The sequence below is a fragment of the Peribacillus sp. NPDC096540 genome (assembly GCF_050278525.1).
Taxonomy (GTDB): Bacteria; Bacillota; Bacilli; order Bacillales; family DSM-1321; genus Peribacillus.
In genome coordinates, this window is sequence record NZ_JBNNTG010000001.1 from 1 (window position 1) to 49,244 (window position 49,244).

The window sequence follows — 49,244 nt, forward strand, 5'->3', positions numbered from 1 at the left end:
CCATAAGGCTTCTAACCGTAGGAACTACGGGAGTAGCCTAATTAAAAATTGGCCGATAGGCTAATGTTCTTAGGAATCCCCCACTTCAATCAGACCGTAAGGTCAATAAGTGGTGGGTAGTTCAATGTATTGATTAACACTCTACAGCACCGCCGCTAATTCTTTTCACGCCACGTACCTTAGCGATATCTTCAATGAGTTTCAACATTGCTCTGTCCTTCATTTTAGCTTCAATCATGAAATCGGCATCTTGTCTGAGTTCCCTTATTACTTTAAAAAGGGGCATAATGAATTCTAAATCGATATAATCAGCATGCGAGCGAAACTCCCCTGCTGACTTTGGAGATGAAATATGAATCTTAGGTACCATCCCAGACTGATTCCAGGTGGAGAAAATTTGAATGAGCAGCTCTTTAAGCGGCTCCTCGGATAGATTCGCAAGATGGTGGTGGTAATCAAAGACAAGCGGAATGTTTTCCTTGTTACACACGATCAAGGTTTCTGATGCTGTATATGTTTTATCGTCATTCTCCAAGGTCATCCTTGCTTTCACATGCTTGGGGAGCGACTTAAGGTTGTCATGGACCCGTATTATGGCTGATTCTTTATCACCATAGGCTCCACCGACATGGATATTGATAAAAGAGGAGTCGGCAATCCCCATCGCATCAAGCATCTTATAGTGAAATTCCATATCTTTAACGGCATTTTGTGTAATCTCGGGTTTAGGGCTAGTAAACAGCGTAAACTGATTAGGGTGAAAGCTAATCCGCATTTTATGTGCAGATATCCAATCGCCAAGCTGTTTCCATTCTTTTTTAAAAGGAGTGACAAAATCCCATTCTACCTCGGGGTGCGTGGCTAAAGGAACAATTGAACTGGACATCCGGTAGATTTCTATTTGGTGGGCTGTATTATATTGAAGAACCCTTAATGTACTTTCAATGTTCTGTTTTGTCACATTAAGAAGCTTTTCCATCCCTTCCTCTTGTCCAAGTGCGCTGTACCGCTTAAAGGTAAGCGTCTTAGCGGGGGAAGCCTCCCATAGACAGGTGGCATTAGATACATATCCAAATCTTATTTTCATTTAATTCTCTCCCTAAAAACTTGTTAAAGAAAAGGAGAAAGGATGGAAGCCAGTGATTCTTTTGCTGTACGGACTACATTAAGGGAGGATAGTGAATCCCCGCATAAAGGCTTAGATTCAGCTATGTCTACCGCCAACTCCTTTTTTACATCCTCTATAAATGCTCGGTCAAATATAAGACAATTGATTTCACTATTTAAAAATAGACTTCGTTTATCAAAATTAGCCGTACCTACATCACAAATATTATCATCAATCAGTATCACTTTAGAATGGTAGAACCCTCTTTGGAATTGCAGAATAACAGCACCTTCCTTTAATAAAACCCGGAAATAGGGGAAGGATGCCTCTTTGACAAGGGCATGATCTGACATTTCAGGAACAATGACCGTCACAGAAACCTTGCGTGCAAGGGCTGACCTTAATTCCTGAAACAATGTTTGACTTGGGATGAAGTATGGAGTTCCGATAATGATTTTTTTCTCAGCTTGTTGAATTAAGCGTGTTAAGGTCTGTTCAAGATGGCTTCCGTTAGTGACAATAACTTGATGAGCCTGAGTACCAGGAACCAAGGCAGGAAAATATGCAGGTGTTCCCCGGTAATCTTCGTTTGTATCGTGAACCCAGTCAGATAGGAAGACTTCCTGCAAATCCCTAACTCCTTCCCCAGTTATTTTCACATGGTAATCTCTCCATGGATTTAACTTTTCCCCTTGGTTAATATACTCCTTGCCGATATTAAATCCTCCAAGATAGCCAATTCGACCGTCTATCACGGTAATTTTGCGGTGATTTCTTTTTTGTATCGAATAAAAAAGGAAGGGGAGCTTGGGTTTAAAGCTAAAAGAAAAATGAACGCCGCTTTTCTTTAATTCCTGAATGCTCTCCCGGGGAAAGTTTTTACTGCCAATCCTGTCGACTAACAGTCTTACTTCCACACCCGCTTCAGCTTTTGTTTGCAGTAACTTTAAAAACTCCTTGCTGAATTTATCATTTTTTACTATATAAAAATTAATATGGATAGAATCCTGAGCTAGTTTGATTTCTTTCATTAGATCATCAAACAGTATTTTCCCTGATGTGAATACAGTTATGTCACTTTTCCGAGGCGGATATTTAATGTTCGTTATCTGCTTCAAATTACGCTTGTGCCCTAACTTAAAATCGACCCAACACCAAGTGAAGATCAATAAAAAAATAGAGACAAGCGTAGTGATTATCTTCAACAAAATCCCCCCTAATTGATTTAATTTAGTTTGGCTCAAGTTCCTTGTTCATAACCATCAAATAAAGAGTGAAGATAAACTACATTTTTTTCTAAAAATGAAGGTCAATTTACAGAATTGTCGAACTATAAAATAAGATGTAGAAAACAAACGATATTTATTTAGAAAGAAAAAAGTTGACTGAATGCTCATTCATTATATAATGGAATTAATCGAATTTCAGAAAAATGCCAAATTTTCAAATTTATAAAAAGTAGTAACCAGGCATTTTACTTGATTTAAAATTTATCTAGAGGGGGAAAGAGTGCATGGAAATGAATGGCTTACTGTGGATTAACTTAACTGCATTTTTACTTGTAACCGCTTACGCTGCTGGATTATTTGTCTATTTGATAAGGACTCGAATAGCTTATATAAAACTTGGTAAAAAAGTGGAATTCGATAACCGTGTGAAAGATCGTCTCGTGAAAATAGGGGTTTATGTATTTGGACAGAAGAAGCTCTTTAAAGATAAAAAGAGCGGAATCATTCATGCCATGTTATTTTACGGGTTCATCTTAGTGCAATTTGGAGCACTGGACTTTTTTATTAAAGGCTTAAAGCCAGGGTGGCATTTACCGTTTGGCCCCGTATACCCGGTCTTTACTTTCTTCCAAGAAATCGTGACACTTACGGTTCTTGTCGCAATCTTGTGGGCAGCTTACCGTCGCTACGTCGAGAAACTTGTTCGTTTGAAAAGGGATTTTAAAGCAGGATTGGTTGTTATATTCATAACAGGAATCATGATTACAGTGTTACTAGGCAATGGGATGGGAATGATCTGGCACGGACATGAAGCAACTTGGTCAGAGCCAGTTGCCTCTAGTATCGCCTACCTATTTGGCTGGATGGGACCAACAGCAGCGACTGTTGTGTTTTATGTAGCCTGGTGGATGCATTTGCTAATCATATTATCGTTCCTCGTTTATATCCCGCAGTCTAAGCATGCTCACTTAATTGCTGGACCAATAAATGTATTTCTTAACCGTTTGGATAATCCAGGTAAATTGAAGCCGGTAGATTTAGAGGAAGAGGTTTTAGACAAAGAAGGCAATCAATATTATGGTGCTAAATATATCGAGGACTTAACGCAATATCAAATGGTGGACCTCTATGCATGCGTAGAGTGCGGCCGTTGTACGAATATGTGCCCGGCAACTGGTACAGGGAAAATGCTGTCGCCGATGGATATTATCATCAAAATGCGTGACCATTTAACAAATACAGGTGCAGCTGTTACAACAAAGCAGCCATGGGTTCCATCCTTCGTTTTTGGTAATACAAAGGGAAATAAGATAGCTCAAGCCAGTGCCACGCAGGGAGCACAGGAATCAGCTGCAGCAACTGAAGCTTACAGCCCGAGCTTAATTGGAGAAGTCATTACTGAAGAAGAGCTTTGGGCATGTACCACTTGCAGGAACTGTGAAGACCAATGTCCGGTAATGAATGAACATGTTGACAAAATTATTGATATGCGTCGATATCTGGTCTTGACTGAAGGTAGGTTGGATCCAGATGCTCAACGTGCGATGACAAACATTGAGAGACAAGGGAACCCTTGGGGATTGAACCGTAAAGAGAGAGAAGACTGGAGAGTCCTGCGTGATGATGTTAACATCCCGACAGTTAAAGAGTTGCAAAAAGCAGACGAGGAATTCGAATATTTATTCTGGGTAGGTTCAATGGGATCGTACGATAACCGAAGCCAGAAAATTGCCCTTTCCTTCGCTAAATTAATGAATGAAGCAGGCATCAAATTTGCAATCTTAGGTAATAAGGAGAAAAACTCAGGAGATACTCCTCGCCGATTAGGCAATGAGTTTGTTTTTCAAGAGCTTGCAATGAAAAATATAGAGGAATTCAAGAAAAATGAAATCAAGAAAATCGTGACAATTGATCCTCATGCCTACAATATTTTTAAGAATGAGTATCCGGATTTTGGTTTGGAAGCTGAAGTATATCACCATACTGAATTACTAGCCAAACTTGTCAGTGAAGGCAGATTGATACCACAGCATCCGGTTAATGAAACGATTACATTCCATGATTCCTGTTATTTGGGAAGATACAATGATGTATACAGCCCGCCACGTGAAATTTTACAATCTATTGAAGGCGTCAAGCTTATTGAGATGGAACGTAATCGTGAAAAAGGTATGTGCTGTGGAGCTGGAGGCGGCTTGATGTGGATGGAAGAAGAAACCGGAAACCGTATTAATGTGGCACGTACTGAACAAGCACTTGCTGTTAACCCAACTGTTATCAGTTCCGGCTGTCCGTACTGTTTGACCATGTTATCTGATGGTACAAAAGCAAAAGAAGTTGAAGAAAATGTAAAAACGTATGATGTAGCCGAATTACTCGAAAAAGCGGTTATTGGTGAAAATAAGTCAATGGCATCTTAATTTTAAAATAAAGTTGCCTGCTTCTTTTAAATGAATATATTCAATTGAAGTAGGCAATTTTTAATTATTTATAAACTAAATATTTTAATTTTTGTAAAAATTATGTAGTATAATATTAAGCGCTTACAAAAATATTTTTTTAAACCTATATTGAGCGAGCGTTCAATCAATGTTACTTAAAGGAGGATAAAATGATGACAAAAACAGTGATTGTTAGTGGTGTGAGAACACCTTTTGGTAAATTCGGCGGAGGTCTTAGCAGTTTGACAGCATCACAACTTGGAGGAATTGCAATCAAGGAGGCGGTTAAGCGGGCAGGGATTGAAAGCAACCAGATAGACGAGGTCATTATGGGGAATGTGCTTCAAGCAGGTCAAGGCCAAATACCTTCTCGTCAGGCAGCACGTCATGCAGGATTACCTTGGGAAGTGAAAACCGAAACCATCAATAAAGTTTGTGCATCAGGACTTCGCAGTGTGACATTGGCTGATCAGATTATTCGCTTGGGGGAAGAAGAAATCATTGTTGCCGGCGGGATGGAATCGATGAGCAATGCACCTTATATTCTTCCGAAAGCAAGATGGGGACTTAGGATGGGGGATGCACCACTTAAGGACACAATGATTTCAGATGGGCTTAGCTGTAGCTTTACAGGCGTACATATGGGTACTTACGGAAATAGTACTGCCGAGGAACTTGAACTTACCCGGGAGGACCAAGATAGCTGGGCCTACGAAAGTCATCAAAAAGCGATTAAAGCAATTGATGAGGGTATCCTTGCTGAAGAAATCATATCCGTACAGGTTCCGGTACGAAAAGGTGAACCAATTACAGTTGAACATGATGAAGGGCCAAGAAAGGATACATCTGCTGAGAAACTCGCTAAATTAGGCCCGGCTTTTAATAACGAAGGGACCATTACTGCAGGAAATGCGCCAGGGGTCAATGATGGAGCAGGTGCACTCGTATTAATGAGCGAAGAACGTGCGGAAAAAGAAGGGAAAACGCCTTTTGCCTATATTTTAGGTCATGCCGAAGTGGCTGTTGAAGCAAAGGATTTTCCTAAAACACCGGGTTTAGTCATAAATAAAATCTTAGAAAAGACAGGTAAATCGATAGAAGACATTGATTTGTTTGAAGTAAACGAAGCATTTGCTGCGGTGGCACTGGCAAGTGGGAAAATTGCCAACATCGAGCCGGCAAAAGTCAATGTGAACGGTGGAGCCGTAGCATTAGGGCACCCAATCGGAGCGAGTGGAGCTCGAATCATCATTACGCTCATGCATGAACTGAAACGGCGTGGTGGCGGATTAGGTATTGCAGCAATTTGTAGTGGCGGCGGCCAAGGAGATGCCGTATTAATCGAAGTACCTAAACAGGGCTGATAGATTCATAGATAAATAAGGAGGGATATTCATGAGCATTCATAAAGTGATGGTCATTGGCGCGGGGCAGATGGGATCTGGTATTGCACAAGTTTGCGCAATGAGCGGTTATGAAGTTCTTTTACATGATTTAAAAGAAGAATATGTAGAAAAAGGCTTAGGCACAATTACCAAAAATCTTTCCCGTCAAGTTGAAAAAGGAAAAATGGCAGCTGGGGATAAAGATGCAACCCTTTCACGATTGACTTCCTCAACAGATTTAAAAAATGCCGCTGGGGTTGATTTGGTGATTGAAGCGGCGATTGAAAATATGGAAATTAAAACAAAGCTATTTGCCGAGTTGGATGAAATTACTCCGAAACACGTAATTCTTGCATCCAATACTTCTTCTCTACCGATTACCGAAATAGCCGCCGCCACAAGAAGACCGGAAAAAGTAATTGGCATGCATTTTATGAATCCCGTTCCGGTCATGAAGCTGGTTGAGATTATCCGAGGCCTTGCTACAGCGGACGAAGTTTATAAAAAGGTTGAAAAGATGGCTGAATCTCTAAGCAAGGTACCGGTTGAAGTTAATGATTTCCCTGGCTTTGTTGCGAACCGGATTTTGATGCCGATGATCAATGAGGCCATCTATACACTATATGAGGGCGTCGCTACTAAAGAGGCAATCGATGACGTGATGAAGCTAGGGATGAATCATCCGATGGGCCCGTTGACACTAGCTGACTTCATTGGGCTGGACACTTGTTTATATATAATGGAAACCCTTCATCAAGGGCTAGGTGATGATAAATACCGTCCGTGTCCTCTGTTAAGAAAATATGTAAAAGCAGGGTGGCTAGGTAAGAAGTCAGGGCGTGGCTTTTACGAATATAACAAATCATAGAGAGTATGTGCAGCTAGGGAGGAATGAAGGAATGGATTTCAAGTTTACAGAAGAGCAGGAAATGATGCGGAAAATGGTACGCGATTTTGCGGAGAATGAGATTACCCCTCATATCGAGGCAATGGAAAGAGGAGAGTTCCCCAAAACAATCCTGAATAAAATGGGTGAGCTTGGGTTGATGGGAATCCCGATTCCAGAACAATATGGAGGAGCGGGTATGGACTTTATGTCTTACATTATCGCCATCAATGAAATTTCCAAAGTAAGCCCGACTCTCGGTGTCATATTGTCTGTTCATACTTCTGTTGGGACAAATCCAATCGTTTATTTTGGAACGGATGAGCAGAAGCAAAAATATGTTCCTAAGCTTGCCGCAGGAAAATTGTTAGGTGCTTTTTGTTTAACAGAACAAGGCTCTGGTTCCGATGCTGCTAGTTTGAAAGCAAAAGCGGTTAAGGAAGGCGGTATGTATCGGATTAATGGATCCAAGGTATTTATCACCAACGGCGGCGAAGCAGATGTATATATTATTTTTGCCTCAACCAATCCTGAAAAGGGAAGCAAGGGAATCTCTGCCTTCATCGTAGAAAAAGGAACCCCGGGCTTAATCATTGGAAAAAATGAACGTAAAATGGGTCTTCATGGATCGAGCACTGTACAGGTAACCTTTGAAGATATGAAAATACCTGCAGCTAATATCATTGGCAACGAAGGTGAGGGCTTTAAGATAGCGCTGGCCAACTTGGATGCCGGGAGGATAGGCATTGCTTCTCAAGCACTTGGAATCGCTGAAGGTGCCATGGAACATGCTGTCCAATATGCAAAAGATAGAGTGCAATTTGGCAAACCAATTGCAACCCAGCAGGGGATTGGTTTCAAGCTGGCTGAAATGGCAACGAATATAGAAGCTTCCAGACTACTGGTCTATCGAGCGGCATATTTACGCTCCAAAGGATTGAAGTGCGGCAAGGAGGCGTCAATGGCTAAGCTATTCGCTTCAAGGACGGCTGTTGAGGTAACAATAGAAGCAGTTCAAGTTTACGGGGGCTACGGCTACACAACGGAATATCCGGTCGAACGCTATTTCAGGGATGCAAAGGTAACCGAAATATATGAGGGTACCAGTGAAATACAGAGAATGGTCATCAGTAAGAATCTATAAATACGAAAAAGACGGGGGAGATAGTATGCAATTTAAACTAACGGAAGAACATGAAATGATCAGAAAAATGGTACGCGACTTTGCCCAAAATGAAGTAGCTCCATCAGCTGCTGAAAGGGATGAAGAAGAACGATTTGACCGTGAGATCTTTGATAAAATGGCTGAACTTGGTTTGACAGGGATTCCGTGGCCAGAGGAATACGGCGGAATTGGTAGCGATTACTTAGCGTATTGTATTGCGATTGAGGAACTTTCCCGCGTTTGCGCTTCTACTGGCGTGACTTTATCAGCCCATACTTCCCTTGCTGGATGGCCAATATATAAATTTGGAACTGAAGAGCAAAAACAAAAATACCTCCGTCCGATGGCACAGGGTGAAAAAATCGGCGCATATGGTCTGACTGAGCCTAGCTCAGGCTCTGACGCGGGCGGTATGAGAACGACTGCAAAGCTTGTGGGTGATGAATATATTATTAATGGTTCAAAAATTTTCATTACAAATGGCGGGATTGCGGATACGTATGTAGTCTTTGCTTTGACAGATCCTGAATCCAAACAAAAAGGAACAAGTGCCTTTATCATTGAAAAAGACTTTCCAGGCTTTAGTGTTGGTAAAAAAGAGAAAAAGCTAGGAATTCGTTCATCACCCACCACTGAAATTATTTTTGATGAGTGCCGTGTGCCTAAAGAAAATCTTCTTGGCAAAGAAGGAGAGGGTTTTAAAGTTGCGATGATGACGCTTGATGGTGGACGTAACGGAATTGCGGCCCAGGCAGTAGGCATTGCACAGGGTGCATTGGATGCAGCAGTTGACTATGCAAAAGAGCGTGTCCAATTTGGAAAACCAATTTCTGCACAGCAGGGCATCGGTTTCAAATTAGCGGATATGGCGACAGGAGTGGAGGCTTCAAGGCTATTAACCTATCAGGCAGCTTGGTTAGAGTCAGAAGGTCTTCCTTATGGAAAAGAGTCGGCAATGTCAAAACTATTTGCAGGGGATACAGCAATGAAAGTGACGACAGAGGCCGTGCAAGTTTTCGGTGGTTATGGATATACAAAAGATTATCCAGTTGAACGCTATATGCGTGATGCAAAAATCACCCAGATCTATGAAGGTACGCAGGAAATTCAAAAGCTGGTCATCTCAAGGATGATAACTAAATAGAATTGAAATCAGGTTTTCCGGTGGGGCATCGTTCTTACCGGAATACCCTTTTCATTTTTCTGAAAGACTGTCTTTTGAACATTAAATGATAGGCTTTCCAAAAGGGGTTAGAAAATGGAAAAAAGAGAAGTTCATGCGTCAGTAAAGGATGAGCGGCTGGTTGAAAAAAGGCGTACACAAATGATAAAAGGTGCGGTGACTCTTTTTAAAGAAAAGGGATTTCATCGTACTACAACGAGGGAAATCGCTAAAGCAGCTGGTTTTAGTATAGGTACGTTATACGAGTATATCCGGACCAAGGAAGATGTTTTATATCTCGTCTGTGATTTTATTTACGATGAAGTTCAGGAAAAACTTCAGAAAGAAATTGAACAGAGTGATGGGACACTAGAAAGTTTGAAACTGACAATCGCTTATTTTTATCAAGTAATGGATGATATGCAGGACGAAGTTCTAGTTATGTATCAAGAAGTGAAAGCGCTGACGAAAGATGCTTTACCTTACGTGCTAAACAAAGAAATCCGGATGGTAGGTATGTTTGAAAAGGTCATTACAAAGTGCGTTGAAAATGGGGAGCTTCTGTTAACGGAAAATCAAATAAGTCTTGTTTCTCATAACATTTTTGTTCAGGGACAGATGTGGAGTTTTAGAAGATGGGCTTTACACAAAAAGTATACGCTTCAAGAGTATGTTGAACTACAGACACAATTATTGATTCAAAATGTATCGATTCAGAAAAGTACTGATATGAATTCGTTTCAATAAGGAGGAGCTAAATGAGTACAGTTGAGGTGTATAAACCAAAGAACCATATCCGATTTGTGACTGCTTCGAGTTTGTTTGATGGACATGATGCATCTATTAACATCATGAGGAGAATTCTTCAGGCTAGCGGTGCGGAGGTTATTCACCTAGGCCATAATCGCTCGGTAGAGGAAATAGTCAACGCGGCCCTCCAAGAGGATGTTCAAGGTATAGCGATGTCATCTTACCAAGGTGGGCATGTGGAATACTTTAAATACATGTATGATTTGTTGAAGGAAAAGGGAGCTCAGCACATTCGGATTTTTGCCGGCGGAGGAGGAGTCATTATCCCGCGGGAAATTAAAGAGCTTCATGAGTATGGAATTGCCCGTATTTTCTCTCCTGATGAGGGACGGGAGTATGGGCTTCAAGGCATGATTAATGTATTGATGGAGGAGTGCGACTTTTCAACCGTCAAACCATCCTTGCAGGAACGCTTTGATGAACTGATCGCAGGGGAAACAAGTGCCATTGCGCAATATATTACATTTGCTGAAAATAGACTCGATGCTGTAAATGAATCTGCAGCTGCAGTGGAAAGCCTCCTTGAGCAAATCAAGACATCTGAAAAGCAGGTTCCGGTTCTTGGGATAACAGGGACGGGAGGAGCAGGGAAAAGTTCGTTGACTGATGAACTGATTCGTCGATTTATAAACGAAATTCCAGATAAGAAGGTGGCCATCCTTTCTGTCGACCCGACAAAGCAAAAAACAGGCGGTGCCTTGCTTGGTGACCGAATCCGAATGAATGCAATTTTTTCTGAGCGTGTTTACATGCGGAGCCTCGCCACTCGTCGTTCAAAAAGTGAGTTGTCTTTAGCGATTAAAGATGCCATTTCGGTTGTGAAGGCAGCTGGCGTCGATTTAATCATAGTTGAAACGAGCGGGATCGGTCAGGGGGATGCGGAGATTGCTGAGATATGCGATGTGGCTATGTATGTGATGACGAGTGAGTTCGGTGCTCCTTCCCAACTTGAAAAAATTGATATGATTGATTATGCCGATTTGATAGTGATAAACAAATATGAGCGTAAAGGTTCCGAGGATGCGAAAAACCAAGTTCAAAAACAATATCAACGTAGCCGTACGCTTTTTGATCAAGATCCTTCTGAAATGCCTGTCTATGGCACAATTGCTTCCCAATTTAATGATCCAGGAACGAATGCTTTATTCGCTGCACTGATTGAAAAATTAAATGAAAAAGCAGGGACAGAGTGGAGTACTACTTTTTCAAAAGAAGCGGATGTATACAAACAAAATGTCATAATTCCAACCGATCGCCGCTATTATTTACGTGAAATCAGTGATACGGTCCGATCGTATCATAAACGGGCTGGTGAACAAGTCCGTTTTGCCCGCAGACTCTTTCAGCTCGAAGGAGCAATTGAAGCAGTTAAGGAAAATGAAAGTAATGAAGACATTATCACTTCTCTAGAAACACTGAAAAAAGAAACCGCTTCCGAATTATCTGCTGAATCAAAAAAGATCCTTTCTGGATGGATGGACTTAAGAGAAAAATATGCAGGGGAGCAGTTTGTAACAAAAATCCGGGATAAAGAAATCATCACAAAGCTGAAAACAAAAAGTTTATCAGGTCTAATGATTCCGAGAGTTTCACTGCCTAAATATGTGGACTATGGAGAAATATTAAGTTGGGTTTTCCGTGAAAACGTACCTGGCTTCTTCCCTTATACAGCTGGAGTCTTTCCATTCAAACGAGAGGGAGAGGATCCTAAGCGGCAATTTGCTGGTGAAGGTTCACCTGATCGAACCAACCGCCGTTTTCATTATTTGTCTAAGGACGATAATGCCAAACGGCTCAGTACGGCCTTCGATTCTGTGACGTTATATGGGGAAGATCCTGATTACCGTCCTGATATTTATGGAAAGGTAGGTGAAAGCGGCGTCAGTATCTGTACATTAGATGACATGAAAAAATTGTATGCCGGCTTCGACCTATGCCACCCATCGACCTCTGTATCCATGACTATCAATGGTCCGGCACCCATTATTTTGGCTATGTATATGAATACAGCGATTGATCAGCAGGTTCAACTGAAAGAAAAAGAGTTGGGCCGTTCCCTTACAGATGCCGAAACTGAACAAGTGCAGGCCTACACGCTTCAAACTGTACGCGGGACTGTTCAAGCCGATATTCTTAAAGAAGACCAAGGGCAGAATACATGCATTTTTTCCACAGAATTTGCCCTTAGACTGATGGGGGACATCCAAGCGTATTTCATTGATAATAAAGTCAGAAATTATTATTCGGTATCCATTTCTGGGTATCATATCGCAGAAGCAGGCGCCAATCCTATCTCACAATTGGCTTTTACTTTAGCAAATGGATTTACTTATATAGAGTATTACTTAAGCCGCGGAATGAATATTGATGACTTTGCACCGAATTTGTCTTTCTTCTTCTCGAATGGGTTAGACCCGGAATATACGGTTATCGGAAGGGTGGCAAGACGGATCTGGGCGACAGTCATGCGTGATAAATATGGAGCGAATGACCGTAGCCAGAAGCTGAAATATCATATCCAGACGTCGGGGCGCTCTCTCCATGCGCAGGAAATTGATTTTAACGATATCCGAACGACACTTCAGGCATTGATGGCCCTGCAAGACAACTGCAACTCCTTGCATACGAATGCATACGATGAAGCTATCACTACACCTACGGAAGAGTCTGTACGTCGTGCAATGGCTATTCAAATGATCATTACGAAGGAGCATGGGCTATCAAAAAATGAAAACCCTATGCAGGGTGCTTTCGTAGTAGAAGAGTTGACAGATCTGGTTGAGGAAGCAGTATTACAAGAGTTTGATCGCATCAATGATCGGGGCGGTGTATTGGGTGCCATGGAGACACAGTATCAGCGCGGGAAAATCCAGGATGAATCCATGCATTATGAAATGAAAAAGCATACGGGAGAATTGCCGATTATTGGGGTTAATACGTACTTGAATCCTAATCCTCCTTCAGAAGAAGCTGTGAACAGTATGGAGATTGCCCGTGCCACGAAAGAAGAAAAGGAAGGGCAAATCATTAACTTACAGGCATTTCAGGAAAAAAATAAAACGTTCATAGATGAAGCCCTAACTAATTTAAAAGCAGCTGCGATGAACGGGGAAAATATTTTTGCTGAACTCATGAATTGTGTGAAAGTGGCTAGTTTGGGCCAGATCACACGTGCATTATATGATGTCGGCGGACAATATCGAAGAAATATGTAAAGTTAAGGGGTACTCCGAAATTGAGGAGGCCCCCCTTTTTTTAAAAATTCCCGAGTTTTTTTTCGCAAAATGTAAATTTTCCCTTATAATTATTTGATAAAGGGGCAAAAATGATGAATCAGCCCTATTGGAGTTGAGAAAATGAACCTGAAGATGATTGGATTAATCATAGGTTATATTTTTGCTATCATTATTTTATTTGAGTTGTATGAGCATCAATTAGGCGCCGTTTCCTTTTTTATTCTATCTGTAGTATTTTTTACTGCAGCCTATCGTCAGAAATCATTGAAGAGTAAATAAAATCTGTTTAAAGATTTCTATCTACATAAACGTAAGGGTAAATCTGTGAAAGTATCAGATAGAACTAGCATAAACCCAATTAGATTGTTTATAATGGAGTATATGTCTAGCAGGAATTGTCGTTATTTTATCGAAATACTGTTTTAGATTATTTTTTTATGTGAAAAAACACAGAATTTAGTGTTTGAATAGAGAAGGGAAGTGCGGAATTTGAGTTTAAAACAATACTCAAAAGAGCAGTTATTGGAAATGTCCTTAATAGAGATGGCATATGATTTGTTAGTGGAAAGAAATGAACCAATTCCATTTAAAGACTTAATAAGTGAATTAGCTACGCTTCATCATTTATCTAAAGCAGAAGTGGCAAAAAAAATTGCTCAATTCTATACAGATTTGAATGTTGATGGCCGATTTACTTCACTTGGAGACAACCGCTGGGGATTGAAAACATGGTACCCAGTTGACCAAATTGAAGAAGAAGTTGTACATGTTGTAAAACCGAAGAAGAAAAAGAAAGCTAAAAAAGCTGCTGTGGTTGTCGACGATTTTGATGAACTTGAAGATGAAGATCTTGATTTTGAAGAAGATATCGATGATTTGGACGAAGATGAGGATGACGACGACGATGATCTTTTAGATTCTCCAGTTATCGACGAGGAACTTTTAGAAGATGACGTAGACGATGATGACGATCTAGAAGAAGAAATAATTGAAGATGATGCATTTGTCCTAGAAGACGATGAGGACGAAGATGAAGACGAAGAAGAGCTAGATGAAGATAATGAGAAATAAATAATCGCCCTTGACTTTTTAAGGCGAAATTTGTAGAATCATTTTTGGGCTCCTTAAAAAAGGACACAATGATTAAATTATATCGCTCCCTTACTTTTATTGTAAGCGGAGCGTTTTTGTTTTTAATGATGGAATGAATAAATGACATCATTTTTTTATTTTTTTAAAATGATTTCTCTTATAACGGTAAAACTATGGAGAACATAATTAAATGTTACTGTCATTTAAGGGAATTTATTCTTACTCGTGTATCTTGGCATGACTCTCACTAAAAACCTTTAAGTAATTATTGGTTTGTACTGCTTTGCGGTCTTAAACGAAAAGGACAAGAAGTAGAAACCTGCCTTGTGCTTTAAACCGCCAGTGTGGCGGCAGAAATTTAATTTATATCATAAAGATGCGGGTTCTGTTTAAATGTATTTGGAAATGTAAGAGAACAGCATTGGATGAAAACATTCTATAGGAGGATATGAGATGACAAAATATATTTTTGTAACAGGTGGAGTAGTTTCTTCCTTAGGAAAAGGGATAACAGCTGCTTCTTTAGGTAGACTTTTAAAAAATAGAGGCTTGAATGTAACGATTCAAAAATTTGACCCTTATATTAACTTAGATCCAGGGACAATGAGTCCTTATCAACATGGTGAAGTGTTTGTAACGGATGATGGTGCTGAAACGGATTTGGACCTTGGTCATTACGAACGTTTTATTGACATTAACCTTGGTAAACACAGCAATGTGACAACAGGTAAAATTTATTCAACAGTCCTAAGAAAAGAACGCCGTGGCGACTACTTAGGTGGAACAGTTCAAGTCATTCCCCATATCACGAATGAAATTAAAGAACGGGTATTCCGTTCAGGAAATGAAACTAATGCGGATATAGTTATCACTGAAATCGGTGGTACGGTCGGGGATATTGAGTCTCTACCTTTCCTAGAAGCGATTCGTCAAATTAAAAGTGATATCGGAATCAATAATGTTATGTATATCCACTGTACACTTGTTCCTTACATCAAAGCAGCTGGTGAAATGAAAACAAAACCGACACAGCATAGTGTAAAAGAATTACGTAGTCTTGGAATTCAGCCGAATATCATCGTTGCACGTACAGAAAGCCCAATTTCACAAGATATGAAGGATAAAATTGCGTTATTCTGCGATATTGATAAAAATTCAGTTATCGAATGTCTAGATGCAGATACACTTTACTCTATCCCTCTTGCACTTCAAGCGCAAAATATGGACCAAATCGTTTGTGACCACTTGAAATTGGACTGTGGCGAAGCGGATATGGAAGATTGGAAAGAACTTGTCAAAAAGGTTACTTCTTTATCAAAGAAAACGAAAATCGCTCTTGTCGGAAAATATGTTGAATTGCAGGATGCTTATCTTTCTGTAGTGGAAGCACTTAAGCATGCAGGTTACGCATTTGATGCCGATGTTGAAATCGACTGGGTAAATTCTGAAGATGTTACAAAAGAAAATGTTGCTGAACTTCTTCAAGATGCAGATGGAATCCTTGTTCCTGGTGGATTTGGAGATCGTGGAATCGAAGGGAAAATTGTAGCTACCGAATTTGCCCGCACGACAAAAAAACCATTCTTCGGAATATGTTTAGGCATGCAGTTGGCATCCATTGAATATGCACGCAACGTTCTAGGATTGCCAGAAGCGCACTCAGCTGAAATTTATGCGGAAACTCCAGACCCAATTATTGACCTTCTTCCTGAGCAAAAGGATGTAGAAGATTTGGGTGGTACACTTCGTCTTGGTCTATATCCTTGTAAGCTTATCGAAGGAACTAAAGCATACGAAGCGTATAATGATGAGGTTGTTTATGAACGTCACCGTCACCGTTATGAATTCAACAACCATTACCGTCCAGCTATGGAAGAGGCAGGATTTGTCTTTTCTGGTACAAGCCCAGATGGTCGCCTAGTCGAAATCATTGAATTAAAAGATCATCCTTGGTTCGTGGCTTCACAATTCCATCCGGAATTCACGTCACGTCCTAACCGTCCACAGCCACTATTCCGTGACTTCGTTGGCATGTCTTTAAAAAACAATGAAAAACAAAAATAAAACAAAAAAACAGCCCTTGTGGCTGTTTTTTTATTGAAGAATTAATCTTCATTTTCATATTCTTGAATAATTTCTACAAGGGTGAATTTAATTCCATAATAAGCGAAAAGAGCAGCAATGAGTGTTGGGTACCCATATCGATTTCCTGTTTCATCGGGAATTAAGCCACGATGAATGCGTAAATCTATATGTACATCAGCAAGCTCCAAAAGCGATTCTTCATCTGATGGAACGGATGTAGAAACCGCAACAAATGGTATATCCTGCTTCTGAAGCTGTTTAGCCAGCTTTATTGCTTCTGAATCATCTGAATGGCGGCTGAATAAAAGAAACCGATCTTCTCGGGAAATAGCCGCACCATCTTCGTATCTTTTTGCTTTAGGAAAGGGTTCCTCCCCTTCCAACGCTTCAGCAGCGACTCCTTGCATTTCGCCGAACCCGTGTATAAAAACTGATCCATCTCCAACCGCAGCCTGAGCCAACAAGCGTCCGGCATCCTCCATTTCGAAGGCTTCCTTTTCAATCATTTTTTTAAATAAACCGCTTATCTGCGTTGAAAAAATTTTTAACATGCTTAGGAACTCCTTTAAAAATAGTACCCCTATTATAAAGGACTTTTCCCTCCATTGACAGGTTTCAGGGCTTAGGTGAATTTACTTAATCGGCTGAAAAAACAAAAAAATATAAATCCTTTTAGCTATATGGCAGGAATTTTGTTACAATTATCGAATATGAACATAGAAATCAGTGAAAAAATAGAAGCATTGAAATCTATGTAATTTGACGGCAATCTAACGAACTATCCTTTGGCAGGTAAATAGTCAGGCAGATACATTTTTTATAATAATAAATCGGGAAGAGGTGAGGGGATAAAATGTCAGGGAAAATATTAATTGTTGATGATCAATTTGGGATTCGTATTTTATTGAACGAGGTTTTACATAAAGAAGGGTATGATACATTTCAGGCAGCGAATGGCATTCAAGCCTTAGAAGTGCTAAATAATCATTCACCTGATCTTGTTTTACTGGATATGAAGATTCCAGGAATGGATGGAATAGAGATTTTGAAGCGGATGAAGGTAGTTGATCCAGACATTCGAGTCATAATTATGACTGCTTATGGTGAACTTGATATGATTCAAGAAGCAAAAGACTTAGGAGCCATGACTCACTTTGCTAAGCCGTTTGACATTGATGACATTAGAAAAGCTGTGCGTGAATACTTGCCAATTCAATCAAGTTAATAGTCTTAATGGTTATTATTATTATTATAAATTAAAGAGTGCCACGGCCATCTTTTAAAAGATGAGCCGTGTTTTTTTGTAAAATTTAAGACTTGATATAGTGAATTTGTTGCTGTTTTTTTCATGTATTGATATGCTAAAAGAGGAGAGATATTCCGATTTATAGGTGTATGTTCCAAAGGTTTTAGGGAATATCTAGATAGAATTAACTTTAAATAATAACATTCACTAGTAGGAGGAAATCAAATGCCTTTAGTTTCTATGAAAGATATGCTGAATAAAGCTCTTGATGAAAAATATGCAGTAGGTCAATTCAATATTAATAATTTGGAATGGACGCAAGCTATTTTAGCTGCTGCAGAAGAAGAAAAGTCCCCAGTCATTCTTGGTGTTTCTGAAGGGGCTGCCCGTCATATGGGTGGTTTCAAAACGACAGTTATGATGGTTCAAGGTTTATTGGAAGACATGAAAATTACAGTACCTGTGGCAATTCATCTTGACCATGGTTCAAGCTTTGATAAATGTAAAGAAGCTATCGAGGCAGGATTCACGTCTGTAATGATCGATGCTTCACATCACCCAATTGAAGAAAATATTGAGACGACGAAGAAAGTTGTTGAATATGCTCACGCACGCAATGTTTCCGTTGAGGCAGAAGTGGGAACTGTTGGTGGACAAGAAGACGATGTGATCGCTGATGGAGTTGTATATGCAGACCCTCAAGAGTGCGAACAGCTAGTTAAAGAAACGAATGTTGACTGCTTTGCACCAGCATTGGGATCTGTTCATGGTCCATATAAAGGAGAACCTAACCTAGGTTATAAAGAAATGGAAGAGGTACGGGATTTAACAAACAAACCTCTAGTACTCCATGGCGGTACAGGTATTCCTACGAAAGATATCCAAAAAGCGATCTCTCTTGGAACATCAAAAATCAATGTGAATACTGAAAATCAAATTGTTTTCACAAAAGCTGTACGTGAGGTTCTAAATAGCAACTCAGAAGTTTACGATCCTCGTAAATTCTTGGGACCTGGCCGTGATGCGATTAAAGCGACTGTCATCGGAAAGATAAGGGAATTTAGTTCAAACGGTAAAGCGTAATTCTATAGCAATTAGGTTTTATCATTTTTAAATGATTCAGAATATCCATCAGAGGGGCACTCTTCCCCTTTGATGGTATCTATTTATAAGTGCGGCTAAAAATCGCACTTTGTTTTTTGAACAATTAGAATTCAGATGTATTTACGGCAAAAAAAAAGATTACATACGGAGGAAAACTTATGAAATTCTTTATTGATACAGCAAACATGGAAGAAATCAAACAAGCGCACGAACTTGGCGTATTAGCTGGAGTTACGACTAACCCGTCTCTTGTCGCAAGAGAAAAAGGTGTGTCTTTCCATGACCGTTTAAAAGAAATTACAAGCCTTGTAAAGGAATCTGTTTCTGCAGAAGTTATTGCGCTTGATTTTGAGGGAATGATGGCTGAAGCGCAAGAACTTATTGCCATTGCCCCTAATATCACCATTAAAGTACCAATGACTCCAGACGGATTGAAGGCTGTTGCGGCTTTAACAAAACAAGGAGTCAAAACAAATGTTACCCTTATTTTTAGTGCCAACCAGGCATTATTAGCTGCTAGGGCAGGAGCAACTTATGTGTCTCCATTTTTAGGACGCTTAGATGATATCGGTCAAAATGGCCTGGATTTAATCTCTGATATTGCTGATATTTTTGCTATTCATGATATCAATGCTGAAATTATCGCAGCTTCAATTCGTCATCCGATGCATATTACAGAAGCAGCTCTTAAAGGAGCTCATATTGCAACGATTCCTTATAAAGTCTTAATGCAATTATTTCATCACCCATTAACAGATAAAGGGATTGAAGCTTTCTTGAAGGATTGGAATTCTCGTACAGAAGCCTAATTTACCTTGCCGCTAAGTCGCTATAAATTGCACCGGTTAAATGGAAATAAACAAAATTAGAAATTTTTATCATTTTTTACATGACTTTTCTATTTTTGTGTAAACTAAGAAACTAGATGGTAAATGTTGTCGGATTATGCAATTTTCTTGTGGTAAAATATTACTTTTCGAAAGTGGCTTCTAAGTGCTTAGCGTGGAAGGGAGTTTATTATGGAAAAACTTAAAATTGCCGGTGGCTATCCTCTAAAGGGGAGCATTCGTGTCAGCGGTGCAAAAAATAGTGCGGTCGCCTTGATTCCTGCAACAATTTTAGCAGACTCTCCTGTAACGATAGAAGGCTTGCCTGATATCTCAGATGTACAGATGCTGAAAGAGCTAATGGAGGAAATTGGCGGTGATGTCGCCTTTAATGATGGAGAAATGACAGTAGACCCCAGCAGGATGATTTCAATGCCTCTACCCAACGGAAGAGTGAAGAAATTACGTGCCTCTTATTACCTAATGGGCGCGATGCTAGGGAAGTTTAAAAAGGCTGTGATTGGCCTGCCTGGAGGTTGCCATTTAGGTCCTCGCCCAATAGATCAGCATATAAAAGGTTTTGAAGCACTTGGCGCACAAGTGACGAATGAACAAGGAGCTATTTACTTAAGGGCGGATGAGTTACGAGGCGCCCGTATCTATTTGGATGTCGTGAGCGTCGGGGCAACGATTAATATTATGCTTGCTGCCGTTTTAGCTAAAGGGCGGACAGTTATTGAAAATGCAGCGAAAGAACCGGAAATCATTGATGTTGCCACGTTGTTGACCAATATGGGAGCAAAAATCAAGGGTGCTGGAACGGATATTATCCGTATTGATGGTGTGGACAGTTTGCATGGTTGCAGACATACGATTATACCTGATCGGATAGAAGCTGGAACTTTCATGATTTTAGCCGCAGCAGTCGGCGAAGGGATCTTGATTGATAATGTCATTCCCCAGCATTTAGAGTCGTTAACGGCCAAAATGCGGGAAATGGGTATAAATATCGAGGCTGGTGATGATCAGATCTTTGTCTCTCCAGGTGAGGAATATAAAGCCGTTGATATCAAGACGTTAGTTTACCCTGGATTTCCGACAGATCTTCAGCAGCCTTTCACGTCTCTTCTAACAAAAGCAAGTGGTTCTAGCATGGTGACCGATACGATTTACGGGGCCCGCTTTAAGCATATAGATGAACTGCGGCGCATGAATGCAAAGATTAAAGTCGAAGGCAGAGCCGGAATTATTAATGGTCCGGTTCAACTTCACGGTGCAAAAGTAAAGGCAAGTGATTTACGTGCAGGAGCAGCTTTAGTAATTGCCGGCTTAATGGCAGAAGGGATTACTGAAGTGACCGGGCTTGAACATATAGATCGTGGATACAGTCATCTTGTAGAGAAACTTTCAGGTTTGGGAGCAACGATTTGGCGTGAAGAAATGACGGAAGAAGAAGTGGAACAGCTTAAAAGCTGATCCATTTCTTGCTGCCTCATTGTGTTACATATATGAATTAATGTGTTATACTAATATATAAATAAATCATGCTAGTGCACATTGAGGGGGAACCAAGGATGGAAAGAAGTTTATCGATGGAGCTTGTTCGCGTGACAGAGGCGGCGGCACTATCTTCTGCACGTTGGATGGGAAGAGGAAAGAAAGACGAAGCAGATGATGCAGCAACAACTGCAATGCGGGATGTTTTCAATACAATTCCAATGCAAGGTACAGTTGTAATCGGTGAAGGGGAAATGGATGAAGCTCCAATGCTCTATATTGGTGAGAAGCTTGGTACTGGGCTTGGACCATTAGTGGATGTTGCGGTTGATCCATTAGAAGGAACGAATATCGTTGCTTCAGGAGGTTGGAATGCTTTAGCAGTCTTGGCGATTGCGGATAAAGGGAATCTGCTTCATGCTCCAGATATGTATATGGATAAAATTGCAGTTGGTCCTGAGGCTGTTGGACAGATTGATATCAATGCATCAGTACTGGACAACCTGAAAGCGGTAGCCAAAGCAAAAAATAAAGATATTCAAGACGTAGTCGCAACGGTATTAAACCGCGATCGTCATTCGAAGATCATTCATGAACTTCGTGAGGCAGGTGCCCGGATTAAGTTAATCAACGATGGAGATGTTGCTGGTGCCATTAATACGGCATTCGACTTAACTGGTGTTGACATATTATTCGGATCAGGCGGGGCTCCTGAGGGAGTTATTGCAGCTGTGGCTTTGAAATGCCTCGGAGGAGAAATTCAAGGTAAGCTTCTTCCTCAAAGTGAAGAAGAAGTGTCTCGCTGTGGGAAAATGGGTCTTGAGTTAGGGAAAGTCTTAAGAATGGAAGATCTGGTTCGCGGAGATGATGCAATTTTTGCTGCAACAGGTGTGACGGATGGAGAGCTTTTACGTGGTGTTCAATTTAAAGGGCATTACGGTGAAACACAATCCGTAGTCATGCGTGCTAAATCAGGTACCGTTCGTTTCATTGACGGAAGACATAGTCTAAAAATTAAACCGAATGGCTTAATTGACTGAGACTATTATCATAAAAAATTACCGAGAGAAAGCGAGCGGTTTCATCGCTCGCTTTCTCTATAAAAAAATTTAAGTTGAATAATTAAAATAAAAAAAGTAAAATAAAGCTTGGTCTACTAATAATTGATATGAATATATATAATCTGCCCTTTCACTCCAAACTTCAAGAAGCCTTCAAATAATTTTCTTCTTTACATGTAAAAATGTATCATCCTTTCTAAGAAAACTCTGGTCGGGTACATGGATTGCGGTTTTTCTTCCATTTAACAAACCATTTCTTTTTCAGTATGGGTGAAAACGTTTAATTAATAAAAGTGTGGTGTCATAATGAATTTAACTATTTCCAATTTAGAAAACATGAAACTAAAGGATCTCTATGAGCACGCGCGTGAATATAAAGTTTCCTATTACAGCAAACTGTCAAAAAAGGAACTTATTTTCGCAATCTTAAAGGCACAAGCTGAGCAGGATGGTCTTTTGTTCATGGAGGGTGTTTTAGAGATTATCCCTTCGGAGGGCTTTGGTTTCTTGCGTCCAATTAACTATTCTCCAAGCTCGGAGGATATCTATATTTCAGCTTCGCAGATCCGCAGATTTGATTTGCGTAACGGTGATAAGGTTTCCGGTAAGGTGAGGCCGCCAAAAGAAAACGAGCGTTATTATGGATTGCTGCATGTTGAAGCCGTCAATGGCGATAACCCAGAGTCAGCTAAAGAGCGTGTTCATTTCCCAGGCTTAACACCACTGTATCCAAACAGACAAATTAAACTGGAAACAACACCGAAGAATTTATCAACGAGAATTATGGATGTTTTAGCACCTGTTGGTTTTGGACAGCGTGGTTTGATTGTTGCACCTCCAAAAGCTGGTAAAACGATGCTAATCAAAGAAATTGCCAATGCCATAACCACGAATCATCCGGAATCGGAATTGATTGTATTGCTTATTGATGAACGTCCGGAAGAAGTAACAGACATTGAACGTTCCGTGGCTGGGGACGTGGTTAGTTCGACGTTCGATGAAGTGCCGGAGAACCATATCAAAGTGGCAGAACTAGTGTTAGAACGGGCAATGCGCCTAGTTGAGCATAAACGTGATGTTATTATTTTAATGGACAGTATTACTCGTCTGGCGCGTGCCTACAACCTTGTCATTCCGCCAAGTGGTCGTACACTATCCGGAGGGATTGACCCGGCTGCATTTCACCGGCCAAAACGCTTTTTCGGTGCAGCTAGAAATATCGAAGAAGGTGGTAGCTTAACGATTCTTGCTACAGCTTTGGTAGATACAGGTTCCCGAATGGACGACGTCATTTATGAAGAGTTTAAAGGTACAGGTAATATGGAGCTTCATTTAGATCGGGCTCTTGCCGAAAGACGTATTTTCCCAGCGATTGATATTCGTCGCTCTGGTACTCGTAAAGAAGAACTGTTAATTCCGAAAGATCGTTTGGATAAACTTTGGGCAATTCGGAAAACAATGTCTGATTCACCTGATTTCGCCGAAAAATTCCTTCGCCGTCTTAAACAGACAAAAGGAAATGAAGAATTTTTCAGTAAATTGGATGAAGAGATGTTGGAAATGAAAAAGGGACCAGCAAACTCAAAACGATCCTAAACAGCGAAAGAAACAAACTGTTGCACAACTAGTCTTAAATTGCTATAATGAGTTCATGTGTTTTTACAATAAATGTGAGGGTACTTTTCCCACACGTTGAAGTATATAACTCTGTTTCGAATGATTCAGGGCAGAAGGAGCTGAAAAGAATGAAAACTGGAATTCATCCAAATTATAAACTTTCAAAAGTATCTTGCTCTTGCGGAAACACTTTTGAAACTGGTTCAGTTAAAGAAGAGATCAAAGTTGAGACTTGTTCAGAATGCCATCCATTCTATACTGGTCGTCAAAAATTCGCTGAAGCTGGCGGACGTGTTGATCGTTTCAACAAAAAATACGGTATTAAATAAGCCGGACTTTTCAAAAAACAGGCAAGTATTTTTCTTGCCTGTTTTTTCTTTTTTGTAAACAAGATTGAATTTATATAAAGCCGGGTCCAATTCCATTATGGCCAAGGGATCGACAGGTGGAAGGGAGTAGCTATTTCCATGTATGTAATGAAACAAACAGGCTGGATCGAGCTTATTTGCGGAAGCATGTTTTCAGGTAAATCTGAGGAATTGATAAAACGAGTCAGCCGTGCTCAATTTGCTAAAGAGCAAATAGCTGTTTTTAAACCAGCTATAGATAATCGCTATGCGGAAGAGGCTGTCGTATCACACAATGGGTCCTCTGTGATGGCAAAACCTATTGCCCATTCAACAGATATTTTTAAGTATTTAGACAAGCCCTTAGATATCATTGCAATAGATGAAGTGCAATTTTTTGATCATGAAATTGTCGGGGTTGCCCAGCATCTTGCGGACAGCGGTTATCGAGTGATTATGGCTGGACTCGATCAAGATTTCAGAGGTGAACCATTCGGTCCTATGCCTGTTTTACTTTCGCTAGCAGAATCAGTAACAAAGCTACAGGCTGTGTGTGAAGTGTGCGGCTCACCTGCGAGCAGGACACAACGATTGATTAATGGTGCACCGGCCTCCTATGATGAGCCGATCATCCTTGTAGGCGCATCGGAATCATACGAGCCCCGTTGCCGCCATCATCACGAAGTCCCAGGCAAGCAGACGGCAGGGATTAAAGAACATATTTAAATCATGGTGCCCTAAGATCCAAAGAGATCTTAGGGCACTTTTTTTAATCACATGCGCTTTAACTAAAGATGAATTATTCAAAATGTTGACATTTGTAATAAGCTTTAACCGTTAAGATAAAGTCGACCCATTTGTAAAAAAAGGGGAATAGAAAATAAAAGATACATTTTGCTTCATTTTGGGGAAAGCTGAAGAGGAAACGCTCTTTATAAACTTAACCAAAACGGAGGGAAAAATATGAAATCTATGCTACTTTTAGTGGCTGCTTTTTTTCTTGCTGTACTGACAGCTTGCGGTCAGAATGACAATGCAATTAATAATGATTCAGAATATGGAGATCAAAGCCGGGATGGTCAAGATTTTGTCGGCAATAATCTGAAGCACATGTCTAATGATTGGGACAATGAGACGGAACGTCCATCAGACCAAATTCTCAACACACCACATCATACATCTAATAATTCTCCATCTATGGGGCAAGAAGTAGATAAAATCCGAGCAATCATTAAATCGGAAACCAATTATGAATCAGGTTACGTGTGGCATAATGGCAATACCATTCATGTGACGGTCCATGATAAAGGTGAAATCAAGACGGATGAAGAAAGAAGCAGGGAAAAGCAACGAATTAAAGGTCTTATAAATAAGGTTGTGCCCCAATATAATATAGATGTTAATTTAAAGAAATAGACACAAAGTTGAATCCTCTTTGACGTTGATTATTCACCTATACTATAATTAAGCTAGAAGTGAACTCTGTTGGGGCACTTATTTATAGTTAAAAAGGATGGATTACTTCCAACTCGTTTATTGTAGATGTTTTGGAAAATTTATGAGGTGAATAATTTGTTTGATCGACTGCAGGCAGTAGAAGATAGATATGAAAGATTGAATGAACTATTGAGTGACCCTGAAATCATTAATGATTCAACGAAGCTAAGGGAGTATTCTAAGGAGCAATCCAGTATTCAGGAGACAGCTTCAACGTATAAAGAGTATAAAGTGGTTCGTGAGCAACTCCAGGAAGCCAAGGCGATGCTCGAAGACAAACTTGATGCGGACATGCGTGAAATGGTTAAGGAAGAGATTAATGAACTTGAAGAGACCATACAAGGTCTTGAAGATAAGCTGAAAATATTGCTTATTCCCAAAGACCCTAACGATGATAAAAACGTAATCATGGAGATCCGCGGAGCGGCAGGCGGAGATGAAGCGGCCTTATTTGCAGGTAGTTTATACCGTATGTACAGCCGTTTTGCCGAGGTGCAAGGCTGGAGAACTGAAGTTATTGAATCAAGTCCTACGGGGCTTGGCGGTTATAAGGAAATTATTTTCATGATTAATGGTAACGGTGCATATTCAAAGTTGAAATTCGAAAATGGAGCCCATCGCGTGCAGCGTGTACCTGAAACTGAATCAGGCGGACGGATTCATACATCCACAGCTACAGTAGCCGTTTTACCGGAAGCTGAGGAAGTGGAAGTTGAAATCCATGATAAGGATGTTCGTGTAGATACCTTTGCATCAAGTGGCCCAGGAGGACAGAGTGTTAACACCACTATGTCAGCGGTGCGATTGACGCATATTCCGACAAATACCGTTGTATCTTGTCAGGATGAAAAATCACAAATCAAAAATAAAGAAAAAGCAATGAAAGTTTTGCGTGCACGTGTGTATGACAAAATTCATCGCGAAGTACAGGCGGAATATGACCAAAACAGGAAGCTTGCTGTTGGAACTGGTGATCGTTCAGAACGGATTCGTACGTATAACTTCCCGCAAAACCGTGTTACCGATCATCGTATCGGCTTAACGATTCAAAAGCTGGATCAAATTATGGAAGGTAAGCTGGATGATGTCGTGGATGCCTTAATCATGGAAGACCAATCTTCAAGACTGGAAAATGCAGATGAATAAGTCTGTCATGAAGGTATTCGAAGTCCTTAAATGGGCTTCTTCTTTTTTAAAGGAAAATGATCGGGATGCCAATGCAGGAGAAATTTTGTTGCAGCATTATTTAAAGCAAACGCGCTCCCAGCTATTAGCTAATCTCCATTATGAACTCAGTCAAGAGGAGTTAGAACAATTTAAGTCCGCTGTTGAGCTACATGTTGCTGGTACCCCTGTTCAATATATTACAGGCAGTGAAGAATTTTATGGACGGGCATTCCTTGTTAATGAAGAAGTGTTGATTCCGAGACCTGAAACAGAAGAATTAATTTATTATACACTTCGTAAGCTCCCTAACATTTTTACGAAGGGACAGAAGCTCAGTTTAGCGGATATTGGGACGGGCAGCGGTGCGATCGCAATTACGATGAAGCTTGAAGAAATAGGCTTGCTGGTAACAGCCTCGGATATAGCAGATCCATCACTTGAGGTAGCTAGAAAAAATGCCGATTTACTTGGAGCTGAGGTGCAGTTTGTGCAAGGCGATCTGCTGCAGCCATTCATTAAGCAGAACAATCAAGTGGATATTCTTTTATCAAATCCTCCTTATATACCAAATGATGATCAAAAATCCATGTCAGTGGTCGTGACTGATCATGAACCACATCGTGCGTTATTTGCTGGTGCCGATGGCTTAGACTTTTATCGCCGATTTATGGAACAATTACCACTGGTTATGAAAGTACCCGGACTGATTGGGTTTGAAGTAGGCACTGGACAGGGTCAGGCAGTTGCAGGTCTATTGAAGCGGACGTTTCCTGCCGCAGAAGTATCCATTGAAAATGACATTAACAAAAAAGATCGAATGGTCTTTGCTGTATTAAAATGATTCGTCTCCTTTGTGAGACGGATTTTTTTGTTTGGAATGAAACGCACTTCACCTAATATACCAATTAGAATCTATATTTTTAGTTATCCTCTTTTTTACTTTTACTAGTTTAAGATAACGGAAAATTGGCGAGACTAATTTGTGTGAGGGGGCGAGGGCGATGAAAACTAAACATTTAGCCATTATCTATCTATTAATCTTAACAATAGGAACAATTGTAAGTATATATATGCCTAAATCGGAGGCGGTAAGTGCGGAAGAAACTATGGTGATTCCAGATGAAGCGATTCGTCTGCGAATACTTGCTAATAGTGATACAGAAGAGGATCAAGCTGTTAAGCGCCTGATTAGAGATAAAGTAAATGAAGATATTACGAAGTGGGTTCAGGAGCTTACCTCTTTGGATGAGGCGAGGGAAGTGATTACTTCGCATTTGCCGGATATCCAAGCAACAGCGGAAGCGGTAGTGAGGGAAAATGGTTTGGAACAGTCAGTCAATGTCGATTTTGGACAGGCGGAATTCCCGACAAAGCTTTACGGTCAGTATTTATATCCGGCAGGTGATTATGAAGCGGTGATTATCACACTTGGTGAAGGGGAAGGGGCCAATTGGTGGTGTGTGCTATTTCCTCCATTATGTTTCCTGGATTTTTCAAATGGGACAGCTGTAAGCCAAAGTCCAATTGTCGAGGATGAAGATGAAGAATCCATGACTTCGAAAGGGAAGGCGTATGCTGCAACGAATGAAGAGAAAGCTGTGCCAGAGGAAAAAGTTAAAGAAGAAGTTATAGGGGAAAGTGTAAAAGAGGAAGTACCAGAGGAAAAAGTTAAAGAAGAAGTTATAGAGGAAAGTGTAAAAGTAGAAGTGCCGGAAGAAAAGGTAAAAGAAGAGGTTGTAGAGACAAAGGTAAAAGAGGAAGTGACACCAAAAGTTAAAGAAGAGACCGTTGAAGAAACAAAGGGTAATTTGACAGCGTCTACTGACCAAGGTCAACAATTATATGAAGGCGAAAAGGAACCAGAGGTGGAAGTGAAGTCCTTATTTGCAGAAATTTTCAATGAGATTTTTTAAAGTGAGGGCATCTGCCCTCGTTTTTTTACGATTGGAGATATTTAATAATACATATCCACAGAGTTATTAACAAAATATCGAAAAAGTCTGTCAATAATCCATAATATCCACAAAGTTATCCACTGTTTCGATGCAATTATCCACAATTTGTGGATAACACTTGAATTATGTGCATACTTCTTTTATACTTTCAAAGTATATTTTAAGAAATAATAGTACGATAAGACTGAAATATCGTTCATATAAAAGCGATTATATAAAATAAGTAATGTTAAAAAGCGAAGGTGTTTACGATGAAAACGAAAGTTTGGTTAGTGGATAAAAATGTGGATAATTTACAAAGTTATCCCCAAATTACACAATCAGCTGAATTATTAAAGGCTGATCAAGTGGTTGCTTTTCCAACAGAGACCGTATATGGGTTGGGAGCGAATGCCAAAAGTGATGAGGCGGTCAAAAAAGTGTTTGAAGCGAAGGGGCGTCCGAGTGACAACCCTTTAATTGTTCATATAGCTTCTGAAGAACAGTTGATAGATATTGTCGAAGAGATTCCAGTACAGGCAAGGAAACTTATAGCGGAATTTTGGCCGGGTCCTTTGACATTGATTATGAAACGGAAACCAGGACAGCTATCAAACCTAGTGACGGCGGGTTTAGATACAGTCGCGGTCAGGATGCCAGATCATCAGGTTGCCCTAGGTCTTATTCAAGCGAGTAATCTGCCTATTGCTGCCCCAAGTGCAAATACCTCCGGGAAACCAAGCCCCACATCAGCTAAACATGTTGTGGATGATTTAATGGGCCGAATTGCGGGCATCGTCGATGGCGGGACCACAGGTGTAGGCGTTGAATCTACCGTGCTTGATTGCACGGAGGAAGTACCTGTTATTTTAAGACCGGGTGGCGTGACAGTAGAACAACTGGAAGCAGTCATTGGAACAGTTAGACAAGACGTTGCCTTGAAACATAAGGATGCAGCACCAAAAGCTCCGGGTATGAAATATACCCACTATGCACCAAAAGCCCCTCTTTTTTTAGTAAAAGGCAATCAAGCTTTCCTTCAGAGGCTTGTGGATGAAAAAAGAGGTGACGGGTTAAAAGTCGGTGTGATAACACCTTCTGAACATCAACGAGAATATAAGGCGGATTATATTGTTGCTCCTGGATCATTAGCGGATTTACATACAGTTGCAGCAGGGCTATATGATGCCTTAAGACAATTTGATGTACTCGATGTCGATATCATTTTTAGCGAAATGTTTCCTGAGTCTGGTATAGGGGTTGCGGTTATGAACCGTCTTGAGAAGGCTGCAGGTCATCAAATCATTGAAGAACATGCGTAATAAGAACTGATTTTTTCTTCTATTTCTTGTCGGACATGCATAACATGTAGTAGGTACGTCCGAGGGAGGTATGGAATGAATACATTCGCTGGAGAAATCATCACTTTATTGCTAATGGCTTTTGCTTTGGGAATGGATGCCTTTTCTGTCGGCCTTGGAATGGGGATGTTTAAGCTAAGGTTGAGGCAAATCCTTTTTATAGGGCTGACAGTAGGCTTTTTTCATTTTTGGATGCCCTTGCTTGGTATGGGGGTCGGTCGTTTCATTTCTGATAAATTCGGAACATTTGCTACATATGCTGGCGGTCTATTGTTGTTAATTTTGGGCATCCAGATGTTTATTTCCGGTAAAAGGGGAGATGCTGGTATCAAAGAAAATAAGATGCTCGCTCCAATCGGAAAAGGTCTGTTTATCTTTGCTCTAGGGGTAAGCCTGGATAGTTTTTCGGTAGGATTAACGCTGGGGATTTATGGAGCTAAAACGATTTTGACCATTCTCTGTTTTGGAATGGCTGCCACTTTATTAACGTGGGCAGGACTTTTACTGGGGAGAAAGATGCAGGGGTTGCTGGGAGTTTACAGTGAGATCCTTGGTGGTAGTATTCTGTGTGCGTTTGGTCTAAAGCTATTATTCTCCTTTTGATGCACCTAATTTCATATCTGTCCTTCCTCAACTGTTCCGAATTACCGGGGCGGTTTTTATTTTTCTCTTTTAAACATTTAGCTGCTGAAAAGGGGGAAGAAAAGATGATCTTATAGTATAAAGGGTTTACGAAATAGACTTATTTTGTTTGTTTGAAGTGAATTTATTATGATATTTTTATAATAAGAGTGCTTTTATTTTGACTATTAAAAATGGGGCAATAGCTTATAATGGATAAAAAAGGAGGGCGTTAAAATGATCCGAGTATTATTTGTATGTACCGGTAACACGTGCAGAAGCCCCATGGCAGAAGCAATTTTAAAAAACAAGAATATTAAGGGTATCGAAGTGAGATCTGCCGGCGTATATGCTTCGTCTGGTCAAGACGCTTCAATGCATGCTAAAAGTGTATTAGTTGAAAATCAAATATCACATAATCATTCCTCAACACCTTTATCAGAGAAGGAAATAGATTGGGCTACTCATATTTTCACCATGACGGAAGGGCATAAAGCGGTCATTATGAGCACATTCCCCTATATAATCGATAAGACTTTTACTTTAAAAGAATTTGTTAATGACGATAAACATGATAGAGACATAATAGATCCGTTTGGTGGCCCGGAAGACCTTTATCGGGAAACGTTCAGGGAGCTTCAAGATTTAATAGAGGAATTAGTAAAAAGTCTGGAAAAGTAAACAAGTCTACAGGGGGAAAAAGAATGGCGGAAAGAACTCATTATAAGTTTGGGTTACGAAAAAAATTAGTTATCTTTATCACAGTCCTTGCTTTAATCACTTATTCAACCTCGGCATTTTTTATTTTCGTGGTCCATCCAATGTTTTTTGAGAACATGGGCTCGATAAGTTTTAGTGTTGGGACACTGTTATTAGGCATACTGTGGTCGGGAATTCTTGCGTTTTTTGCAGCCAGTCTTATTACTAAACCCCTGCAAAGACTAGAAAAAGTGGCGTTAAGTACGGCACAGGGAAGTATTAACGAAGAAGTAGTTTTATCAAAGACGGATGATGAGATTCGATCATTAGGCACAGCTTTTAACCATATGCTTTTTAACCTGCGGGAAATGGTGCAAAGTATTGAAGAAAATTTCCAAGAGACCAATAACAAAGTCATTCATATTTCTCAAGAATCCTCAAAAGCATCGGAACAGGCAGAAAACATTGCAAGGACCATTGAGGAAATATCCAAAGGTGCGGATACCTCGGCTGTTTCCATCATGAATACGGCTGAATCTATTGATGATGTCATCATGATTGCTCAACAAGTTCAAAATAAAGCGAAGGCATCTGTTGTTATATCCAGTGAAATGGCTACAGAGCTTTCTCAGAGTAGAGAAGTGGTTAATTCCTTAGTTTTTGGCATTAAACAATTGGCTGAGGAAAACCACCAGTCCCTAAAAACTGTCAAGCGTTTAGAGGAAAATGCGAAAAAGGTGGAACAAATCATTGTGCTTGTCGGCGATATTGCAGCACAAACAAACCTGCTTGCATTGAATGCCTCCATTGAAGCGGCACGGGCAGGAGAACATGGGAAAGGATTTGCCGTTGTGGCGGAAGAAGTCCGTCTGTTAGCTGATGAGAGCGCTAAAGCTGTTCAAGGCATTTCAAGTTTGATTCAAAATATTCAGGTTGAGGTACAGGCTGTTGTTAAACAAATTGGCGAACAGGTCGTCTTGGCAAATAAAGAAGCCCAAAAAGGTACAAATACGGATATAGCGATTGAAAGAATGACCAAAACGGTACATAATGTTGTCGCTGCGGTAAAAGATATTACTGAGCTTGTTGATCGTCAAATGGAAAGTGTTGAAGAAACATCAAGGCAGTCTCAAGAAGTGGCTGCTATTGCAGAAGAAACATCTGCTGGAGCGGAAGAAGTAACGGCTACGACTCATGAACAAGCAATGGTTATGGAAAACGTAGAAAAATTGGCTATGGAGCTTAAAGGGCAGGCGGAAAAATTAAAACAGACCATTACACGCTTTCATACTTAATATCATTTTTACAGGAAACCAGTGTTGGTTTCCTGCTTCTATATGGGCTGAAACCTATAGCTTCACTTTATCTTTTCACAATTTTGTGACACAATAAAATCAAATAAAAACAGCTAGAGGAGGATTTTGATGAAAGTTGCAATTGCCTCGGATCATGGTGGTATTCAAATCCGTGAAGAAATAAAGAATTTAATGAATGAGTTACATATTCCATTTGAAGATTTTGGGTGTGAATGTAGTACATCCGTGGATTATCCGGATTATGCTTTGCCAGTTGCCGAAAAAGTAGCACAGGGTGAGTTTGATCGTGGAATACTAATATGCGGTACAGGTATTGGAATGAGCATTGCGGCGAATAAGGTTAAAGGAATACGGTGTGCATTGGTTCATGATGTGTATAGTGCGAAACTGACTCGTCAGCATAATGACAGCAATATGTTGGCAATGGGGGAACGTGTAATTGGTCCTGGGCTTGCCAGGGAAATTGCCCAGACATGGTTGACTTCAGAATTCGAAGGCGGTCGTCATGAAAACAGAATTGGTAAGATAGCGGAGTATGAAGGAAAACACTCCTAATTTAAATCAGCAGAATGCTCTTCTTGAGCGATAAACTGTGGCAGTGAAGATTTAGAACAAGGACAAGAAGTCTTCTCTTAATCTAAGGTCTAGCCAATTAGTAAGTTTTCTTTAAATGAAAGGATGCGTATTTCATGACAAATGATGCTACATTTTCAGATGAGCTTGAGATATGGAAAAATCAGTTTCAAATACTGCTACATGAGTTTCAGGAAGAGGCAGCTCTAAAAGAAAACCAGCTATTGGTAATTGGTTGCAGTACAAGTGAAGTGATTGGAAAACGAATCGGCACAGACGGAACAATTGATGTTGCCGGAATGATCTTTGCTGTAGTGGAGGATTTCCATGGGGAAACGGGAATTCAGGTTGCTTATCAATGTTGTGAACACTTAAATAGGGCTCTCGTATTACCAAGAGAGACCGCTGTTCGAAGAGATTATGAAGAAGTGTCAGTTGTCCCTGTCAGAACGGCAGGAGGCTCAATGGCAACCTATGCCTATCAGCAATGGAAAGATGCTATCGTCGTTGAGCATATCAAGGCAGAAGCGGGGATAGACATCGGTGATACTTTCATCGGTATGCATTTAAAACATGTGGCTGTCCCTGTTCGAGTGTCCATTAAAGAAATAGGTCATGCACATGTGACTATGGCTAAAACCCGCCCAAAACTAATTGGCGGAGAGCGGGCTGTATATCAGGAAACTTCAGCAAACAAGAGTTGTACTTAATAGAAAATTAGGCAGCATTTCTCAGATGAGGGATGCTGTTTTTTGTACGGAGACTATTAAATCAAAAAAAAATGGAAAGAACAAGAAGAATCTTTAAAAGATTTTTTGTATAGTACCAATAGAATGGTTAGTGAAGGAAAAACGGTATAGCCCCCTCATCGGAATGCTTTTTTACTAATAAAATTCAGGTAGGAAGAGCTATTCACCTTAAATGAGATGTTAAATGCGAACATTTTTAAATGAAAAAACAATGAACGTTCGATAAAATTAGACTATCACTTCTAAAATAGACATGTTAAAATGGAGTAGAATTTTCAAATAATTATCGATGAGGCTTTTTCATGTCTTTTGAAGTCATGTTGTAAATAATGTAAAAAGCGAATAACGCACAATTTGAGGAGGAATTACGGAATGAATCGTTTAGCAAAGCAAGATGAGCAAGTGTTTAACGCAATTCAACTGGAATTAGGGCGTCAAAGAAGTAAGATTGAGCTTATTGCTTCTGAGAACTTCGTGAGTGAAGCTGTCATGGAAGCTCAAGGATCGGTGCTAACTAATAAGTATGCAGAAGGATATCCGGGTAAGCGTTACTACGGCGGGTGTGAGTATGTCGATATCGTAGAAGATTTAGCACGTGACCGCGCAAAAGAGATTTTCGGTGGAGAGTATGTAAACGTACAACCTCACTCCGGAGCTCAAGCTAATATGGCAGTTTACTTTACCGTTCTTCAAACGGGCGACACTGTGTTAGGAATGAACCTGTCCCATGGCGGTCATTTAACACATGGAAGTCCAGTTAATTTCAGTGGCGTTAACTACAACTTTGTTGAATATGGTGTGGACGAAAAAGATCACCGTATCGATTACAATGATGTTTTGGAAAAAGCACGTCAGCACAAGCCTAAACTGATCGTAGCAGGGGCTAGTGCATATCCACGTGAAATTGATTTTAAACGCTTCCGTGAGATTGCAGATGAAGTCGGAGCTTATTTAATGGTTGATATGGCACATATCGCAGGTTTAGTTGCAGCAGGATTGCATCAAAGTCCAGTTCCATATGCAGACTTTGTAACGACAACAACTCATAAAACGCTTCGCGGTCCACGCGGCGGTATGATTATTTGTAAAGAAGAGTTCGGTAAAAAAATTGATAAATCAATCTTCCCTGGTATTCAAGGTGGACCATTAATGCATGTAATTTCTGCTAAAGCTGTAGCATTCGGCGAAGCGCTTCAAGATGATTTTAAAGTTTATGCACAACAAATTATCGACAATGCTAAACGTTTGGGCGAAGGTTTGAAAAAAGAAGGCTTTACTCTTGTTTCTGATGGAACAGATAATCACTTAATTCTTCTTGATGTACGTTCTACAGGACTAACAGGAAAAATTGCAGAGCATGTACTGGATGAAATCGGTATTACCGTTAATAAAAATGCGATTCCGTATGATCCGGAAAAACCATTCGTTACAAGTGGTATACGTATTGGAACAGCAGCAGTAACATCTCGTGGCTTCGGATTAGAAGACATGGATGAAATCGCTGCAATCATCGGACTTGTTTTGAAAAATAATGAAGATGAAGCTAAACTTGAAGAAGCAAAACAGCGTGTTGAAGCATTAACAAGCAAGTTTGAATTATATCCTTCATTGTAATAACAGAGCCGCTTCCTTTCAGGGGAAGCGGTTTTGTGTGTTTAAATATAGAGAAGCAAAGAAGAATGTGTTTTGAAGAGTCCGAATAGTGAAAATAGGTCTGACATCTAAACCTTTATTGAAGATTGAAACATTTTTCTGTAAAATAGGTTGAAGTGAATTTTAAAAGGTACGAAAATTTTTCTAAACGAATAGGGAAATTATAAAAATGAGCAAAATTAAGCAATGGAATTGGAGAGATGCTAAATGGGAAAAGTTTATGTTTTCGATCACCCGTTAATTCAACACAAATTAGCCTATATACGTGATATAAATACAGGAACAAAAGAATTCCGCGAACTAGTAGATGAAGTTGCGTCATTAATGGCATTTGAAATTACAAGAGACATGCCGCTTGAAGAAGTGGAAATCCAAACACCAGTTAGCAAGGCGAAAGTAAAAATGCTTTCTGGTAAAAAAGTTGGTATCGTTCCAATTTTACGTGCTGGTATTGGAATGGTAGATGGAATTATTAAATTGATTCCTGCTGCAAAGGTAGGGCATGTCGGTCTTTACCGTGACCCAGAAACATTAAAACCGGTTGAATACTATGCGAAAATGCCAAGTGATTTGGCAGAAAGAGAATGCATTGTTGTTGACCCAATGTTAGCGACAGGCGGTTCTGCTATTGAAGCTATCAATTCTATTAAAAAGCGCGGTGCAGTTAACATCAAATTCATGTGCCTAATTGCAGCCCCAGAAGGCGTAGAGGCATTAAAAGAAGCGCATCCTGATGTAGATATTTATATTGCAGGACTTGACGAAAAACTGAATGAACATGGATACATCGTTCCAGGTCTAGGAGACGCGGGAGATCGTTTATTCGGCACAAAATAATAGAAAGAAACTGAGGTGTCACGATTGAACCAACCGATTAAGGTCATGACGATTTTTGGAACGAGACCAGAAGCTGTAAAAATGGCGCCCTTAGTACTCGAATTTCAAAAACACCCAGAATATTTCAAACCAATCGTTGCTGTTACGGCTCAGCATCGCCAAATGTTAGATCAAGTTCTCGACTTATTTTCCATTCAACCTGATTATGATTTGAATATAATGAAGGAAAGGCAAACGCTTGCCGATATTACAACAAGAGCATTAAGTGGTCTGGATTCTATAATGAAGGAAGCTAAACCAGATATTGTGCTTGTTCACGGTGATACAACTACAACCTTTGTAGCTAGTTTAGCTGCTTTTTATAATCAAATCGTCATAGGACACGTGGAAGCAGGGCTGCGTACATGGAATAAGTATTCCCCCTATCCGGAAGAGATGAATCGTCAGCTTACCGGAACTATGGCAGACTTACATTTTGCGCCGACCTCAAAAGCGGAAGAGAATTTGCTGAATGAAAACAAGAAAGAAAACATATTCGTGACGGGAAATACAGCAACCGATGCCTTAAAAACGACAGTACGGTCCACGTATTCTCATCCAGTTTTAAATAAATTGGAAGATGACCGGCTCATTTTACTTACAGCTCATCGCAGGGAAAACCTAGGGGAGCCTATGAGGAATATCTTTAGAGCTGTCAAAAAAATCGTTGCGGATCATGACGATGTTCAAGTCGTTTATCCTGTCCATTTAAATCCCGCTGTTCAAGAGTTAGCAAAAGAGATTCTCGGTGATGATCCGCGTGTCCATTTAATCGAACCACTGGACGTATTGGATTTTCATAACTTTGCGTCAAGAGCCTATTTGATTTTGACCGACTCCGGAGGCATCCAAGAAGAGGCGCCATCACTTGGTGTACCTGTTCTTGTTTTACGAGATACGACTGAACGCCCGGAGGGGATTGCAGCAGGCACCTTAAGACTGGCAGGTACGGATGAACAGACCATTTTTAAAATGGCCCATGAATTGTTAACCAATGATGAAGAACACAAAAAAATGGCTAAGGCCACTAATCCATATGGGGACGGAAATGCTTCAGCCCGAATTGCTGAAGCCGTTCGTTACTATTTCAAGCAAGTCAATGAACCGCCAACAAGATTTGAACCATAAAAAAAGGAAAAGCCAATCGGCTTTTCCTTTTTTATTTGCATACTCCAAGGTAGTTGAGAAAAGATAACTGCTAAGGGGATGATTATGTTGAGAAAGATATCTTTTATATTGTTTGCTGTTCTTTTAATATTTCTTTTCTCAAATGAAAAGGGATTAGCCTCTGTCATTCTACCGCCATTACCAAAATTATCTGAGTCTAAGAAAGTAACGGTTGTTGTCACGATGGAAAGACCCATTTCGCACGAAAAGATTAATAAGCTGCTTGAAAAGTATCCATCCCTCCATTTACGTAATATTTATACGGTTGCCCTGGATGGATTTTCTGTATATGGAAGAAAGAATGAAATTGAACAACTTAAGAAGGAGAGTGCGATTCAAGCTGTTACAGAGGTATCCATGTATCATGCCTTGCTGGACGAAAGTGTCCCTTACATTGGTGGAGACAGGGTGAGGAGTTTCTTTGATGAGAAGAATCACCGAATAACCGGGAAGGGAGTAAAAGTAGGGATTATCGATACAGGGATTGATTATACACATCCAGATTTGCAGCGTAATTATAAAGGAGGAAAAGATTTAGTTGATAGTGATGAAGACCCGATGGAAACGAAGAACATGGGAGATTTAAATACACTACATGGAACGCATGTGGCCGGAATTATTGCAGCTAATGGAAAAATAAGGGGTGTCGCTCCAGAAGCAGAGATATATGCATATCGGGCATTGGGGCCAGGAGGTGCAGGAGATACAGAGCAAGTCTTGACGGCTATTGAGTCAGCAATGAAAGACAAGGTGGATGTTTTAAACCTTTCTCTTGGGAACGATGTCAATGGCCCTGATTTACCTATTTCGCTAGCGTTAAATAAAGCGGTGGAAAGCGGAATCGTTGCCGTCACATCAAACGGTAATTCTGGACCTGCTGTTTGGACCGTTGGTTCGCCGGGGACAGCAGAAAAAGCGATTTCGGTAGGAGCGTCAACTCCTCCACTGAAGGTTCCTTATATGGTTTACGGACTTGGTTCAAAAAAGTATCAATCTTATTTGACTCAATTTCAAGGCTCTAAGAAGTGGAACTTAACTTTTTCAGAAGAAATAATTTATGGAAACGTTGGAAACGAAAATGAACTAAAACATGTTAAAGATAAAGTCGTATTACTTGAGCGTGGCACACTTACCTTTCAGGAGAAAGTATCCAATGCTGAAAAGGCAGGAGCGAAAGGAGTAATTATATATAATAATACGAGCGGAACCTTTACCGGAAGCTTAGAAAAAGAGATGAACATACCAGCTGCTTCTATTAATAGAAGAGATGGATTGCGTCTTAAGAAATTTGTGGATCAAGAACAACACGAAAAAGCTCATTTTGTATATAAGAAGGAGCAAGATAGACTGGCTGATTTTAGCTCGAGAGGACCAGTAACCGTATCTTGGGGAATTAAGCCAGACCTGTTAGCGCCTGGAGTTGAGATTGAAAGCACCATTCCTAAGGGATATATGTCCCTAGCTGGAACAAGTATGTCTGCCCCGCATGTTGCAGGGGCGTGCGCTCTAATTTTACAAAAACATCCGGAATGGACTCCTGATCAAGTAAAGTCAGCATTGATGAGTACTTCTAAGCCATTAAGAAAAACGGCATATCAACTGTATCACACATATGAACAGGGAGCTGGCCGCATCCAGGTTGATGAAGCATTAAGAGCTGACACACTTCTGTATCCAAGTTCTTTGTCATTTGGAATGTATACAAAAAAAGAAGGCATTGAAGAGCATCATGAATCAATCGTCCTTGAAAATACAGGAGAGAAGATTAGGAGTTACTCTTTTATGGTCCCATTAAAAGAGAAGGGACTCATTTGGGATTTGCCGAAATCCCTTACTTTGAATCCAAGTGAAAAGAAAACAATTGATGTGGGACTTCAAGTAAACCCGTCCGAACTCGAGAAGGGGGTTTATGATGGGTACCTAATTATAATGGAAGGAAGTAAAAAAATTTCACTCCCTTATTTATACGTTAAAGAAGAACCGGATTATCCAAGAGTAATGGGGTTTGAATTCGGCCAAGGCGACCAGGCCGGCACATATCGATACGAGATGTATCTACCTCGAGGAGCTGAAGAATTCGGGATTGCTCTTTATGACGCAGACAGCTTAAAATTTGCCGGATATATGGATTGGTCGAAACCAGCACCCTCAGGTTTGACCAAAAAAAATATATTTAGAAAAGACTTGCCGCCTAAAGGCGTATATAAAGCAATAATATTTGCAAGAAGGAATGGAAGGGAAGATCGGATAGAAAAGACGTTACTTATAGAGTGAATAAATGACAATAAGTAAAATAAAACGTATGTCAATAGTATTAAAAAGATAATTTGTGAACAATTCGTTAATAATTACAAACCTGTGACAAATTTCACTAACCACTCATTGACATTGATTCTTGCCTATTGTATGCTAACTAAGGATGTAAAATGAGAGGGTTTTCAGGAGCCCAACATGCAGATTTTTACAGCATGAAATGTTTTCTATCCTCCACCAAATTTCAACCGCGAGGATGCAACTTTCGTCAAATAAATCGCCGTCAATTAATGGCTATTATTTTGATGTCAGCGATTCTTTCTCAAATAGTCGGATCAGTTTTGATCGGTATCTTCTTTTTAGAAAGATGATTTGACAGAACCCTTGATTCGAACCGCTGCTATTAGTAATTGGCCTTCTTTGTGGACTTGCATTAGGTTTACAAGCAATGCTCCATTCAGTTCGAAAATATTTCTCAGGAGATTAAATGAAAAATGCCAGAAATGAAAATCATGTTCAACAGGCAGAGTAAATATATAATTTTTCTTCTGGCGGTTTATGTTGTTGGATGGGGACTTACGAGTTATCAAGCCGTTTTTGCTGGGCTTATACTGGGTACGAGTTTGAGTTTATACAATTTATGGCTGATTAATCAGAAAATGAAAAAATTCAGTCAGGCGCTTGATGAAGGAAAGAAAACTAAATCTCTTGGAACGATGACACGAATGGCATCCGCAGGTCTAGCGGTACTCATTGCATTGGAATTTCCGGAGCATTTTCATCTGATTAGTGTTGTATGGGGATTAATGACAGCTTATATCGTCATTTTTATAGATTTTTTCATCCAATTAATACGTCGATAGCGGGGAAGAGAGGTGAATATAGTTGAATCATGAAGCACCCTTACACGATTTTATGGGTTTAACCTTTAACTTGAGTAACGTCCTAATGATAACAATTGCGAGTTTTGTTGTGTTCTTAATTGCAGTGATTGGTACTCGTAAACTGGCAATGAAGCCAACTGGCATGCAGAATTTCATGGAATGGATTATGGATTTTGTTAAGGGTATTATTAATAGTAACATGGACTGGAGAACAGGTGGTCAGTTTCAACTGCTTGGTATGACTTTGCTAATGTACATTTTTGTGTCCAATATGCTAGGTCTTCCGTTTGCAATTAGTTACGATGGAGTGCTTTGGTGGAAATCACCAACAGCCGACCCAGTTATCACATTGACTCTAGCAGTCATGGTATTAGGTTTAACGCATTTCTATGCTATAAGAATGAAAGGCGCCAAGGGTTACTTTAAAGCTTATAAAAACCCAATGACACTAGTAGAGGAATTTACAAACTCCTTGACACTTGGTCTGCGTCTATATGGTAATATTTATGCTGGTGAAGTTTTGCTAAGTCTATTAGCTGGATCGTTGGCTATGAGTGGACTTCCCGGATTTATTGGAGCAATCATCCCTACTTTAGTATGGCAAGGCTATAGTATATTTGTAGGTAGTATCCAAGCGTTTATCTTTGTTACGTTAACAATGGTTTATCTGTCTCATAAAGTCAGTGACGACCATTAATTATAAGTTCATTTAGAACTAAAAAAATAAAATTTTGATACAATTTTAAGGAGGATATTTATAATGACAGGTTCAGTAGGTCTTCTTGCAGCAGCAATTGCAATTGGTTTAGCAGCACTAGGTGCAGGTATTGGTAATGGTCTTATCGTTTCAAGAACAGTAGAGGGTATCGCTCGTCAACCAGAAGCTCGCGGTATGCTTCAAACAACAATGTTCATTGGTGTAGGTTTAGTTGAAGCGATGCCTATCATCGCGGTAGTAATTGCGTTTATGGTATATGGTGCGTAATAGAACCTTTAAAAAGTTCAAAAATGGCGAAGTTCGTTCCATGTGAACCTTCGCCTTTCCTTTATGTCCACAATCCTGTTTTAATACAGTTTAAGAGCATAATTTTCTAAAAGTTCATATAAATGAACGCTTTAAGAAGTGAAACTCGTGAAGGGAGTGAACCAAGCGTGTTAACAAGCAGCTTTGTACTTGGGTCAACTGTCGACGGCTTTAATGGCGGAGACATGTTATTCCAATTAGTAATGTTTATCATTTTGTTAGCGTTGCTGAAGAAATTTGCATGGGGTCCTCTAATGGGCATCATGACTCAACGTGAAGAACATGTTGCAAATGAAATTCAAGCAGCGGAAGCTAGCAGACAAGAAGCACTTAAATATTTAGAAGAACAACGTGAAATCGTAAAACAATCTCGTACTGAAGCGGGACAACTTATAGAAAACGCAAAACTTCAAGGTGAAGCACAGCGTGAAGATATCGTGAATCAAGCACGTCTTGAAGCTGAACGTGTTAAAGAATCAGCGAAGCGTGAAATTGTACAGGAAAAAGAAAAAGCTATTACAGCATTACGCGAGCAAGTGGCATCTTTATCCGTACTTATTGCTTCTAAAGTAATTGAAAAAGAACTATCTGAAGCTGATCAAGAGCAATTGATTAATGACTACATTCAAGAGGCAGGAGAAGGGAAATGAGCGATATAACAGTAGCAAAGCGTTATGCCGTTGCCCTTTTCCAAATTGCGAAAGAGCAAAATCTCATTAACCAACTTGAAGAAGAGCTTCGCATAGTGAATGAAGTTTTTACAAATGATAATGAGCTATTAAGCTTCTTAGCTCATCCTAAAATGACTAAAGATGCAAAAAGCGCTTTGATTGCAAATGCATTTGCAAGCCTTTCTTCTTCCGTTCAAAACACTGTAATGTTAATGGTAGAACGTCATCGTACAGATGAAGTGACTGCTATGGCACAAGAGTTTATTGAACTAGCGAATGAAGAAAACTCAGTTGCGGATGCAACTGTCTACACAGTTCGTCCATTGACTGAATCAGAAATGGAAGCTGTGTCTTCATCTTTTGCTGCAAAAATCGGTAAAAGAAATTTACGCATTACTAATATTACGGATACCAATATTCTTGGCGGCATCAAACTTCAAATCGGTAACCGCATATATGACGGAACGATTAGTGGTAAGCTTGGTCGTCTTAGCAAACAACTATTAGGTTAATATTCACAGATAGGGGTGAAATTCATGAGCATCAAAGCTGAAGAAATCAGTGCGCTGATTAAAAAGCAGATTGAAAACTATCAGTCGGAAATTAAAGTAAGTGATGTAGGTACAGTAATCACTGTTGGTGATGGTATCGCTCGCGTTCATGGTTTAGATAATGCAATGGCTGGGGAGCTCTTAGAATTTTCTAATGGTTCTATGGGATTAGCACAAAACCTTGAGCAAAATAACGTTGGTGTTGTTATTCTTGGACCTTTCAGAGACATTCAAGAAGGCAGTGAAGTACGCCGTACAGGAAGAATCATGGAAGTACCAGTTGGAGAAGAATTAATCGGACGTGTCGTGAATCCGCTTGGACAGCCATTAGATGGTCTTGGCCCAATCGCTACAACAAAAACTCGTCCAATTGAAAGCCCTGCTACAGGTGTTATGGACCGTAAATCTGTTCATGAACCATTACAAACAGGGATTAAAGCTATCGATGCGCTAGTACCAATCGGACGTGGACAACGTGAGTTAATCATTGGTGACCGTCAAACTGGTAAAACATCAGTTGCGATCGATACAATCCTTAACCAAGCTGACCAAGACATGATCTGTATCTATGTTGCTATTGGCCAAAAAGAATCAACAGTTCGTGGAACAGTTGAAACACTACGTAGAAATGGTGCATTAGATTACACAATCGTTGTATCTGCATCAGCTTCTCAACCAGCACCACTTTTATACCTAGCTCCATATGCTGGTGTGACTATGGGTGAAGAGTTTATGTTCAATGGCAAGCACGTTTTAGTGGTATATGATGATCTTTCTAAACAAGCATCAGCATACCGTGAACTTTCCTTGCTACTTCGCCGTCCTCCAGGTCGTGAAGCATTCCCTGGGGATGTATTCTACTTGCACTCCCGCTTACTTGAGCGTGCAGCTAAATTGAATGACACTTTAGGTGCTGGTTCAATCACTGCGCTTCCATTTGTTGAAACACAAGCAGGCGATATCTCTGCTTACATTCCAACAAACGTTATTTCCATCACAGATGGACAAATCTTCTTACAATCTGATTTGTTCTTCTCAGGTGTACGTCCTGCGATTAACGCTGGTCTTTCCGTATCCCGTGTTGGTGGATCTGCACAAATTAAAGCGATGAAAAAAGTTGCTGGTACATTACGTCTAGACTTAGCTTCTTATCGTGAATTGGAAGCATTCTCTCAATTCGGTTCTGATCTTGATGCTGCTACTCAAGCAAAACTTAACCGTGGTGCTCGTACAGTTGAAGTTCTTAAGCAAGATCTAAACAAACCAATTAAAGTTGAAAAACAAGTCATGATTTTCTATGCATTAACTAAAGGTCATTTAGATGATATTCCAGTATCGGATATCCTTCGTTTTGAAGAAGAATACTATGTGTTCCTAGATCGTTCTCATCCAGAATTATTAGATCACATTCGCACAACTAAAGGTCTTCCTGAAGACGCTGCTATCGTTGCTGCAATTAACGAGTTCAAAAAGAATTTCGTTATTTCTGAATAATAAGGTCTAACTAATTTATAAAGGGTGGTGAGAATGAATGGCCTCTTTACGCGATATTAAGTCTCGGATTACTTCAACGAAAAAGACGAGTCAAATTACAAAAGCGATGCAGATGGTATCTGCTTCTAAAATGAACCGTGCAGAAGCGAATGCTAAAGCATATGTTCCTTATATGGAAAAAATTCAAGAAGTAGTATCAAGTATTGCGAACGGAAGCACGGATGCATCTCATCCAATGCTTATCTCACGTCCAGTAAAGAAAACCGGTTACCTGGTAATCACATCGGACCGCGGATTGGCAGGAGCCTACAACAGTAGTATCCTTCGCCACGTTCATAAAACTATTCTTGAACGCCATAAATCCAATGATGAGTTCGTCATTATCGCAATCGGAAGGGTTGGCCGTGATTTCTTTGTCAGCCGTAATATGCACGTAGAGCTTGAAGTAATTGGTGTTCCTGATCAGCCGTCTTTCGCTGACATTAGCTCCCTTGCTAAATCAACAGTGAATTTGTATCTAAACGAACTGTGTGATGAGCTTTATATGTACTATAACCATTATGTCAGCCCAATCCAGCAGGATGTAACGGAAAAGCAAGTCCTTCCGTTAGCTGACTTTAATACTTCCAATGCAACATTGACTTCTTATGAATTTGAACCTAATGCAGAAGAAATTCTAGAGGTATTACTACCTCAGTATGCAGAAAGTTTAATTTATGGTGCTTTGTTAGATGGTAAAGCAAGTGAGCACTCTGCACGTATGACTGCAATGAAAAATGCAACCGATAATGCGAAAGAATTGATTGATTCACTTTCATTGCAATATAACCGTGCACGTCAGGCCGCAATTACTCAAGAAATCACGGAAATTGTCGGCGGTGCAGCAGCTTTAGAATAAAATATTAAAGGGGCGGTTGGCCCGGACGATATGCTGGCCGTTCCATAAACTTGATAGTCGTTATAAGCAACGTTAGGAGGGAAAACGATGAATATAGGACGCGTTACTCAAGTTATGGGTCCGGTTGTTGACGTGAAATTCGAAGACGGACAACTTCCTAAGATCTATAACGCGTTAAGAATCGAAAATACAGCGTCTGGTACAGGACTAACTCTTGAAGTAGCCCTTCAACTAGGTGATAATACAGTTCGTACTGTAGCAATGTCTTCCACGGATGGTTTAACTCGTGGTGCAGAGACTGTTGATACAGGAGCTCCAATTTCCGTTCCTGTAGGTGAAGTAACTCTAGGTCGCGTTTTCAACGTATTAGGGGAAAACATTGACCTATTTGAACCACTTACAGCAGAAGTACGTCGTGATCCAATTCACAGACAAGCACCAACTTTTGAGAACTTATCAACATCAGTTGAAATTCTTGAAACTGGTATTAAAGTAGTAGATTTACTTGCACCTTACATTAAAGGTGGTAAAATCGGTCTCTTCGGTGGTGCCGGTGTTGGTAAAACTGTACTTATCCAAGAACTTATTAATAACATCGCACAAGAGCACGGCGGTATCTCAGTATTCGCTGGTGTAGGTGAGCGTACTCGTGAAGGAAATGACCTTTTCTACGAGATGACTGATTCTGGTGTTATTAAGAAAACAGCGATGGTATTCGGACAAATGAACGAGCCACCAGGTGCACGTATGCGTGTAGCTCTAAGTGGTTTGACAATGGCTGAATATTTCCGTGACGAACAAGGACAAGACGTTCTTTTCTTCATCGATAACATCTTCCGTTTCACTCAAGCAGGTTCAGAGGTTTCTGCCCTTCTAGGCCGTATGCCTTCAGCGGTAGGTTACCAACCAACCCTTGCTACAGAAATGGGTCAATTACAAGAACGTATCACATCAACTAATAAAGGTTCTGTTACATCTATTCAAGCGATCTATGTACCTGCCGATGACTATACGGATCCGGCTCCAGCTACAACTTTCGCTCACTTAGATGCAACAACTAACCTTGAGCGTAAACTTTCTGAAATGGGTATCTACCCAGCAGTTGATCCATTGGCTTCTTCTTCTCGTGCTCTTAGCCCAGAAGTCGTGGGAGCTGAGCACTATAAAATAGCTCGTCAAGTTCAATCAACTTTACAGAAGTATAAAGAACTTCAAGATATTATTGCGATCTTGGGTATGGACGAGTTAAGCGAAGACGAAAAAGTAATCGTTGCCCGTGCTCGTAGAATTCAAAACTTCTTGTCACAAAACTTCCACGTGGCTGAACAATTTACTGGTCAAAAAGGTTCTTATGTACCAGTTAAAGAAACAGTCCAAGGATTCAAAGATATCCTAGCTGGAAAATATGACGAACTTCCTGAAGATGCTTTCCGTCTAGTTGGTCGCATCGAAGAAGTTATTGCTAAAGCAAAAGAAATGGCTTAATTAAAGGGACCTAGGAGGGAATGAAATGAAGACCATTAAAGTCAATGTTGTTACTCCCGATGGCCCAGTATATGATGCAGAAGTTGAAATGGTAAGCACTAAAGCTAAAAGTGGTGAGCTGGGAATTATGGCTGGACACGTTCCAACTGTAGCTCCTCTTACCATCGGTGCTGTCCGTCTTAAAAATGGAAGCAACACAGACTATGTAGCTGTAAACGGTGGCTTCTTAGAAGTTCGCCCTGATGTGGTAACCATTTTAGCTCAATCTGCTGAAAGAGCTGAAACTATCGATCTTGCACGCGCTCAAGCAGCAAAAGCACGTGCGGAACAAAGATTGCAGAACACTGATGGATCAAATGATACCAAAAGAGCTGATTTAGCGCTCAAACGGGCTATCAATCGGATTCAAATTGCAGAAATGCGATAACTTTATATGATCAAAACACCAGGACTATCTATTTGTAGAGAGTCCTGGTGTTTTTTGTTTTAAATCATGCAATCTTTACTGTCTTTAAAAGAAGTTATTATCATACAAACTCATAATTTCTGCATATGAACGTCGAAATAATAAAAAATCTGCTGAAAGTTAATATAAAATATCGAATTATAGTGTAAAGTATTTTCCATATTAACCCTTACTTCATCGACATACTATTTTCTGGATGATATAATGTATACGCTTACATTAATTACTTCTTGCCCCCTCGTTGTCATGTTGCTTCTAAAAAATTGTTACTCTGCATAAATATTTAAAACAAGATTCCAATTAAAAAAAGAAGACAAGCAAATTTGAAATTCACCTATTAAACATGATTTCTCTATAAAGGGAGATGAACATGGGACAGCTGCATATTTACCAAAATAACTATTTAATTGTATTTGTTTTCCTTAGTCTTGGCATATTACTACCGTTAGTCGCATTATTGCTTGGAAGACTTCTTAGGCCATACAAACCGAGTGATATGAAATATACGACTTATGAAAGCGGGATCGAGCCTTTTCAGGATTCAAGAGTTCAGTTCAATGTCAGATATTATTTATTTGGCTTGATGTTCGTTATTTTTGATGTAGAAACAGTTTTCCTATACCCATGGGCAGTAGCTTACGATGAGCTAGGGTTGTTTGCGCTAATTGAAATGTTATTTTTTGTCCTTATCCTTTTATTAGGACTAATCTACGCTTGGAAAAAGAAGGTGCTAAAGTGGAATTGAAATTAGACGACCTTACTCCTGCAGAAATGGAAGAATTGCGTCACAGTATTTTTTTATCCACACTTGAACAAGTAAAGGCCTGGGCAAGAAGTAATTCCCTATGGCCAATGACTTTTGGTTTAGCATGTTGTGCAATTGAAATGATGGGAGTGGGTTCCTCTCATTATGATTTGGACCGTTTTGGTTCTTTTTTTCGGACATCACCTAGACAATCGGATGTCATGATTGTTTCTGGCACTGTAACGAAAAAAATGGCTCCGATAATTAGGAGATTGTACGACCAAATGCCAGAGCCGAAATGGGTAATTGCTATGGGGTCTTGTGCAACTGCAGGAGGACCATATGTGCGTTCCTATTCGGTTGTCAAAGGGGTAGATCAAATAGTACCTGTTGATGTTTATATCCCTGGGTGCCCCCCAAACCCGGCAGCACTTATTTATGGTATTAATAAATTAAAAGAAAAAATCCGTTACGAAGCGAAAACTGGAAAGCGGGTGATATAGATGAGTGAAGAGCAGGACTTAGCGCAACAAAAGAAAGCGGCAGCAGCAAAGGCAAAAGCAGCGGCTTTAGCCCGAAAACAATCAAAAGAAAGTAGTACAGAAGAACCGGAAAGAAATATGAATGTAGTAAAACAAAAAGCAGCCGCAGCAGCAAAGGCAAAAGCAGTCGCTTTGGCCCGAAAACAATCAAAAGAAAGTGGTATAGAAGAAGCGGAAGAAAAAATGGATGTAGCAAAACAAAAAGCAGCCGCAGCAGCAAAGGCAAAAGCAGCCGCTTTGGCTCGAAGGCAGTCAAAAGAAAGTGGTATAGAAGAATCGGAAGAAAAAATGGATGTAGCGCAACAAAAGAAAGAGGCAGC

The 49,244-nt window shown here is 40.1% G+C and carries 46 protein-coding genes and 1 pseudogene; 44 read left to right on the forward strand and 3 right to left on the reverse strand.

The features are described from left to right. Positions 1–133 precede the first annotated feature (133 nt). On the reverse strand, positions 134–1,087 hold the full coding sequence (gene uvsE / locus ACQKMR_RS00005; RefSeq protein ID WP_427695436.1) for a UV DNA damage repair endonuclease UvsE: 954 nt from the start codon (positions 1,085–1,087) through the stop codon (positions 134–136). Positions 1,088–1,110: 23 nt separating this feature from the next. Then, positions 1,111–2,313 carry a cardiolipin synthase gene (cls, locus tag ACQKMR_RS00010; RefSeq protein ID WP_427695437.1) on the reverse strand — a complete coding sequence of 401 codons (1,203 nt, stop codon included), beginning with the start codon at positions 2,311–2,313 and terminating at the stop codon, positions 1,111–1,113. A 314-nt stretch (positions 2,314–2,627) separates the two neighbouring features. Here cls and ACQKMR_RS00015 point away from each other — a divergent pair, with 314 nt between their 5' ends. From ACQKMR_RS00015 to ACQKMR_RS00060, 10 genes are all read left to right on the forward strand, one after another. Next, on the forward strand, positions 2,628–4,757 hold the full coding sequence (locus ACQKMR_RS00015; protein ID WP_427695768.1) for a heterodisulfide reductase-related iron-sulfur binding cluster: 2,130 nt from the start codon (positions 2,628–2,630) through the stop codon (positions 4,755–4,757). 194 nt (positions 4,758–4,951) lie between these two features. After that, positions 4,952–6,142 (forward strand): acetyl-CoA C-acetyltransferase, encoded by a 1,191-nt coding sequence (locus tag ACQKMR_RS00020; protein ID WP_427695438.1) that lies wholly within the window; start codon positions 4,952–4,954, stop codon positions 6,140–6,142. A 31-nt stretch (positions 6,143–6,173) separates the two neighbouring features. Then, entirely contained in the window at positions 6,174–7,031 is an 858-nt protein-coding gene (locus ACQKMR_RS00025) for a 3-hydroxybutyryl-CoA dehydrogenase (protein WP_427695439.1), read from the forward strand. Positions 7,032–7,062: 31 nt separating this feature from the next. Continuing rightward, entirely contained in the window at positions 7,063–8,193 is a 1,131-nt protein-coding gene (locus ACQKMR_RS00030) for an acyl-CoA dehydrogenase (RefSeq protein ID WP_427695440.1), read from the forward strand. Positions 8,194–8,218: 25 nt separating this feature from the next. Then, on the forward strand, positions 8,219–9,358 hold the full coding sequence (locus ACQKMR_RS00035) for an acyl-CoA dehydrogenase (RefSeq protein WP_427695441.1): 1,140 nt from the start codon (positions 8,219–8,221) through the stop codon (positions 9,356–9,358). 114 nt (positions 9,359–9,472) lie between these two features. Next, the gene (locus ACQKMR_RS00040) at positions 9,473–10,123 is read left to right on the forward strand and encodes a TetR/AcrR family transcriptional regulator (RefSeq protein WP_427695442.1); all 651 of its coding nucleotides are present in this window, start codon (positions 9,473–9,475) and stop codon (positions 10,121–10,123) included. An 11-nt stretch (positions 10,124–10,134) separates the two neighbouring features. Then, the gene (gene icmF, locus ACQKMR_RS00045; protein ID WP_427695443.1) at positions 10,135–13,401 is read left to right on the forward strand and encodes a fused isobutyryl-CoA mutase/GTPase IcmF; all 3,267 of its coding nucleotides are present in this window, start codon (positions 10,135–10,137) and stop codon (positions 13,399–13,401) included. Positions 13,402–13,542: 141 nt separating this feature from the next. Then, the gene (locus ACQKMR_RS00050) at positions 13,543–13,701 is read left to right on the forward strand and encodes a hypothetical protein (protein WP_157443906.1); all 159 of its coding nucleotides are present in this window, start codon (positions 13,543–13,545) and stop codon (positions 13,699–13,701) included. 210 nt (positions 13,702–13,911) lie between these two features. Next, complete coding sequence (gene rpoE / locus ACQKMR_RS00055) at positions 13,912–14,493, forward strand: DNA-directed RNA polymerase subunit delta (RefSeq protein WP_427695444.1); 582 nt, start codon at positions 13,912–13,914, stop codon at positions 14,491–14,493. A gap of 474 nt (positions 14,494–14,967) precedes the next feature. Beyond that, positions 14,968–16,578 (forward strand): CTP synthase, encoded by a 1,611-nt coding sequence (locus ACQKMR_RS00060; protein ID WP_427695445.1) that lies wholly within the window; start codon positions 14,968–14,970, stop codon positions 16,576–16,578. Between the two features lie 41 nt (positions 16,579–16,619). On the opposite strand, the gene ACQKMR_RS00065 is transcribed toward ACQKMR_RS00060, so the two are convergent. Then, a complete protein-coding gene (locus tag ACQKMR_RS00065) occupies positions 16,620–17,150 on the reverse strand; it encodes a DUF2529 domain-containing protein (RefSeq protein ID WP_427695446.1) in 531 nt (176 codons plus the stop codon). A gap of 302 nt (positions 17,151–17,452) precedes the next feature. Here ACQKMR_RS00065 and ACQKMR_RS00070 point away from each other — a divergent pair, with 302 nt between their 5' ends. The 34 genes and pseudogenes from ACQKMR_RS00070 to ACQKMR_RS00235 all read left to right on the forward strand — a co-directional run. Continuing rightward, positions 17,453–17,824: a response regulator gene (locus ACQKMR_RS00070; RefSeq protein ID WP_053348452.1), complete on the forward strand. Its 372-nt coding sequence runs from the start codon at positions 17,453–17,455 to the stop codon at positions 17,822–17,824. Between the two features lie 246 nt (positions 17,825–18,070). Further along, positions 18,071–18,928 carry a class II fructose-bisphosphate aldolase gene (locus ACQKMR_RS00075; protein ID WP_427695447.1) on the forward strand — a complete coding sequence of 286 codons (858 nt, stop codon included), beginning with the start codon at positions 18,071–18,073 and terminating at the stop codon, positions 18,926–18,928. 179 nt (positions 18,929–19,107) lie between these two features. After that, on the forward strand, positions 19,108–19,758 hold the full coding sequence (gene fsa / locus ACQKMR_RS00080; protein WP_053348454.1) for a fructose-6-phosphate aldolase: 651 nt from the start codon (positions 19,108–19,110) through the stop codon (positions 19,756–19,758). 210 nt (positions 19,759–19,968) lie between these two features. Continuing rightward, positions 19,969–21,252, forward strand: a complete 1,284-nt coding sequence (locus tag ACQKMR_RS00085; RefSeq protein WP_427695448.1) for a UDP-N-acetylglucosamine 1-carboxyvinyltransferase — start codon at positions 19,969–19,971, stop codon at positions 21,250–21,252. Between the two features lie 98 nt (positions 21,253–21,350). After that, positions 21,351–22,313, forward strand: coding sequence for a class II fructose-bisphosphatase (gene glpX, locus ACQKMR_RS00090; protein ID WP_427695449.1), 963 nt, complete (start codon positions 21,351–21,353; stop codon positions 22,311–22,313). Positions 22,314–22,640: 327 nt separating this feature from the next. Further along, the gene (rho, locus tag ACQKMR_RS00095; protein ID WP_190270559.1) at positions 22,641–23,930 is read left to right on the forward strand and encodes a transcription termination factor Rho; all 1,290 of its coding nucleotides are present in this window, start codon (positions 22,641–22,643) and stop codon (positions 23,928–23,930) included. 149 nt (positions 23,931–24,079) lie between these two features. Beyond that, complete coding sequence (rpmE, locus tag ACQKMR_RS00100; RefSeq protein WP_053348458.1) at positions 24,080–24,280, forward strand: 50S ribosomal protein L31; 201 nt, start codon at positions 24,080–24,082, stop codon at positions 24,278–24,280. Positions 24,281–24,418: 138 nt separating this feature from the next. After that, positions 24,419–25,024, forward strand: coding sequence for a thymidine kinase (locus tag ACQKMR_RS00105; RefSeq protein ID WP_427695450.1), 606 nt, complete (start codon positions 24,419–24,421; stop codon positions 25,022–25,024). A 237-nt stretch (positions 25,025–25,261) separates the two neighbouring features. Then, positions 25,262–25,714: a hypothetical protein gene (locus ACQKMR_RS00110; RefSeq protein ID WP_427695451.1), complete on the forward strand. Its 453-nt coding sequence runs from the start codon at positions 25,262–25,264 to the stop codon at positions 25,712–25,714. A gap of 147 nt (positions 25,715–25,861) precedes the next feature. Next, the gene (prfA, locus tag ACQKMR_RS00115; RefSeq protein ID WP_427695452.1) at positions 25,862–26,941 is read left to right on the forward strand and encodes a peptide chain release factor 1; all 1,080 of its coding nucleotides are present in this window, start codon (positions 25,862–25,864) and stop codon (positions 26,939–26,941) included. A gap of 7 nt (positions 26,942–26,948) precedes the next feature. Next, positions 26,949–27,803: a peptide chain release factor N(5)-glutamine methyltransferase gene (prmC, locus tag ACQKMR_RS00120; RefSeq protein ID WP_427695769.1), complete on the forward strand. Its 855-nt coding sequence runs from the start codon at positions 26,949–26,951 to the stop codon at positions 27,801–27,803. A 160-nt stretch (positions 27,804–27,963) separates the two neighbouring features. Next, positions 27,964–28,875: a stage II sporulation protein R gene (spoIIR, locus tag ACQKMR_RS00125; RefSeq protein ID WP_427695453.1), complete on the forward strand. Its 912-nt coding sequence runs from the start codon at positions 27,964–27,966 to the stop codon at positions 28,873–28,875. A 293-nt stretch (positions 28,876–29,168) separates the two neighbouring features. Continuing rightward, entirely contained in the window at positions 29,169–30,218 is a 1,050-nt protein-coding gene (locus tag ACQKMR_RS00130; protein ID WP_427695454.1) for an L-threonylcarbamoyladenylate synthase, read from the forward strand. A gap of 75 nt (positions 30,219–30,293) precedes the next feature. Further along, positions 30,294–30,860: a manganese efflux pump MntP family protein gene (locus tag ACQKMR_RS00135; RefSeq protein WP_427695455.1), complete on the forward strand. Its 567-nt coding sequence runs from the start codon at positions 30,294–30,296 to the stop codon at positions 30,858–30,860. Positions 30,861–31,115: 255 nt separating this feature from the next. Next, a complete protein-coding gene (locus tag ACQKMR_RS00140; protein WP_427695456.1) occupies positions 31,116–31,559 on the forward strand; it encodes a low molecular weight protein arginine phosphatase in 444 nt (147 codons plus the stop codon). A gap of 23 nt (positions 31,560–31,582) precedes the next feature. After that, on the forward strand, positions 31,583–32,872 hold the full coding sequence (locus ACQKMR_RS00145; RefSeq protein WP_427695457.1) for a methyl-accepting chemotaxis protein: 1,290 nt from the start codon (positions 31,583–31,585) through the stop codon (positions 32,870–32,872). A 129-nt stretch (positions 32,873–33,001) separates the two neighbouring features. Beyond that, positions 33,002–33,448 (forward strand): ribose 5-phosphate isomerase B, encoded by a 447-nt coding sequence (gene rpiB / locus ACQKMR_RS00150; protein WP_427695458.1) that lies wholly within the window; start codon positions 33,002–33,004, stop codon positions 33,446–33,448. 134 nt (positions 33,449–33,582) lie between these two features. Further along, complete coding sequence (locus tag ACQKMR_RS00155; RefSeq protein ID WP_427695459.1) at positions 33,583–34,176, forward strand: TIGR01440 family protein; 594 nt, start codon at positions 33,583–33,585, stop codon at positions 34,174–34,176. Between the two features lie 411 nt (positions 34,177–34,587). Further along, the gene (gene glyA / locus ACQKMR_RS00160; RefSeq protein ID WP_201187480.1) at positions 34,588–35,829 is read left to right on the forward strand and encodes a serine hydroxymethyltransferase; all 1,242 of its coding nucleotides are present in this window, start codon (positions 34,588–34,590) and stop codon (positions 35,827–35,829) included. A gap of 246 nt (positions 35,830–36,075) precedes the next feature. Further along, on the forward strand, positions 36,076–36,705 hold the full coding sequence (gene upp, locus ACQKMR_RS00165) for a uracil phosphoribosyltransferase (RefSeq protein ID WP_053348481.1): 630 nt from the start codon (positions 36,076–36,078) through the stop codon (positions 36,703–36,705). 45 nt (positions 36,706–36,750) lie between these two features. Further along, a complete protein-coding gene (gene wecB / locus ACQKMR_RS00170; protein ID WP_427695770.1) occupies positions 36,751–37,872 on the forward strand; it encodes a non-hydrolyzing UDP-N-acetylglucosamine 2-epimerase in 1,122 nt (373 codons plus the stop codon). Positions 37,873–37,956: 84 nt separating this feature from the next. Beyond that, positions 37,957–40,185 (forward strand): S8 family serine peptidase, encoded by a 2,229-nt coding sequence (locus ACQKMR_RS00175; RefSeq protein WP_427695460.1) that lies wholly within the window; start codon positions 37,957–37,959, stop codon positions 40,183–40,185. 473 nt (positions 40,186–40,658) lie between these two features. After that, positions 40,659–41,027, forward strand: coding sequence for an ATP synthase subunit I (locus tag ACQKMR_RS00180; protein ID WP_048685860.1), 369 nt, complete (start codon positions 40,659–40,661; stop codon positions 41,025–41,027). A gap of 22 nt (positions 41,028–41,049) precedes the next feature. After that, entirely contained in the window at positions 41,050–41,745 is a 696-nt protein-coding gene (atpB, locus tag ACQKMR_RS00185; RefSeq protein ID WP_427695461.1) for a F0F1 ATP synthase subunit A, read from the forward strand. 63 nt (positions 41,746–41,808) lie between these two features. After that, positions 41,809–42,033: a F0F1 ATP synthase subunit C gene (atpE, locus tag ACQKMR_RS00190; RefSeq protein ID WP_427695462.1), complete on the forward strand. Its 225-nt coding sequence runs from the start codon at positions 41,809–41,811 to the stop codon at positions 42,031–42,033. Between the two features lie 167 nt (positions 42,034–42,200). Next, positions 42,201–42,722, forward strand: coding sequence for a F0F1 ATP synthase subunit B (atpF, locus tag ACQKMR_RS00195; protein WP_201250932.1), 522 nt, complete (start codon positions 42,201–42,203; stop codon positions 42,720–42,722). Continuing rightward, positions 42,719–43,255, forward strand: coding sequence for a F0F1 ATP synthase subunit delta (locus ACQKMR_RS00200; RefSeq protein WP_053348484.1), 537 nt, complete (start codon positions 42,719–42,721; stop codon positions 43,253–43,255). Before atpF ends, ACQKMR_RS00200 begins: the two co-directional genes overlap by 4 nt. Before the next feature lie 24 nt (positions 43,256–43,279). Further along, the gene (atpA, locus tag ACQKMR_RS00205) at positions 43,280–44,788 is read left to right on the forward strand and encodes a F0F1 ATP synthase subunit alpha (RefSeq protein ID WP_427695463.1); all 1,509 of its coding nucleotides are present in this window, start codon (positions 43,280–43,282) and stop codon (positions 44,786–44,788) included. 37 nt (positions 44,789–44,825) lie between these two features. Continuing rightward, complete coding sequence (locus tag ACQKMR_RS00210) at positions 44,826–45,686, forward strand: F0F1 ATP synthase subunit gamma (protein ID WP_427695464.1); 861 nt, start codon at positions 44,826–44,828, stop codon at positions 45,684–45,686. 87 nt (positions 45,687–45,773) lie between these two features. Next, a complete protein-coding gene (atpD, locus tag ACQKMR_RS00215; protein WP_427695465.1) occupies positions 45,774–47,171 on the forward strand; it encodes a F0F1 ATP synthase subunit beta in 1,398 nt (465 codons plus the stop codon). Positions 47,172–47,196: 25 nt separating this feature from the next. Then, the gene (locus ACQKMR_RS00220; RefSeq protein WP_427695466.1) at positions 47,197–47,598 is read left to right on the forward strand and encodes a F0F1 ATP synthase subunit epsilon; all 402 of its coding nucleotides are present in this window, start codon (positions 47,197–47,199) and stop codon (positions 47,596–47,598) included. 409 nt (positions 47,599–48,007) lie between these two features. Further along, entirely contained in the window at positions 48,008–48,382 is a 375-nt protein-coding gene (locus tag ACQKMR_RS00225; protein ID WP_427695467.1) for an NADH-quinone oxidoreductase subunit A, read from the forward strand. A 26-nt stretch (positions 48,383–48,408) separates the two neighbouring features. Further along, the gene (locus ACQKMR_RS00230) at positions 48,409–48,885 is read left to right on the forward strand and encodes a NuoB/complex I 20 kDa subunit family protein (RefSeq protein WP_176527554.1); all 477 of its coding nucleotides are present in this window, start codon (positions 48,409–48,411) and stop codon (positions 48,883–48,885) included. Further along, positions 48,886–49,244, forward strand: a pseudogene (locus ACQKMR_RS00235) (NADH-quinone oxidoreductase subunit C); the annotation flags it as partial.

Bases quoted from the DNA above. Each gene is read 5' to 3' on its own strand.
- uvsE (WP_427695436.1), bottom strand. From the start codon at position 1,087: ATGAAAATAAGATTTGGATATGTATCTAATGCCACCTGTCTATGGGAG.
- ACQKMR_RS00015 (WP_427695768.1), top strand. From the start codon at position 2,628: ATGAATGGCTTACTGTGGATTAACTTAACTGCATTTTTACTTGTAACC.
- ACQKMR_RS00020 (WP_427695438.1), top strand. From the start codon at position 4,952: ATGACAAAAACAGTGATTGTTAGTGGTGTGAGAACACCTTTTGGTAAA.
- ACQKMR_RS00025 (WP_427695439.1), top strand. From the start codon at position 6,174: ATGAGCATTCATAAAGTGATGGTCATTGGCGCGGGGCAGATGGGATCT.
- ACQKMR_RS00030 (WP_427695440.1), top strand. From the start codon at position 7,063: ATGGATTTCAAGTTTACAGAAGAGCAGGAAATGATGCGGAAAATGGTA.
- ACQKMR_RS00035 (WP_427695441.1), top strand. From the start codon at position 8,219: ATGCAATTTAAACTAACGGAAGAACATGAAATGATCAGAAAAATGGTA.
- ACQKMR_RS00040 (WP_427695442.1), top strand. From the start codon at position 9,473: ATGGAAAAAAGAGAAGTTCATGCGTCAGTAAAGGATGAGCGGCTGGTT.
- icmF (WP_427695443.1), top strand. From the start codon at position 10,135: ATGAGTACAGTTGAGGTGTATAAACCAAAGAACCATATCCGATTTGTG.
- ACQKMR_RS00050 (WP_157443906.1), top strand. From the start codon at position 13,543: ATGAACCTGAAGATGATTGGATTAATCATAGGTTATATTTTTGCTATC.
- ACQKMR_RS00060 (WP_427695445.1), top strand. From the start codon at position 14,968: ATGACAAAATATATTTTTGTAACAGGTGGAGTAGTTTCTTCCTTAGGA.
- ACQKMR_RS00065 (WP_427695446.1), bottom strand. From the start codon at position 17,150: ATGTTAAAAATTTTTTCAACGCAGATAAGCGGTTTATTTAAAAAAATG.
- ACQKMR_RS00070 (WP_053348452.1), top strand. From the start codon at position 17,453: ATGTCAGGGAAAATATTAATTGTTGATGATCAATTTGGGATTCGTATT.
- ACQKMR_RS00075 (WP_427695447.1), top strand. From the start codon at position 18,071: ATGCCTTTAGTTTCTATGAAAGATATGCTGAATAAAGCTCTTGATGAA.
- fsa (WP_053348454.1), top strand. From the start codon at position 19,108: ATGAAATTCTTTATTGATACAGCAAACATGGAAGAAATCAAACAAGCG.
- ACQKMR_RS00085 (WP_427695448.1), top strand. From the start codon at position 19,969: ATGGAAAAACTTAAAATTGCCGGTGGCTATCCTCTAAAGGGGAGCATT.
- glpX (WP_427695449.1), top strand. From the start codon at position 21,351: ATGGAAAGAAGTTTATCGATGGAGCTTGTTCGCGTGACAGAGGCGGCG.
- rho (WP_190270559.1), top strand. From the start codon at position 22,641: ATGAATTTAACTATTTCCAATTTAGAAAACATGAAACTAAAGGATCTC.
- rpmE (WP_053348458.1), top strand. From the start codon at position 24,080: ATGAAAACTGGAATTCATCCAAATTATAAACTTTCAAAAGTATCTTGC.
- ACQKMR_RS00105 (WP_427695450.1), top strand. From the start codon at position 24,419: ATGTATGTAATGAAACAAACAGGCTGGATCGAGCTTATTTGCGGAAGC.
- ACQKMR_RS00110 (WP_427695451.1), top strand. From the start codon at position 25,262: ATGAAATCTATGCTACTTTTAGTGGCTGCTTTTTTTCTTGCTGTACTG.
- prmC (WP_427695769.1), top strand. From the start codon at position 26,949: ATGAAGGTATTCGAAGTCCTTAAATGGGCTTCTTCTTTTTTAAAGGAA.
- spoIIR (WP_427695453.1), top strand. From the start codon at position 27,964: ATGAAAACTAAACATTTAGCCATTATCTATCTATTAATCTTAACAATA.
- ACQKMR_RS00130 (WP_427695454.1), top strand. From the start codon at position 29,169: ATGAAAACGAAAGTTTGGTTAGTGGATAAAAATGTGGATAATTTACAA.
- ACQKMR_RS00135 (WP_427695455.1), top strand. From the start codon at position 30,294: ATGAATACATTCGCTGGAGAAATCATCACTTTATTGCTAATGGCTTTT.
- ACQKMR_RS00140 (WP_427695456.1), top strand. From the start codon at position 31,116: ATGATCCGAGTATTATTTGTATGTACCGGTAACACGTGCAGAAGCCCC.
- ACQKMR_RS00145 (WP_427695457.1), top strand. From the start codon at position 31,583: ATGGCGGAAAGAACTCATTATAAGTTTGGGTTACGAAAAAAATTAGTT.
- rpiB (WP_427695458.1), top strand. From the start codon at position 33,002: ATGAAAGTTGCAATTGCCTCGGATCATGGTGGTATTCAAATCCGTGAA.
- ACQKMR_RS00155 (WP_427695459.1), top strand. From the start codon at position 33,583: ATGACAAATGATGCTACATTTTCAGATGAGCTTGAGATATGGAAAAAT.
- glyA (WP_201187480.1), top strand. From the start codon at position 34,588: ATGAATCGTTTAGCAAAGCAAGATGAGCAAGTGTTTAACGCAATTCAA.
- upp (WP_053348481.1), top strand. From the start codon at position 36,076: ATGGGAAAAGTTTATGTTTTCGATCACCCGTTAATTCAACACAAATTA.
- wecB (WP_427695770.1), top strand. From the start codon at position 36,751: ATGACGATTTTTGGAACGAGACCAGAAGCTGTAAAAATGGCGCCCTTA.
- ACQKMR_RS00175 (WP_427695460.1), top strand. From the start codon at position 37,957: ATGTTGAGAAAGATATCTTTTATATTGTTTGCTGTTCTTTTAATATTT.
- ACQKMR_RS00180 (WP_048685860.1), top strand. From the start codon at position 40,659: ATGCCAGAAATGAAAATCATGTTCAACAGGCAGAGTAAATATATAATT.
- atpE (WP_427695462.1), top strand. From the start codon at position 41,809: ATGACAGGTTCAGTAGGTCTTCTTGCAGCAGCAATTGCAATTGGTTTA.
- ACQKMR_RS00200 (WP_053348484.1), top strand. From the start codon at position 42,719: ATGAGCGATATAACAGTAGCAAAGCGTTATGCCGTTGCCCTTTTCCAA.
- atpA (WP_427695463.1), top strand. From the start codon at position 43,280: ATGAGCATCAAAGCTGAAGAAATCAGTGCGCTGATTAAAAAGCAGATT.
- ACQKMR_RS00210 (WP_427695464.1), top strand. From the start codon at position 44,826: ATGGCCTCTTTACGCGATATTAAGTCTCGGATTACTTCAACGAAAAAG.
- atpD (WP_427695465.1), top strand. From the start codon at position 45,774: ATGAATATAGGACGCGTTACTCAAGTTATGGGTCCGGTTGTTGACGTG.
- ACQKMR_RS00220 (WP_427695466.1), top strand. From the start codon at position 47,197: ATGAAGACCATTAAAGTCAATGTTGTTACTCCCGATGGCCCAGTATAT.
- ACQKMR_RS00225 (WP_427695467.1), top strand. From the start codon at position 48,008: ATGGGACAGCTGCATATTTACCAAAATAACTATTTAATTGTATTTGTT.
- ACQKMR_RS00230 (WP_176527554.1), top strand. From the start codon at position 48,409: ATGGAAGAATTGCGTCACAGTATTTTTTTATCCACACTTGAACAAGTA.